This window comes from Type-F symbiont of Plautia stali (assembly GCF_059731105.1).
In genome coordinates this window covers 3927942-3985612 of the sequence record NZ_AP035909.1, presented here as the reverse complement: position 1 = coordinate 3985612, position 57671 = coordinate 3927942, and the positions used below count along the sequence as shown (strand labels likewise).

Below are 57671 nucleotides of genomic sequence, written 5' to 3'. Positions count from 1 at the left end.
TTCGCAGATAATCCGCAAAAGGCCTCTGAAGCCGGTAAAAAAGGCGGCCAGAGCAGCGGCGGCGGAAACTTTAAAAACGATCGTGAAAAAGCATCAGAAGCCGGTAAGAAAGGCGGCAAAAAGTAACAGCTGCAACGTTTCCTGAACAGACCTGAAACTCAGGGTCTGGCACTGATGTGTATGACACGCTGCCCCGTCCTTTTCAAAGGCCGGGGCTTGTTTTTATCGGTCGCCCCCGCCGTAAAGAACCTCTCTCCGTTGCGCCTCCTTAAGCATTGCCCGCCTCAGGGTGTTAGACTTCAGCCTTTCTTCCATCTGAATACGCCTCATCTGATGATGGGGTGCAGGGGATCCGGCATGCAACCCTCTTATGGCCGACTGGTAAAGCGTGCTGCGCTGGCCGCTACCCTTCTCGCGTCGGTGCTGTTGATCGTGAAAATCTTTGCCTGGTGGTACACCGGTTCGGTGAGTCTGCTCGCTTCGCTGGTGGACTCGCTGGTTGATATTGCCGCGTCGCTCACGAATCTGCTGGTGGTGCGTTATGCGCTGCAGCCCGCCGATGAAGACCATACGTTCGGGCACGGTAAAGCGGAATCGCTGGCGGCACTGGCTCAGAGCATGTTTATTTCGGGCTCGGCGCTGTTTCTGTTCCTGACCGGCCTGCAACATCTGGCGTCGCCGGATGTTCTGCGGGCTCCCGGTGTCGGGATTGTGGTGACGGTTGTCGCGCTGAGTTCAACCCTGTTACTGGTGGCCTTTCAGCGCTGGGTGGTGCGGAAAACCCGCAGTCAGGCCATTCGGGCTGACATGCTGCACTATCAGTCCGATGTCATTATGAATGGCGCGATTCTGATCGCGCTGATGCTGAGCAGCTATGGTTTTGCAAGAGCAGATGCCCTGTTCGCGCTGGGAATAGGCATTTTTATTCTCTACAGCGCGTTGCGTATGGGCTACGACGCAGTGCAGTCCCTGCTGGATCGCGCATTGCCGGAAGAGGAGCGTCAGCAGATTCTGACGCTGGCGACGAACTGGCCGCAGGTGCAGGGGGTGCACGATCTGCGTACCCGCCAGTCCGGCCCGACAAAATTTATTCAGCTGCATCTGGAGCTTGAAGACCAGCTGCCCCTGGTGCAGGCGCACCGTGTGGCCGATCAGGTTGAGAGGGCGTTACGCGACGCATTTCCCGGGTCAGACGTAATTATCCATCAGGACCCCTGTTCTGTGGTACCGTTCGAGAAGGAGGATTCTCCAGGTTTTTAACCTAAACGAATCAATTTGATACGTAAGGGACGACGTAACGCTAACATTGCTGCAAAAAATAGTGAAAAGTTGTCTGACCTGAATCAATTCAGCAGCAAGCCTTTGATATACTATCTGCCATCACATGTCGCGCTGGCCTTTAATGATGTTCAGCAGCGATCGACAGGCAGGATTAACCCTTCGTTTTAAAAATCCAGAGGTTGTCATGATCAAAAAAATTGGTGTATTAACCAGCGGCGGTGACGCCCCAGGCATGAACGCAGCTATTCGTGGAGTCGTGCGTTCCGCGCTGAGTGAAGGACTGGAAGTTTTTGGGATCTATGATGGCTATCTGGGATTGTACGAAGACCGCATGATCAATCTCGATCGCTACAGCGTCTCCGACATGATCAACCGCGGCGGCACCTTCCTGGGTTCTGCGCGTTTTCCTGAATTCCGTAATGAAGATATTCGCCAGGTGGCCATCGAGAACATGAAAAAGCGCGGCATTGACGCGCTGGTGGTGATCGGCGGCGATGGCTCCTACATGGGGGCGAAACGTCTTACCGAAATGGGCTTCCCCTGCATCGGCTTACCGGGCACCATCGACAACGACGTTGCCGGAACGGATTACACCATCGGTTACTTCACGGCGCTGGAAACCGTGGTGGAGGCCATTGACCGCCTGCGTGATACCTCTTCGTCGCATCAGCGTATCTCCATCGTTGAAGTGATGGGCCGCTACTGCGGCGATCTGACGCTGGCGGCGGCCATTGCGGGTGGCTGTGAGTTCATCGTGCTGCCGGAATTCCCTTATACCCGTGAAGAGCTGGTCGCGGAAATCAAAGCGGGCATCGCCAAAGGGAAAAAGCACGCTATCGTGGCGATTACCGAACATATCTGCGATATCGACGATCTGGCGCGCTTTATCGAAACAGAAACCAAACGCGAAACCCGTTCCACCGTGCTGGGCCATATTCAGCGTGGTGGCGCGCCCTGTGCCTATGACCGTATTCTGGCGTCACGCATGGGCGCTTACTCTATTGAGCTGCTGATGCAGGGCTACGGCGGTCGTTGTGTTGGTATTCAGAATGAGAAGATGGTGCATCACGACATCATCGACGCTATTGAAAACATGAAGCGTCCGTTTAAGCGCGACTGGCTCGACACCGCGAAAAAACTCTACTGATCCCTCTGCCGGGGTGTGCGTTACCGCACGCCCCGACATCGCCAGTCTATATTCCCCACAGTTATAACCACTTATTTTTAATTCTTTAAGCTCTGTATTGGTTTATGTCACGCTACGCCCATAACGACATTGGGAGAGTGCGTAATGAACAAGTGGAGTATCGGCGTTACCCTGTTGCTGGCCTCAACCAGCGTTCTGGCAAAAGACATTCAGCTGCTTAACGTGTCCTACGATCCAACGCGTGAGCTGTACGAACAGTACAACAAAGCGTTCAGTGCGCACTACAAACAGGAAACCGGCGACAACGTCGTGGTGCGTCAGTCCCATGGCGGCTCCGGCAAGCAGGCAACCTCCGTGATTAACGGCATCCGGGCGGATGTGGTGACGCTGGCGCTGCAATCCGATGTCGATGCCATTGCAGAACGCGGGCGTATTGATAAAAACTGGCTTCAGCGTCTGCCGGACAACTCCGCTCCTTACACCTCGACCATTGTCTTCCTGGTACGCAAAGGCAATCCCAAAGGCATTCATGACTGGAGCGACCTGATCAAACCAGGTGTCTCTGTCATCACCCCTAACCCGAAAACCTCCGGCGGGGCACGCTGGAACTATCTGGCGGCCTGGGGCTGGGCGCTGGATCACAACAATGGCGATCAGGCTAAAGCGCTGGCTTACGTCAGAGCGCTGTTTAAAAACGTTGAGGTGCAGGATTCCGGTGCGCGTGGCGCGACCAACACCTTCGTTGAGCGCGGCATTGGTGACGTCCTCATCGCCTGGGAAAACGAAGCCTATCTGGCGGTGAACAAGCTGGGCAAAGATAAGTTCGAGATTGTGACGCCGAGTGAATCCATTCTGGCTGAGCCGACCGTGTCGGTAGTCGATAAGGTGGTGGACGAAAAGGGTACGCGTAAGGTTGCGGACGCCTATCTGAAATACCTCTATTCGCCGGAAGGCCAGACGATTGCCGCGCAGAACTACTACCGTCCGCGTGATGCTGAGATTGCGAAGAAATTTTCCAGCACCTTTGCGCCTGTGAAACTGTTCACTATTCAGGACAAGTTTGGTGGCTGGACACAGGCTCAGAAAGCCCACTTCGCCGATGGCGGCAGCTATGACCAGGTCATGAAACCGTAAGGCATGGCGGTCAGCGCATCTCTGCGCTGACCGCTTAACGCGACACCTCTCTTCTCCACCCCTGCTGCGCTATCAGCCAGAATTCCCCGTGACATTCTTTTCCCGCCAGGCGAGGATGCAGGCTGCGAAGCCACTCAGGAAGCGTTGTTATGCCGATACACCGTCATGCAGCCCGCGGGATGGCGATCCTGCTGGTGCTGGTCATTGCGGGGATGCTGGCGGCCGCACTGCATTTTAAAAAGAACAGTGATGCGCTGTGGCAGATCGTCAGCGAGAAATGTGTGCCCCACCAGCAGAGTAGTGGCAACCCTGCGCCCTGTCAGCGTGTCGATCGGCCACATCGTTATGCCATGCTGAAAGATATCCATGGGCCACTGCAGTTTCTGCTGATTCCGCTCGACAGGATCACGGGCATAGAAAGCCCGCGCTTACTTCAGCCCGCCACACCCAACTATTTTGCCTTTGCCTGGCATGAACGCTATCTGTTAGCCCAGCGGCATGGCTCGCCGATTGACGACCGGGTTCTGTCGCTGGCTATTAATTCAGAGTATGGCCGCACCCAGAACCAGCTTCATATTCACCTCTCCTGCCTGCGCCCCGATGTGCGTCGGCAACTCGATACGCTGACGCCGCAGCTTAACGGCCAGTGGCAGCGCAGCACGCTGCGTCAGCATCACTACTGGCTGCGTGCCCTGACGCCAGCCGAACTGGCGCAGCAGAGTGCCTTTATCCGTCTGGCCAGTGAGCGGCCACAGGCGCGCACAGAGATGGGGAAATATGGACTGGCGCTGGCGCAGTTAAGCGACGGGCGACTGGTGCTGATGGCGATAGAGCGAAACTGGCTGCTGCTGAATAGCGGGTCGGCGGAGGAGGTGCAGGATCATACCTGCCAGCTGATTGCGCCCATAAAAAAGGCGGCTTAAGCCGCCTTTAATCTGTGTATCAACGCTTAGGCGCTTTTTGCCGCCGCCGCCGCTTTCACGATGACCGCAAACGCGTCAGCTTTCAGTGACGCACCGCCAACCAGCGCACCATCGATGTCAGGCTGGGTGAACAGCTCTGCCGCATTTTTGTCGTTAACGGAGCCGCCGTACTGAATGATGACCTGCTCCGCGACTGCCGCATCTTTCTTCGCGATATGGTCACGGATGAATTTATGCACGGCCTGAGCCTGCGCAGGGGTCGCCGATTTACCGGTACCGATAGCCCAGACGGGCTCATAGGCGATGACCGCACCGTTGAACGCTTCAGCGCCCTGGGTTTCCAGCACGGCATCCAGCTGACGAGCGCAGACTTCTTCGGTTTTACCCGCTTCGTTTTCTGCTTCGGTTTCACCGATGCAGAGCACGGGAACCAGACCCACTGACTTCAGCACCGCGAATTTCTTCGCGATGAACTCATCGCTCTCTTTGTGGTAAGTACGACGCTCTGAGTGGCCGATAATGATATATTTCGCGCCGATATCTTTCAGCATCTCTGCGGAAACTTCACCGGTGAAAGCACCAGACAGGTTAACGTCTGCGTTCTGTGCACCCAGTGCAATGTGACTACCGGAGAGGGCGTGTTTTGCCTGCTCGAGATAGAGTGCCGGCGGTGCAATGGCAACGCCACAACCGTCAACGCCAGACAGTTCCTTGCGCAGACCGGCGATCAGTTCAGCTGTGATCTGCTTGCTGCCATTCAACTTCCAGTTACCCATAACCAGTGGATGTCGCATTCTATCCTCCGCATAACGCGATACATGAAAAATCGCTGCCAGCCGGCAGCGTTGTCTGCCAGACAGTATAGAGATCAAATGTTGCGATGGCTTTGCTTTTCGTCATTTTCGGCCACATCATCAGGGGCTGGCGAGCGCCAGTTTGACCGGCTCAATCGCAAAGGTCAGCCCCTTGTCACCGCTGTCAGAGACGACAAATCGCAGCGCGCCGTCGACCTGCGCATAGTAGGGTGAATCCTTGCCGGCATTCAGCAACGCCTCCAGCTTTTTACGCCCCTCTTCGGCACTTAATCCCGGCACAAAGAAGCGCAGCAGGGCGGTCATGTAGGACAGCGCCTTTTGCTGCGAGGCGCTCTGATCCGGGCCAGGTAACGGCAGCCAGGTAATCTGCAACGTTTTGATTTTGCCGGTGCCGGGCTCCAGCGCCGTAGAGGCGTAGAGCGTCTCATTGATTTTGCTGGCAGCCCGCGTCAGGTTGCTTTTGTCACCGCGATTATCAATAGCGCGATACTCCGGCAGGATGAGCGCGGCATTGGCCAGATTATACTTTTCGCGAAACTGGCCGATAGTCATATCAAAGGTGGGCGCACCCGCCAGCAGATAGGGGGCGGGAGGCAGCGCATCGGTCCGCTCCTGCGGTGGCGGATCGGCGGCAAAGACCGGAACCGTCAGCGCAAACGATAACAGCAGTGCGCCAGGCAAATTCTTCATTTTGTCGATCCTGTCCCGTAAACTCAGGCGCAAATTAAAACGGTTTTTATCCGCGAGGTCAAAAGCGCGGCAGCTCTCTTTTCCGGATGATAAAGCATGACGTTACAACAATGGTGTTTTTCCTGGCGCGGCCGGCTGGGACGACGTGATTTCTGGATCTGGCAGGCGGTCTGGCTGCTGACAACGACACTGCTCTTCGTGCTGGCGGCTAACGACTGGCTCGATACCCAGATGGCGGCCTTTGGGGTGGTCTGCCTGCTGTGGCCTGCCAGCGCAGTGATCGTCAAACGGCTGCACGATCGCGATCGTCCCGGCTACTGGGGGTTGCTGGTGATCGTGGCCTGGCTGCTGGTGGTGGGGAACTGGAGCATGCTGGCGGGCATCCTGCCCTGGCTGCTGGGACGCGCCATTCCCTTTGTTTTAATGGCGGGCCTGCTGCTCGACCTCGGCGTTTTTCGCGGCTCCCCCGGTGCTAACCGGTTTGGCCCGGCGACCCAGCCGGTGCGATACCGCTCAACGGCTCACCAGTAATGTTCGCTGGTGATATGTCCCGGCTTACGCTTAAGGTGTTTGCGCATCTCACGTGTCTCTTTCAGGAGTTGCTGAGTATCACGCACCATCTGCGGGTTACCGCACAGCATCACATGGCTGCTCTCTGCATCCAGTGTCAGACCGGTGGCCCGCTCCAGCTCGCCATTCTCAATCAGCGCAGGCACCCGGCCAGTCAGCGAACCGGCAATCTCTTCGCGACTTACCACCGTCTGAATCTGTAGCTGACCCTGATAACGCTGCTGCAGCTGCTGCATCAGCGGTAAAAAACTCAGGTCGGCCGCATAACGCGCGGCATGCACCAGCACGATATTTTCAAAGCGTTCCAGTCCTTCGCCCTGCTGCAGCATCGACAGGTAAGGACCAATAGCGGTGCCGGTCGCCAGCATCCACAGCGTCCTGCACGGCGGAACCTCATCCAGCACAAAGAAGCCCGCGGCTTCTTTGGTGACCATCACCTGATCGCCTGGCTGAAGGGCCTGCAGATGCGGACTGAGCTTGCCCTCTGACACCGTAACCAGATAGAACTCCAGCAGATCGTCTTTCGGCGCGTTGACGTAGGAGTAAGCGCGCTGTACGCGTTCCCCCTCAATTTCCAGCGCCAGTTTGGCGAATTGCCCGGCGATAAAGGGATCGACCGGTGCCGTCACCCGCAGACTGAACAGCGCATCCGTCCAGTTTTTGACTTCCTTAACTTCAGCATTGACCCACTCAGCCATACTCACTCCCTGGTTGTTGATGATTCAGGCAGGTCACTATTTTCGCGGCTGCCCGGCGCGATTGCCAGCCTGCGCCCTCGCAAAGGCTCGAATCGACAAACCGTTGCATTCCCTTTACAGGCTGGTGCATAAACTTGACAGGCGCAAGCCAGGACCTTTTCGTCTGCCTCTCGCTTTGTCACCTAATCCTGATATTTTGCCCGCCATAATAAGACGTCCGGCGGGTGAACCGCTGTTTTAACCTCCTTTCACAGAAAGATATTTTGTATAACCATGATGACGAAACTGGAAAATCGCCCGCTGCTGGTGATGCTCATTGTGCTGGTGGCCGTGGGTCAGATGGCGCAGACCATTTATGTTCCGGCTATGGCGGTAATGGCCGATGCGCTGAACGTGCGGGATGGCGCGCTGCAACGCGTGATGGCGGCCTATCTGATGACCTATGGCGGATCGCAACTGATCTACGGCCCGCTGTCGGACAGCGTGGGGCGGCGCCCGGTGATCCTGGCAGGCATGCTGATCTTTATGATCGGGGCGGTGACCGCGCTGATGGCGACCTCGCTGGATATGCTGGTGCTTGGCAGCGCCGTGCAGGGGCTGGGAACCGGCGTGGCTGGCGTGATGGCCCGCACCATGCCGCGCGATCTCTATGAAGGTCACGCGCTGCGTCGTGCTAACAGCCTGCTGAATATGGGCATTCTGGTCAGCCCGCTGCTGGCACCGGTGATTGGCGCGCTGCTGACCCAGCTCTTTGGCTGGCATGCCTGCTTTGCCTTCCTGCTGCTGCTCTGCCTGACGGTCACCGGCGCGATGGCGCGCTGGCTGCCGGAGACCCGGCCGCAGAGTGCGGAAGTGACGCCCTTCTTTAAACGCTATGTCCGTCTGCTCAGCGACGCGAATTTCGTCCGCTACATCGTGCTGCTGATTGGTGCGCTCGCCGGAATTGCGGTATTTGAGTCGAGCTGCGGTGTATTACTGGGCGGCGTGCTGGGCCTGCACAGCCTGACTGTCAGTATCCTGTTTATTCTGCCGATTCCGGCGGCCTTCTTTGGCGCCTGGTTTGCCGGACGCGAGCAGGGCTCCTGGCATAGCCTGATGTGGTGGGGCGTGAACAGCTGCCTGCTGGCGGGCATTCTGATGTGGATCCCGGCGTGGTTCGGCGTGATGAATATCTGGACCCTGCTGGTGCCAGCCGCGCTCTTCTTTTTTGGTGCCGGTATGCTCTTTCCGCTGGCAACCTCTGGCGCTATGGAGCCTTATGCCTGGCTGGCGGGTAGCGCGGGCGCGCTGATTGGCGGGCTGATGAACCTGGGCTCGGGTCTGGTCGCATGGCTGTCAGCGATGATGCCGCAGCGCGACCAGTTCAGCCTGGGGATGCTGATGTTCTTCACGGCGCTGGTGATGCTGCTCTGCTGGTTGCCGCTCTCACGTCAGCCGGAGCGCGGCAACCAGGCGGTTACAGGATAAACGGATGAAGCGCCGGATCCTTGCGGTCAAGATAGTGAATCGACTGGATACGGCGGATGGTGCGTGATTTACCGCGAATCAGCAGGGTTTCGCTGGTGGCGATATTGCCCTGACGCGTAATGCCTTTCAGCAGCTCGCCACTGGTAATGCCGGTGGCGGCAAAGACCACGTTGTCGTTGCGCGCCATCTCACTCAGCGTCAGCTTTTTCCCCGCCTCAATCCCCATCTCTGCACAGCGCTGCAGCTCCTGCTCGCCGAGCAGACGGTTTTCCGCGCTGTCGCCCTTAACGTGATGACGCGCCAGCAGCCGGCCCTGCATATCGCCGTCCAGCGCCCGGATGACGGCCGCAGAAACTACGCCTTCCGGCGCACCGCCGATGCCATACATCACATCCACTTCGCTGTCCGGCATGCAGGTCAGAATGGAGGCGGCCACGTCGCCATCCGGGAAGGTGAAAACCCGCACACCCAGCTGCTGCAGCTGACCAATCACCGCGTCATGACGGGGTTTTGCCAGAATCGACACGGTTAACTGCGACAGCGGCTTGTTCATCGCGATAGCGATATTACGCAGGTTGGTTTCCAGCGGCAGGTCGAGATCGATTGCCCCGTGGGCGGCCGGTCCCACAATCAGCTTCTCCATGTACATATCGGGTGCGTGGAGAAAACTGCCCTTGTCGCCCACGGCCATGACGGCCAGCGCGTTAGCCTGACCCAGCGCCGTCATGCGGGTGCCTTCAATCGGATCGACCGCAATATCGACCGCGTCGCCGCGACCGGTGCCGACCTTTTCACCGATATAGAGCATCGGGGCTTCGTCGATTTCGCCTTCGCCGATCACAATCTGGCCGTCGATCTCAATGGAGTTGAGGACGTGACGCATGGCATGGACAGCCGCGCCATCGGCCGCATTTTTGTCGCCGCGCCCTAACCAGTGATAGCCCGCCAGAGCGGCAGCTTCGGTTACGCGGGAAAATTCAATGGCAAGTTCTCGTTTCATGGTCTCTGCCTGACAAAAAACAGACAGGCAGTGTAACACAGCGGGAGAGTGGGGCGGGGAAAAGGCCCGCGACGCAGACGGTCGCGGGCCCCGGTATTACTCTTCTTCTTCCCACGCCTGCGCACGGGCGACGGCTTTTTTCCAGCCGGCATAGCGGAAGTTACGTTCAGTGGTTTCCAGGCTTGGGCGGAACTCACGTTCAATCACCGATTTTGCACGGACTTCATCCAGATCCTGCCAGAAGCCGACGGCCAGACCCGCCAGATACGCTGAACCCAGCGCCGTGACTTCACGCACTTCCGGACGCTCAACACGGGTGCCGAGGATGTCAGACTGGAACTGCATCAGGAAGTTGTTGGCCACCGCGCCCCCATCCACACGCAGCGCCTGCAGACGGGTGTTCGCATCGTTCTGCATCGCTTCCAGAACGTCGCGGGTCTGATAAGCGATCGACTCCAGCGTGGCGCGGATGATGTGGTTAGCGTTCGCACCGCGCGTCAGACCAAAGATCGCGCCACGGGCATACGGGTCCCAGTAAGGTGCGCCCAGACCGGTGAATGCCGGCACCATGTAGACGCCGTTGGTATCTTTCACTTTCATCGCAAAGTATTCAGAGTCAGCGGCATCGCTGATCAGCTTCATCTCATCGCGTAGCCACTGAATCGAGGCACCCCCGATGAACACCGCCCCTTCCAGCGCATAGTTCACTTCACCACGCGGGCCACAGGCGATGGTGGTCAGCAGGCCATGCGTTGAGGTTACCGCTTCAGTACCGGTGTTCATCAGCATAAAGCAGCCGGTGCCGTAGGTATTTTTCGCCATGCCAGGCTGGACGCAGAGCTGGCCATAGAGCGCCGCCTGCTGGTCACCGGCAATACCGGCGATAGGAATACGCGTGCCGCCTTTACCGCCGATGTTGGTCTGACCATAGACTTCAGACGACGATTTCACTTCCGGCAGCATTTCACGCGGGATATCCAGGATATCCAGCAGGCGCTGATCCCACTCCAGCTTGTGAATGTTGAACATCATGGTACGGGAGGCGTTGGTGTAATCGGTGATATGTACGCGGCCCTGGGTCATTTTCCAGACCAGCCAGGTATCAACGGTGCCGAACAGCAGCTCGCCACGTTTCGCACGCTCACGCGCGCCTTCAACGTTATCGAGGATCCACTTCACTTTGGTGCCGGAGAAGTAGGGGTTAATCACCAGACCGGTGGTGTGCTGGATATACTCTTCCAGTCCCTCTTTCTTCAGTTTGTTACAGTAGTCTGCGGTGCGGGGATCCTGCCAGACGATGGCGTTATAGACCGGCTTACCGGTCTCTTTGTCCCAGACGATAGCGGTTTCACGCTGATTGGTGATACCGATAGCGGCAATTTCATCGGAGCGAATATCGGCGTGTGCCAGCACTTCAACCAGCGTGGAGCTTTGAGAGGCCCAGATATCCATCGGATCATGCTCAACCCAGCCCGCTTTTGGGTAGATCTGGGTAAATTCACGCTGCGAGACGGCGACGATGTTGGCGTCGTGATCGAGGATCACGGCGCGTGAACTGGTTGTGCCCTGATCGAGCGCGACAATGTATTTTTTATCTGTGGTAGTCATAAATTCAGTCCTGATGATAAAAGGTGAAACTTACGCTTTACGCTGCTGAGCGCGTGCAACCGGTTTGTCTGCAGGAACACTGGCAGGTTCCTTCGCGGTGCCTGGCAGATAGCGGCCAATCAGTGCGCGATAACCTACGGCACCCAGGCAGGCACCGACCAGCGGACCAAAAATCGGTACGAGGAAGTAAGGGATGTCACGACCGCCGGTGAAGGCAACGTTACCCCAGCCTGCCAGCCATGCGAAAATCTTCGGTCCGAAATCACGTGCCGGGTTCAGGGCAAAGCCGGTCAGCGGACCCATTGCGCCACCAATTACCGCGACCAGCAGGCCGATCAGCAGGGGTGCCAGTGGGCCGCGTGGGATGCCGTTACCGTCATCCGTCAGACCCATAATGACCGCCATCAGTACCGCCGTGATGACCATCTCAACCAGGAATGCCTGACCGACACCGATGTGCGGGTTAGGATAGGTTGAGAAGATGCCCGCCAGGTCGAGACTCTCAACCGTGCCGCGCACCATCTGATGGCTCTGCTCATAGTCAATAAAGAGGCTGTAGTAGAGGCCATAGACCAGCGCTGCGGCACAAAAGGCACCGGCAACCTGTGAGATGATGTAAGGCAGAACTTTACGTCCTTCAAAATTAGCAAACAGGCAGAGCGCCACGGTAATGGCCGGGTTCAGGTGCGCACCCGAAATGCCTGCGGTGAGGTAGGCGGCCATGGAAACGCCCAGCCCCCAGATGATGCAGATTTCCCACTGACCGAATGCGGCACCGGCGAGTTTCAGTGCGGCCACACAGCCCGCGCCGAAGAAAATAATCAAGCCTGTCCCCAGAAATTCGGCAATACACTGACCTTTGAGCGTGTTAGTTGTCTGACTCATAATAGTGGTTCCTGAAGCGAGGTTAAATTTTATCAGTTTTTGTTCTCATTCCATGAGTCGCCCAGCTTTATTGTAGGGTTGGTGTGAATTTATCGTTAACGAACATAAACGAGAAATAGCGAAATCATTTTTTGTGTACTGTGTCATAAAAATGCGCGTTTTCGCGTATTCCGGCTTTCTTTCGCCCTTAAATGCGCCGGATAGCGGGCGTGGCGGAGAGATCTCTGTGTGCCGTTGATCTGAGCACAGCATAAATTCAGGCATAGACTGAAAAGTGTTACAGACTACGCCCGACGCGCCCGCGTTGCTGGACTTGCGGGGTGAGGGTACATACAATCGGGACAACGTTGCTGGCTAGCGCTGGCATCATCAACGCCTTGCAGGAATTTAGGAGAGGTCAGAAAGATGTCATTTGAAGTGTTTGAGAAACTGGAAGCGAAAGTACAGCAGGCGATTGATACCATCACCCTGTTGCAGATGGAAATCGAAGAGCTGAAAGAGCAGAACAACTCACTGCGTAACGATGCGCAACAAGTCGCGGGCAACCACGATGCGCTGATGCGTGAAAATCAGCACCTGAAAGAAGAGCAGCACGTCTGGCAGGAACGTCTGCGCGCACTGCTGGGAAAAATGGAAGAGGTTTGAAGCCTCAGCTGATGTGAAAAACGGGTGCTCAGGCACCCGTTTTCATGTCTGCTCCCGGTTGCTGTCGGACCTTATTCGAGGTCCAGCGCATCCTCTGACAGAATGATACCGGTATTGTCGGCATAGAGATGGTCACCGGAAAAGAAGGTCACGCCGCCGAAATTGACGCGCACATCGCTTTCGCCAATCCCTTCACCCGCCGCGCCGGCCGGAATGGCGGCAATCGCCTGAATGCCAATTTCCAGCTCTTCCAGCTCGTCAACCTGACGTACTGACCCGTAGATGACCAGGCCTTCCCACTCGTTAGTGGCTGCCAGACGTGCCAGTTGCGCATCCACCAGCGCCCGACGCACGGAACCGCCGCCATCAATCACCAGCACCCGACCGCGGCCATTTTCTTCCAGCAGGTCGTAGAGTAAGCCGTTGTCTTCAAAGCATTTCACTGTGGTAATCTGACCACCGAATGAAGTGCGCCCACCAAAGTTTGAAAAAAGCGGTTCAACAACATTCACTTCTTCATGGTAGATATCGCAGAGTTCAGATGTATCGTATTTCATAAGGGTTTCGTCTGTTTGCCACAGGAATGCTAAGTATATCGCTATATGCAGATTGTTGGCAAAATCATCACCCTGAAAAAAGCATCGTTCGATCAAGAACATGCATAAAAAAGCCCAGCCGGTTCGGCTGGGCTTCTGAAAAGTGCGACATCCGTGAATCAGAGAATGAAGCGGCTCAGGTCTTCGTCAGCCACCAGTTCATCCAGATGTTTACCCACATAGTCAGCATCGATGGTGACCGATTCACCGTGACGATCGCTGGCGTCATAGGAGATATCCTCCATCAGACGTTCCAGTACGGTATGCAGACGACGCGCACCGATGTTTTCGGTGGTTTCGTTAACCTGCCATGCGGCCTCAGCGATCCGGCGGATACCATCCTCGGTGAACTCAATATTCACGCCTTCGGTATTCATCAGCGCTTTGTACTGCACGGTTACAGACGCGTTAGGCTCTGTCAGAATGCGCTCGAAATCATTCACGGTCAGCGCCTGCAGTTCAACGCGGATAGGCAGACGGCCCTGCAGTTCCGGGATTAAATCGGACGGGCTGGCAACCTGGAACGCCCCCGAAGCGATAAACAGAATGTGGTCCGTTTTCACCATACCGTGCTTGGTTGAGACCGTGCAGCCTTCCACCAGCGGCAGCAGGTCGCGCTGAACGCCTTCGCGTGACACATCCGGACCGCCAGCATTCTGGCCGCCGCGCTTACAGATTTTGTCGATCTCATCGATAAACACGATACCGTGCTGCTCGACGGCATCGATGGCGTCCTGTTTAAGCTCTTCCGGATTCACCAGTTTTGCCGCTTCTTCTTCGATCAGCAGCTTCATCGCTTCTTTGATCTTCAGCTTGCGAGGTTTCTGCTTCTGGCCGCCGAGGTTCTGGAACATCGACTGCAGCTGGCTGGTCATCTCTTCCATTCCCGGAGGCGCCATGATTTCGACGCCCGGGCCGCTTGCAGCCAGGTCGATCTCAATCTCTTTGTCATCCAGCTGGCCTTCGCGCAGTTTTTTACGGAACGACTGGCGCGCCGCAGAAGGTTCCGCGCTCTGCTCTGACTGGCCCCAGTTGTTTTTGGCTGGCGGAATCAGAACATCCAGGATGCGCTCTTCCGCCATCTCTTCTGCACGGTATTTGTTCTTTTCAATCGCCTGGCTGCGCACCATCTTAATGGCGGAGTCGGTCAGGTCGCGAATGATCGAATCGACTTCCTTACCGACATAACCCACTTCGGTAAATTTGGTCGCCTCGACCTTGATAAAGGGCGCATTCGCCAGTTTAGCCAGACGACGGGCGATCTCTGTTTTACCGACACCGGTCGGTCCGATCATCAGGATGTTTTTCGGAGTCACTTCATGGCGCAGCTCTTCATCCAGCTGCATGCGACGCCAGCGGTTGCGCAGTGCAATAGCCACGGCGCGCTTGGCGCTGTCCTGGCCGATAATAAAGCGGTTCAGTTCGCTGACGATTTCGCGTGGAGTCATCTCAGACATAGTTATACCTTTACGCCCTGGAGGTTAATTCTTCGAAATTAACGTTATGGTTAGTGTAGATGCAGATATCGCCTGCGATGTTCAGCGACTTCTCAACGATGTCGCGCGCGCCCATGTCGGTATTCTCCAGCAGCGCACGTGCCGCGGCCTGGGCGAAAGGTCCGCCGGAGCCGATGGCAATCAGATCGTTTTCAGGCTGAATTACATCACCATTACCGCTGATGATCAGTGAGGCGGACTCATCCGCGACCGCCAGCAGGGCTTCAAGCCGACGCAGCATACGGTCAGTACGCCAGTCTTTAGCCAGTTCCACCGCGGCTTTCACCAGGTGGCCCTGATGCATTTCCAGTTTACGTTCGAAAAGCTCAAACAGGGTGAAGGCGTCTGCGGTGCCGCCAGCAAATCCGGCAATCACCTTATCGTTGTATAAACGACGCACTTTTTTAACGTTGCCTTTCATCACGGTATTGCCGAGCGTAGCCTGGCCATCACCGCCAATCACTACCTGGCCGTTGCGTCGTACACTTACTATTGTTGTCACGGGCAGACCCCTTGTTGCAGTCGGAAAAGGACTCCGCGCACGGGGCGCGGAGTATCATGCAACAGATATGGGGCGGGTTTGACGGGTTTCAACCCCCGATTGAGAGGGGAATGCAGCCGGAGTGGCCGGAACTGCGCAGACGCTTCAGTGTGCTGTCCGCAGAGGCGCGATCTTTATACGGACCAATCACCACGCGATTCCAGCCGCCACCGGTCGTAATGCGGCTTTCAAATCCTTCAAAGGCTAAACCGGCACGCACTGACTCCGCCTGGTCGGTGCCTTTGAATGACCCGCACTGTACCATCCAGCGCTGCGAAGAGGCTTTCTCCGCCGGTTTCGCTTTCGCGGTCTCCTGCGGTTTTGACTGCACCTCGGGTTCCCGCGTAACTGGCGCAGGCTGCGTCTGGCGCTGAACATTTTGCTGCTGCTGCTGCTGCTGCTGCTGCTGACGTTGCTGCTGTAACTGCAGCTGCTGCTGACGCTGCTGTTGTTGCTGCAACTGCTGCTGGCGCTGTTGCTGCTGTTGAGCCTGCAACTGCTGACGTTGCTGCTGCAGCTGTTGTTGCTGAACCTGCTGCTGCTGACGTTGCTGCTGTTGCTGGAACTGCTGCTGCTGGCGTTGCAGCTGCTGTAACTGCTGCTGATGCTGCAGCGTCTGCTGACGTTGCGCCGGTGTCTGTTCGTTCCACGGCACTTCGTTCAGCTGCGTTGGCTGCTGGCGCATATCCGCCTGCATCTGCTCCAGCAGCTGGCGCTGCTCGTCAGTCAGCTGCGTCTGCGACTTCACCTCGCCACCCGAAGAGGGTTCGATAGGGGTCGGCACGGTAACCTGACGGTTCTCCAGCTCTTTAATATATTTCCAGCGCTCTTCGGGCTTCGGCGGTAAGCCATTGCCGTTGGCTTTATGATCCGTAATGACCGGCACGTCCTCTTTCTTGTGATGCGCCAGGAACCATAAACCACCGGCAAAGGTCACCAGCACGGCGACCGCCAGTACAATCATCAGTTTGGATGTTCCCGAACCGCCTTTGCTCTTCTTGCCGCGGCTGGGGCTTTTTTTGCGACGCGTCCCTGTTGAACGCCCGCGGCCTACGTAATCTTTTTGTGCCACTCTCGTTCTTATACCCTTCAAAAATAGTGCCAGATGGGCGAAATGATGATTTTTACGCGCCCGGCAAGGAGTCCGCCATGTTACTCAAGGGTCGGAACTTTGACCAGCAGTGTTCGCTTTAAGAATCTACTGAAAAAGCGCGGCGAATACGCTTATTTTTCACGCTTTTTTGCGCGCGCCGTGCTGCCCCGAATGGTCAGACCCGCGTCCAGTAGCCGCGAACCGCTGATGACCCGTTTGCCATTCAGCTCATCCAGCAGCAGCAGCATCGCTTCCCGGCCGATCTGATAGCGCGGCTGGGTAACAGTAGTCAGCGGCGGCTCGCAGTAGCGCGACAACTCGATGTCATCAAATCCCACCACAGAGAGATCGTCAGGTATCCGCAGCCCGCAGCGTCGGGCCTGATTCATTGCTCCGAGCGCCATAATGTCGCTGTGGCAGAACAGCGCGCGCGGTGGCTGCGGCAGGGTCATCAGCTGATTCATCGCGGCAACGCCCGCTTCAAAGGTGAAATCGCCGCGCACAATATAGGTGGGATCGACCGTCAGGCCACTGCGCCGCATCGCCTGGACATAGCCCTGTAACCGATACTGACAGAGCGGCATCTCTTCCGGCCCGGCGATGCAGGCAATCTGTGTGTGACCTAACTGCAGCAGATGATTAACCGCTTCAAACGCGGCGGTCAGGTTGTCGATGTGCACCGAGGGCAGTGACATTTCGGGCGCAAACTCATTCGCCATCACCATCGGCGGCAGGTTGCGCTGCTCATCAATGCCAGCATCGAAGGGCAACTGTGAGCCCAGCAGGACCATGCCATCTATCTGGCGTGTCACCATCAGGTTGAGAAAGGTTCGCTCCTGCTGATTCTGATGGGCGCAGTCGCCAATCAGCACCAGATAACCCTCTTCGGCTGCCGTGACTTCAATGCCGCGGATGATTTCACTGAAGAAGGGATCGCAGATATCAGGGACAATGACGAGGATGGTTCGGGTCTCATTGCGACGCGCGTTGCGTGTTGGACCATGTGCTGCATAGCCGACGGCGGCAACAGCCTGTTCGACTTTCTGTCGGGTGGCCGCAGAAACTTTCTCCGGATTCATCAGCGCACGCGATACGGTGGCGGTTGAGACACCCGCATGTTCCGCGACATCCTTCATCGTGGCGGCGGGCGGTTGTTGATTCTGCTCCAACACATGCTCCTGACGCATTATGGCGTGTTCGATTCTGTTTTTGCCTGCTCAGAGGCAAACCAGCCACATTGTTAACGATTGCGTGGCTGGTTGTTACTTAATTTGCATAAAAATTGTGACTTATGCGACATTTTTCGATCTGGCTCGCAACGTCAGCGGAGATCAGCTCTCGGTAGGGTCAATATCCAGCGTCCATTTCACTTTGCGCGCGGCGGGCAGGGTGGAAATCAGCGGTAGCGAACTGCTCAGCAACTGCTGCAGACGCTGCCGGGAAGGGTGCTGAACCAGCAGTTGCCAGCGCCAGCGGCCGCTGCGTTTTGGCTGCAGGGCCGGGACCGGCCCCATAAACCACATGGCCTGATCGTTGAGTGGACTGGCCTCCAGCAGGTTACGAAGCTGTTGCAGAAATTCAGCTGCCTGCTGATTATCCATATCTTCAGCGCGAAACAGCGCATGGCGGCTCCAGGGCGGCAGGTGAACCGCCTGGCGCTCCAGCAGTGCCTGCTGCGCAAACGCCGTATAGCCCTGGTGCAGCAGGGTCTGAAGCAGCGGATGTTCCGGATGGTGGGTCTGCAGCAGGACTTCGCCCTGCTTACCGGCACGCCCGGCACGGCCGGCGACCTGGGTGTAGAGCTGAGCAAAGCGCTCCGCCGCCCGGAAATCGGCGGAAAACAGCGCCCCATCGACATCCAGTAGCGACACCAGCGTCACGTCAGGGAAGTGGTGGCCCTTCGCCAGCATTTGAGTACCAACCAGAATGCGCGCGCCTCCGCGATGCACATCGGCCAGATGCTGCTCCAGCGCCCCTTTACGGCTGGTGGTATCACGATCGATTCGCGACACCGGCACGCCAGGGAACAGCGTGCCGAGCTGCTGTTCCAGCTGTTCCGTGCCGACACCGACCGGCAGCAGGTGAGTTGAGCCACATTGCGGGCACTGATGAGGAAGCGGACGCTGGCTGTCGCAGTGGTGGCAGCGCAGCTGGCGATGATGCTGATGCAGCGTGTAGTAGCGGTCACAGCGGTGACACTCGGCAATCCAGCCGCAGTCGTGACAGAGCAGGGCGGGCGAAAAGCCGCGGCGGTTAAGAAACAGCAGCACCTGATTATCCGCCTGCAGATGCTGACGCATTTTGCCAATCAGGCCCGGTGCCAGGCCGCCGATCAACTGCACACCTTTTAAGTCGATCAGCTGTTGCAGCGCCGGTCTGGCATTGCCTGCGCGTTTTGTCAGGTCGAGCTGGCGATACTTGCCGCTGCGCACATTGTGCAGCGTCTCCAGCGCGGGCGTCGCCGAACCCATTACAATCGGGATATTTTCTTCATGGGCGCGAAACACAGCCAGATCGCGCGCCTGATAGCGCCAGCCCTCCTGCTGCTTGTAAGAGCTGTCGTGCTCTTCATCAATGATGATGACCCCCGGTCGGGCCAGCGGGGTAAACAGCGCCGAGCGGGTGCCAATCACAATCGCCGTTTCCCCGCGCCGCGCACGTAACCAGACGGCCAGCCGCTCACTGTCGTTTAAGGCGGAGTGCAGCACGTCAATCGGCGCATCAAAACGCTCCCGGAAACGGGCAATGGTCTGCGGGGTCAGGCCGATCTCCGGGACCAGCACCAGCGCCTGTTTTCCCCGAGCCAGCACATTCTCCAGCACGCTGAGGTAGACCTCCGTTTTGCCGGAACCGGTGATGCCCGCCAGCAGCCAGGCGGCGTAATGTTCGTCATCTGCCCGAATTGCACCGACCGCCATCGCCTGATCGGTATTCAGACGCAGGCGTTCGCCTTTAACGGCGAAGGTGGTTCGCCAGTCGTGCCGCTGCGGCTGATGCTCATACAGCTCGCACAGCCCTTTGGCGCGCAGAGCCTGAAGCGTCGCCTCCGTCAGGTCGTGTTCGCTGACCTGATGGCGATAGAGCGGCTGCTGACGCAGGGCAGCCAGCGCCTGCTGCTGTTTGGGTGCGCGTTTTAAACTCTCCGGCGTGGTCGCCCGGCCCTGCTCGGTAATTTCCCAGCGCCATAATGGGTTATCCTGCGCGGGTTTGCCCTGACGCAGCAGCACCGGAATGGCATGGTTCAGCACTTCGCCCAGGGGAGAGTGATAGTAGCTGGCGGCCCAGTTAAGGATGCGCCACAGCGAAGAGGGATAGAGTGACTCGCTATCCAGCACCTCAATGACGCGCTTGAGCTGTCCTTCGGGCAGATCGCTGCTCTCACGCAGGGCGACCACAATGCCGATCATCCTGCGATTGCCAAAGGGCACACTTACGCGACCACCAATGATCGGCTGCGCGCCCTGTGGCGGCAGATAATCAAACAGGCGGGGCAAGGGGACGGGCAGGGCAACCTGGACAACGGGCATAACTCTCTCTTTCCGGCTCGGGCATCGGGAGGGCTAGTGTACACGCTGTACCCGGATGGCGGGTATCCCAGGATAAATTTGCAGCAATGATAACTTCTCTGTATAATATGCCGCCTTCGGTGAGAAAGACCTTGCCGGAGTACACCCTATAATGTTCAACCGCGTGTGGTGCTGTGCAGGTTTACGCCTGGCACGGAGAGCGACACGGCCTTCTATGAGGTTTCCCATGAAACAAGGTATTCACCCGAAATACGAAGCAGTTACTATTAAATGTACCTGCGGCAACGAGATCCACACCCGTTCAACACTGACTCACGAACTGAACCTGGACGTCTGTGGTAAATGCCACCCGTTCTATACCGGTAAGCAGCGTGAAGTGGCAACTGGTGGCCGTGTTGACCGCTTTAACAAGCGTTTCAGCGTGCCAGGCGCTAAAAAATAAGATTAAAAGGCACCTGAACCTGCGGGTTCGGCGGCAACAAAAAACCCAGCCTCGGCTGGGTTTTTTTATGGCCCGGTTACAGGCTGGAGTCTGTTTCAGGCTTGTTCAGCTCCAGAAGCTGCGTGGTGTAATCACCATCTAAATCAGCAATGGTAGTGATCTTAGGGGCTGAAATCGAAATTTTATCCGCTTTCATGGTGCCCTGCCTGCACAATAACCACAGCCGGCAGGATGTGTTACTGATTTTCCCATCCGTTGTCAGCGCCAGGGTTGCCGCCTTCAGGGTACCCTTATTAGAAATTCCACTTTTACCGGTCACGCTTAACCGCTCAGTCGCCTGCATCACACCCTGATTGCTGAAGTCGTCAGAAACGAGAGAGGCATTCTGCGCTGTGAGGGTTCCGGCGTTAGAGACAGTTACGGCAGAAACAGAGGCTGTGCTCTGTGCGGTAACATCGCCTGACCGGAGGCTGACCTCTTTAACGGCGTATAAGCCAATAGTGTCCGCCTGAATCGAGCCGGAGTTAATCAGGCTGGTGTTGGCGACAGGCGTGATAACGCCATTCACCGTGCTGTAGCCGGTCTGCATTGTCAGGGCTCCAGCCGTGCTGATGGTGCCTTTATTTTCGATATCTCCCGCCAGCGAAAAAATGCTGACGGTGCCATCGCCACTGATCTGCCCTTTTTCGTTGTTAGTCACTTTTCCATAACTCACGATGCTGGCGTAATTGGTGGCTTTAACAGTGCCTTCATTCGTGAATGTATTTGTTGTCTGCAGAGCAGCCTGGCTGGCAGAAAGCGTCCCTTTGTTCGTCATGCTGCCGCTGGCTGCGATGCTCATCACGCCAGCGTCAAGCGTTCCGTTGTTGGTTAACGTGCCATTGGTTGAGATATACAGGCTGTTGGCATTCAGGACGCCATTGTTGTTGACGCCCGCACCGGCTTCCGTGGTTTGCAGCTGGATCAGGCCTGCTGTTGCTCCGCCCAGCGCGCTGACATCGATGCTGTTGCCGCCAGTCCGGCCTGTCGTGCTGGCTGTGGCCTGACCCGAGGCCCTGTTATAGGTGTATTTACCGGCAATCGCTTTCAGCTGGGTTGTCTCAACTTTGCCATTGAGCGTAATTTTCTGCGCCAGCAGGTCCGTATAATCGGCGCCTGTCAGCCCTTTGCCTTTAACCGTAAGGGTGCCTTTCGTCACATTAAAGCCCGTCAGTGCACCATCGGTTAAAACTGGCGTGCCGGTGGTCAGGGTGGCGCGTCCGGTATTGATAAAATTACAGCCGGAACAGGTGATCCCGTTTGGGTTGGCGATAATGACATCGGCCTTCTGACCTGCGACTTCAATAAAGCCGTTCAGTGAAGAAGCTTTATTTGAGATGACCTCGTTCAGAATCAGACTGGCTGAGCTATTCAGATTGCTGTTCCGGGCAATATTACCACTGTCGCGAACCATATCTGTGGTGCTGTTATTCAGTACCAACCCCTTTTCGGAGACGTTGAAGCTCTGATACATATTATGTGACAGACCATTCGCATCCGGCTGATTAATATCCACCACGGTCGAACCATTTGCATGCTGATAACTGTTCAGTGCAGAAAGCGCAGGCTGACTACACAGGGTGGCGAGCGTCGCCAGGAATAGCAGATTAAACTTATGCGTATTCATTTTTTTCCTCTGGATGTGTGTGTTTATTTTCAAACTCTTTTTATTTAACGCTTTACTTCTTACTAATATTTCCACTGCAGTGAAAAACCGAGCGTAACGGGATCGGTGTGGAAAGCCTGGGGTTTTTTAACCGGGGTGCCGGCAAAAAGATCAAAACGTGTTTTCAGGAATGTTCCCCGCAGGCCAGCCACGCTGCCTGTAACAGTTTTTCCGGCATATTCCTGCTGGCTGCTATTACCGTAGACCTGGCCTGCGTCAATACCGATATAAGGCTGAACCGGTTTGTCAGGGAAAATCCAGCTGATATCGTTGCGCCAGAACCAGCCTTTATTATCCTGAAGCGCGTATTCGCCATCGAAGCCACGAACCGTCCAGCGGTTTGCCAGCGAAAAGCGATTCAGCGAAGAGAGGGTGTCGGGTGAATATTGCACACTGACATGGGGTGAGTAGTTCAGCCAGTTATCTCCTAACTGGAAATTAACCGAACCTTTCAGATCCAGCGTCATAATCCGGCCCTGCGTATCAATGAGCCGATACGTCTGTTCAACGGTATGGCTGCTGTTAAACCAGGGCATCTTCCGTTGATAGCTCAGGGTCGTCGTCAGCGCCGCGTTATCGTCATGCATCTCATGCTGCAGCAACGCTTTCCAGCCCGCACTTTTTTTATGCATGCTGATGAGGTCCCGGTCATTAAGTGAATAACGCGATGACGTGTTGAAGATTTGCAGGCCAGCTGTGGTGGTCTGAAAGAGGGTTCGCGAAAGCAGTCGGTTGAGCTGCGCACTGTAGTAGCTGTTCTCATTATCCAGTGCCCATTCTGACCAGTTTCCGGTCAGGCGTTGCTGATAATGACTCTGGCTGGCATAGAGATCGAGCCACCAGAAACCCCATGGCACCGAATAACCCATCGATTTATTATCATTGCCTTTGCGGGTCTGTTTCGGCGCAATATCGTGGCCGTAAGATACGTAAAATATGTCACTTAATGACGCAATGTTGTTTAAATAGAGTGCGGTTCCCCCCTGATAACGCCCCGTCGCCGCCGAGCCGGCATCATTCAGCCAGGCGCTCATCTGCCAGTATTTATCCTGTTCGCGCTGGATAACGATATCGCTTTCACCTTTGCTGCTGCCTGGCAATAACTGAACGTTAACCCGCGATCCCGGGACGCGCTGAAGATTAAGGCTGCCCTGTTCCAGATCGCTGAGTTCGAGCAGATCACCCGCGCTGAACGGCAGGGTACTGGTCAGATTAATGTCGTCGCCACTCGCCTTATTTAGCACGATTTTTCCGACGTGACCGGCATGAATATCAAACGTTAACGTACGGCCCGACAGATTCTGTTCGGGAAAATTAACACGCGTTGTAATATAACCCATCCGGATAATTTCATTCTGCAGCGTTTTAGCGAGAAGTTTTATTCCGTTAATGCCCAGGCACTTCCCTTCTGCCTGTGCGGTAAAATAGCGTAATTTTCTGAGGTGCAGTTTTTTACTGTCCTGATTCAGCGAAATATTATCGATCGGATAGCAATTTTCCTCATGCGGAAACGGAATCGCTTCCGGTCTGAAGTCCTCTTTTTCAGACATGCCAGGCGGCAGGTCAGGCGTTAATTGCGCTTTGCGCTCCCGATCCTGTTGCCGGGCATTAATATTCTCATTTTGCACCGTTATAGCCGGTGCCACGCTGGATGCAGAAGTGAAATAACTGGTTGTGCCGGTGATGAAAAGAATAAAAAAAGTGGGTGCGAAGGATTTTATTTTATATTTGATGCTCATTGGCTTTCCGTGAAATTGTCGCTCTGACAAAATCTTACGGATGCGCATAATAGTGAACAATAGTAATAATTCTATTGTCCGGATAAAACAATATTCTTATTGCAATGGAAATAACGCAATAATAAGGAAAAGAGGGTAGATCTTTCTGATACGTCTGGCAGGCAATATGCAGGCGATGGCGTCAGGCCGGAAGAGATGAGCGTCACAGGGGGCAGAACGGATCAGAAAAGCGGCTCCCTGAGCGGAGCCTGCTTCTCTGCAGCGAGGTCAGGCGACAACGGCGCCGGGGATCAATATTCCCATGTATCCGGATCAACACCCATCTGGCGCATAATTGCTTTCGCTTCTTCCGGGATCTCATCGCTGCGCTCTTTGCGCAGGTCGACGTCATCCGGCAGCGGTTGACCCGTAAAGGCATGTAAAAAGGCTTCGCAAAGCAGCTCGCTGTTGGTGGCGTGACGCAGGTTGTTCACCTGACGACGGGTACGCTCATCCGTTAAAATCTTCAGCACGCTCAAGGGGATAGACACTGTAATCTTCTTGACCTGCTCGCTCTTCTTACCGTGCTCAGCGTACGGGCTGATATATTCGCCGTTCCATTCAGCCATGGGTTACCTTAATTAATAAACGTTAAATGTGAGGAAATCAGCGGATTATGCCTGATTTTTTCCTGCCTGACCCCTGATATGGCGGGTTTTCTTCGTTCACTGCCTCTGTATTTCAGAGAGGAACGCCAGGCGATGACGCATAATTTTAGCGGGTATTGCGTTTCTGCTCAATCTATACGCAAAGACATTTAGATGTCCAGATGTATTGACGTCTAATTAGAGGGTGATATTCTGTGAGCCACATTTTATTCACTTTTCAGGAACAATTCGCTCATGACGCGTAAACCGGCAACCATCGCAGTGCGTAGCGGTTTGAATGATGACGAACAGTATGGCTGCGTTGTCCCGCCTATCCATCTTTCCACAACCTATAACTTCCTGGATTTTAATGAGCCGCGTGCGCATGACTATTCCCGTCGGGGTAACCCCACGCGTGATGTCGTGCAGCGTACGCTGGCGGAACTGGAAGGCGGTGCGGGCGCGGTATTAACCAATACCGGGATGTCGGCGATTCATCTGGTGACGACGGTGTTCCTGAAGCCTGGCGATCTGCTGGTTGCGCCACATGACTGCTATGGCGGCAGCTATCGGCTGTTTGACAGCATGAATAAGCGCGGCGCATATCGGGTGAAATTTGTTGATCAGGGTGATCCGGTGGCACTGCAGGCGGCACTGGATGAGAAACCTAAACTGGTGCTGATCGAAAGCCCCAGCAATCCGCTGCTGCGCGTAGTGGATATCAGCGCGATTTGCACCGCTGCCCGGGCGGCGGGTGCCATCAGCGTGGTGGATAACACCTTTATGAGTCCGGCCCTGCAGAATCCGCTGGCGCTGGGGGCAGACCTGGTGATCCACTCCTGTACAAAATATCTCAACGGTCATTCCGACGTGGTGGCAGGCGCGGTGATTGCTAAAGATCCGCAGCTGGCGACGGACCTGGCCTGGTGGGCAAACAATATTGGCGTCACGGGCGCGGCCTTTGACAGCTACCTGCTGCTGCGCGGGATTCGCACACTTTCACCACGCATCGCAGCGGCGCAGCGCAATGCGCTGGCGATTGTGGAGTATCTGAAGCAGCAGAAACGGGTGAAAAAGTTGTATCATCCTTCGCTGCCGGAGAACGCCGGACACGAACATGCCGTTCGTCAGCAGCGCGGCTTTGGCGCCATGCTGAGTTTCGAGGTTGACGGTGACGAGGCGCTGCTGCGCCGCTTCCTGAAAGCGCTGCGGCTGTTTACGCTGGCGGAATCGCTGGGTGGCGTTGAGAGTCTGATCTCCCACACCGCCACCATGACGCACGCGGGGATGTCGGCAGAGGCACGCGCTGCAGCGGGCATTTCCGATACGCTACTGCGGGTTTCTGTTGGTATTGAAGATCACGAAGATTTAATTGCCGATCTGGATAATGCATTCCGGGTCGCAGCCGAGGGTTAAGCATGACGATTTCAGCAGGCACGGGAACGCCGACTATCAGGCAGTTGCATAAATTTGGCGGCAGTAGCCTGGCCGACGCACGCTGCTATCAGCGTGTGGCCAGCATCATGGCGGATTACAGTCAGCCGGGCGACATGATGGTGGTCTCTGCGGCTGGCTCGACCACCAACCAGCTGATTAGCTGGCTGAAGCTGAGCCAGAGCGACCGGCTCTCCGCGCACCAGGTGCAACAGGCTTTACGGCGTTACCAGAGCGAACTGATCGGTGCGCTGCTGCCTGCTGAGATGGCGGAACCCTTAACCGCGGCATTTATTCGCGACCTGGAAAAGCTGGCCGCGCTGCTGGATGGACCGATAACCGATGCGGTCTACGCCGAAGTGGTCGGCCACGGTGAACTCTGGTCGGCGCGCCTGATGGCAGCGGTGCTGAGTCAGCGCGACATGCAGGCCTGCTGGCTGGATGCGCGTGAGTTTCTGCGTGCTGAACGTGCGGCCCAGCCGCAGGTCGATGAAGGCAAATCCTGGCCGCTGCTGCAGACCCTGCTGGCACAGCATCCGCATCAGCGCATCGTGGTGACCGGCTTTATCAGCCGCAATGATGCGGGTGAAACCGTCCTGCTTGGCCGCAACGGTTCCGACTACTCCGCCACGCAGATTGGTGCGCTGGCAGGTGTGGGACGGGTCACGATCTGGAGCGATGTGGCGGGCGTCTACAGCGCCGATCCACGCAAAGTTTCTGATGCCTGTCTGCTGCCGCTGTTAAGGCTGGACGAAGCCAGTGAGCTGGCGCGTCTGGCGGCCCCGGTGCTGCATACCCGCACCCTGCAGCCGGTTTCCGGCAGCGATATCGACCTGCAACTGCGCTGCAGTTATCAGCCGGAGCAGGGTTCCACCCGCATCGAGCGGGTGCTGGCCTCCGGAACCGGCGCACGCATCGTGACCAGTCATGATGATGTCTGTCTGATTGAAATCCAGCTGCCGGAGCAGCATGACTTCGCCCTCCTGCACAAAGAGATCGACCTGCTGCTGAAGCGGGCGCAGCTGCGTCCGCTGGCGTTTGGCGTCCATCCTGACCGCCAGCTGCTGCAGCTCTGTTACACCTCTGAAGTGGTCAACAGCGCCTTTACGCTGCTGCAGGATGCCGGACTGCCGGGCCATCTGCAGCTGCGTGACGGCCTGGCGCTGGTGGCGCTGGTGGGCGCAGGCGTGACCCGCAATCCGCTGCATACCCATCGCTTCTGGCAGCAGTTAAAAGATCAACCCGTTGAATTTATCTGGCAGTCTGAAGAGCACATCAGCGTGGTCGCGGTGCTGCGTGTCGGTCCCACTCAGCATCTGATTCAGGGATTACATCAGTCACTGTTCCGTGCAGAAAAGCGTATCGGCCTGATGCTGTTTGGCAAAGGCAATATCGGCTCACGCTGGCTGGAGCTGTTTGCCCGCGATCAGGAAACGCTCTCAGCGCGCACCGGCTTTGAATTTGTGCTGGCGGGTGTGGTGGACAGCCGTCGCAGCCTGCTGAGTTATGACGGACTGGATGCCAGCCGTGCGCTGGCCTTCTTTGACGACGAAGCGGTGGAGCGTGACGAAGAGTCGCTGTTCCTGTGGATGCGCGCCCATCCCTTTGATGATTTAGTGGTGCTGGATGTCACCGCCAGTACGCCGCTGGCGCAGCAGTATCTCGACTTTGCCAGCCACGGTTTCCATGTCATCAGCGCCAATAAAGTGGCCGGTGCATCCGACAGCCAGACCTGGCGGCAAATCCGTGATGCTTTTACCAAAACCGGGCGTCACTGGCTCTATAACGCCACTGTCGGTGCAGGTCTGCCGATCAACTATACGGTGCGCGATCTGCGTGACAGCGGTGATACCATCCTGGCGATCAGCGGGATCTTCTCCGGCACGCTGTCATGGCTGTTCCTGCAGTTTGACGGCACGGTGCCCTTCACCGAGCTGGTGGATCAGGCGTGGCAGCAGGGCCTGACCGAACCCGATCCGCGGGCCGATCTCTCAGGGCAGGATGTGATGCGCAAACTGGTGATCCTGGCGCGTGAGGCGGGCTATAACATCGAGCCGGATCAGGTGCGGGTCGAATCGCTGGTGCCAGACAACTGCCAGCAGGGCTCGGTTGACCATTTCTTCGAAAATGGCGATGAGCTGAATGAGCAGATGCTGCAGCGACTGGAAGCGGCGCGGGAGATGGATCTCGTGCTGCGTTATGTTGCCCGTTTTGATGCCAACGGCAAGGCGCGCGTCGGGGTTGAAGCGGTTCGTCCGGAACATCCGCTGGCCTCGCTGCTGCCCTGCGACAATGTCTTCGCCATTGAGAGCCGCTGGTATCGCGACAACCCGCTGGTAATTCGCGGGCCGGGTGCAGGCCGGGATGTCACCGCCGGTGCTATCCAGTCAGATATCAATCGCCTCGCACAACTGCTCTAGTCCTCCCCTCAGGCGCTTCGGCGCCTGTTTTCAATGCGTTACCGCTGCCTGTTGAATCTCTTTCATGCTGGTTGAAAATTGATCATCGCTGTTCACGATTTATTCGTTGACGGCACGATCGGATTGGGTCATTTTGAACATCTGGACGTCTAAACGTTCAGATGTTCGCGGTCCAGTTTTTAACCGATGAGGATGCAGGATGAGTTTCTTTCATGCCAATCAGCGCGAAGCGCTAAACCAGAGCCTGGCTGAGCTGAACGGGCGCATTAACGTCTCATTTGAGTTCTTCCCACCGCGGTCTGGTGAAATGGAAGAGACCCTGTGGCGTTCCATCGACCGTCTGAGCAGCCTGAAACCGAAATTTGTTTCTGTCACCTACGGTGCCAACTCAGGCGAGCGCGATCGCACGCATAGCATTATCAAAGGCATTAAAGATCGCACCGGTCTGGAGGCGGCCCCTCATCTCACCTGTGTTGATGCCACCCGCGATGAACTGCGCGCTATCGCCCAGGATTACTGGCATAACGGCATCCGTCACATTGTGGCGCTACGGGGCGATCTGCCAGAGGGAGGCGGCAGGCCGGAGATGTACGGCAGCGATCTGGTGGCGCTGCTGAAAGAGGTCGGCGATTTTGATATCTCCGTCGCGGCCTATCCGGAAGTCCATCCCGAAGCGAAAAGCGCCCAGGCCGATCTGATTAACCTGAAGCGAAAAATCGATGCAGGCGCAAGCCGCGCCATTACCCAGTTTTTCTTCGACGTGGAAAGCTATTTACGTTTCCGCGATCGCTGTGTCGCGACCGGCATCGACGTTGAAATTGTGCCAGGCATTCTGCCGGTTTCTAACTTCAAACAGCTGCAACGCTTTGCCACGCTGACCAATGTGCGCGTGCCGGGCTGGATGAACGCGATGTTTGCCGGACTGGATGAGGACCCGGAAACACGGAAAATGGTCGGGGCAAACATCGCGATGGACATGGTGAAAATCCTGTCACGCGAAGGGGTGAAAGATTTTCATTTCTACACGCTGAACCGCGCTGAAATGAGTTACGCCATCTGCCACACGCTGGGCGTGCGTCCGGTTGCGGTGGCGGCTTAACCGCTCTCCTTCAGGCAATAAAAAAGTCGGGACAGTCCCGACTTTTTTTATGGCGACGTTCAGAGGGCGCGGACGCTACGCCGCGCCTGCGCGCTAACCGGTGTTACGCATGCCTGCTGCCACGCCCGCAATGGTCACCATCAGGGCCTGTTCAACGCGCGGATCCGGCTCATCGCCGCGTGCTTCCTGAGCGCGTGAACGATGCAGCAGCTCCGCCTGGAGGACGTTAAGCGGGTCGGTGTAGACGTTACGCAACGCAATTGACTCGGCAATCCACGGCTGGTCGGCCATCAGGTGCGAGTCGTTGGCGATGGTCAGCACCGCTTTGATATCGGCATCAAGCTGATCGCGCAACTGCTTGCCCAGCGGCCAGAGGGATTTGTCGACCAGACGCTGATCGTAATACTCTGCCAGCCACAGGTCCGCTTTTGCGAACACCATCTCCAGCATCCCCAGGCGGGTAGAGAAGAAAGGCCAGTCACGGCACATTGCTTCCAGCTGATCCTGATGACCTGCCGCCATCGCCTGCTGCAGGGCCGCACCGGCACCCAGCCAGGCAGGCAGCATCAGGCGGTTCTGCGTCCAGGCGAAAATCCATGGGATGGCACGCAGCGACTCCACGCCGCCGGTCGGGCGACGTTTAGCCGGGCGTGAGCCGAGCGGTAATTTACCCAGCTCCTGCTCCGGCGTGGCTGAACGGAAGTAGGGAACGAAGTCGGCATTTTCACGCACATAACCCCGATACATCGCACAGGAGTCAGCGGAGAGCTGATTCATGATGTCACGCCATTCGCGTTTTGGCTCCGGCGGTGGCATCAGGTTCGCTTCCAGAATTGCGCCGGTATAGAGCGACAGACTGGCGATGGTGACGGCCGGCAAACCATATTTGAAGCGAATCATCTCGCCCTGTTCGGTGACGCGCAGACCGCCGCGCAGACTTCCTGGCGGCTGCGACAGCAGCGCGGCATGAGCCGGTGCGCCGCCACGGCCAATGCTGCCGCCGCGTCCGTGGAACAGGGTCAGTGAGATGCCCGCTTTCTCGCAGGTTTTGATCAGTGCATCCTGCGCCTGATATTGCGCCCAGCTGGCGGCCATCACACCGGCATCTTTCGCCGAGTCAGAGTAGCCAATCATGACCATCTGTTTGCCCTGAATAAAGCCGCGATACCAGTCGATGCTCAGCAGCTGGCTCATCACATCATTGGCGTTGTTCAGGTCATCCAGAGTTTCAAACAGCGGTGCAACCGGCATCGCATAGCTGATGCCCGCTTCTTTCAGCAGCAGATGCACGGCCAGCACGTCAGACGGGGTTTTCGCCATGGAGATCACGTAGGCGGCGATGGAGCCCTGTGGCGCTTCAGCCGCGACGCGGCAGGTTTCCAGCACTTCACGCGTCTCGTCGCTGGGTTCCCAGCTGCGCGGCAGCAGAGGACGCTTAGAGTTCAGCTCACGGATCAGGAAGGCCTGCTTGTCCGCTTCAGACCAGCTTTCATAGTCGCCCAGTCCCAGATAGCGGGTGACTTCGGCAATCGCTTCGGTGTGACGGGTGCTCTCCTGGCGCAGATCGATACGCACCAGCGGCACGCCAAAACATTTCACGCGGCGCAGCGTATCAAGCAGCTGACCGTTGGCGATAATGCCCATGCCGCACTGCTGCAGCGACTGGTAGATGGCAAATAGCGGGTCCCACAGCTGATCGTTGGAGACCAGCAGGTCGGCCGGACGCGGCAGACGCTCGCCTTTCAGGCGATGTTCCAGGAATGACTGCGTGCTCATGAGCTGGCTGCGCAGACGCTTCAGGATCACACGATAAGGTTCGATCGCTTCCGGATCGCCGCTGAGTTCACGGATCTCATCGCTGCACTCCGACATCGACAGCTCGGAGATCAACACGCCGATATCGCGCAGGAACAGGTCAGTGGCTTTCCAGCGGCTCAGCTGCATCGCATGACGGGTGATTGACGCCGTCACATTCGGGTTGCCGTCGCGGTCGCCGCCCATCCAGGAGGTGAACCGGACCGGGACGAAATCCACCGGCAGCTTAATGCCAAACGCCTCTTCTACCTGTTCGTTCAGCTCACGCAGAAAGGCAGGAACGCCTTCCCACAGGCTGTTTTCCACTACGGCAAAGCCCCATTTGGCTTCATCGATAGGGGTGGGACGGTATTTGCGGATTTCATCGGTGTGCCATGCCTGCGCGACCAGCTGGCGCAGGCGGCGCATAATCTGGTTACGTTCGTAGTCAGAGACATCGCTGTGGTCGAGCTGTTTCAGGCAGCTGTTAACTTCGACCAGCTTGTGAATCAGGGTACGGCGGGTGATTTCGGTCGGATGCGCGGTCAGCACCAGCTCCAGCGACAGCGACTCAATGGCCGCCAGAATGTCGCTTTCACGGATATCTTTCTGCTGTTTCAGGGTCTCAAAGGTTTTTTTCAGCAGTTCCGGGTGATTCGCCCCTTCGCCACTCTGGGAAATGGTCTGATACTGCTCGGCCACGTTGGTAAGGTTAAGAAACTGGCTGAAGGCGCGTGCAACCGGCAGAAGCTCTTCGTTGGAGAGATTCTGCAGCGTATTGAGCAGTTCTTTACGATGTGTGTCATTGCCTGCACGGGATGACTTGGAGAGCTTACGGATGGCTTCAACCTGGTCGAGGATGTTCTCGCCCAGAGCTTCCTTAATCGTATCCCCGAGCAGTTTGCCGAGCATACTGACATTACTTCGCATTGCGGAATATTGTTCGTTCATTGGACCCTGACACCCTTATCGTCTTGAAAAACTTCTACACCCGACCTTTCAGGCAGCAGAAAAATCGGCAACGTTCTGCTCCCGCTAATCTACAGGGAACCGGCTCCGTTGCCGCCTGTCAGCATTCTGAAACGTTCTGGATAGTCACCCGGTGGGCATAACAACGTCTTTTATCTAGCCACGTAATGTTGCGTTCGTCAAATGCGTTAAAGTGGGCTGAACAGGTTGCTAAATAACGGAAATTCGAAGAATTTATCGGGAACAAAGCGGGATAAGTTATTCTTATTGGTAAATCCCGCAGAATGAGGGGGCATTTTACTGTTAATACAGTGAAATGCCCCATTTACTGTCAATCAGTGACAGAAATGCTGCACAACCTGACTGATAAGCGCCCGTGTCGGCTTGATAAATGCAGTATCAATAAATTCATCTGGCTGATGGGCCTGATTAATGGACCCTGGCCCCAGCACCAGCGTCGGACAGAGCTGCTGAATAAAAGGGGCTTCGGTGCAGTAGTTGACGATTTCGGTCGGCGTGCCCAGCAGTTTTTCCACCACACTCACCAGCTCATGATTCGCCGGACACTCATAGCCGGGAATCGGCGGATGCAGTTCGGCCACCGTGACACGGCCTGGCCAGCGTGCGCTGATCGGAGCCAGCGCCTCGTTAAGCAGCCCATCCAGATCGCTGAGCGACAGGCCCGGCAGCGGACGGATATCCATATGCAGTTCACAGCAGGCGCAGATACGGTTAGCGGCATCACCGCCATGAATATGGCCGAAGTTCATGGTGGGATAAGGGATGGCAAAGCCATCATGGTGATAACGCTCCTGCAGGGTCGTGCGCAGTTGCATCAGATGGGTAATCGACTCATGCATCAGTTCAATGGCGTTCACGCCGCGTGCCGGATCGCTGGAATGGCCCGATTTCCCTTCAATACGGATCACATTCGACAGGTGTCCTTTATGTGCCCGCACCGGCTTGAGTGAGGTGGGTTCACCGATAATGGCGCAGTCGGGGCGCAGTTGCGTCGATTCAGAGAAATATTTCGCGCCGGCCATCGTGGTCTCTTCATCGGCCGTGGCAAGAATATAGAGCGGCTTGCTGAGGGTGCTGACATCCACATCCCGCAGCGTATCGAGAATAAAGGCGAAGAAACCTTTCATGTCTGCCGTACCCAGGCCATAGAGCTTGTTGTCGTGCTCAGTCAGGGTAAAGGGATCGCGTGTCCAGCGGCCATCATCAAAGGGAACGGTATCGGTATGCCCGGCTAACAGCAGGCCGCCCGCGCCGGTGCCGGTCCGCGCCAGCATATTAAATTTATTGCGGGTGCCGGGTACAGGCTGCACTTCCACGCTGAAGCCGAGGTCACGAAACCAGCCTGCCAGCAAATTGATTAAAGTTTCATTACTCTGATCCAGAGCCGCATCGGTTGCGCTGATCGACGGTGTGGCGATTAACTGGCGGTAGAGTTCAATAAAAGGCGGTAATTTTGTCTTCACTGTTGACGGTCCTTGGGTTAGGATGTATCCATATTCATGCATTAATAGTGAATAAAAATACATTAACGTCCTCTGCAAGGGAACCTTAAATCACTGCAGAAGACCGAGTGGGTTACGGGGCAAGGCCGCGGCCCGGGACGTGCGACTGTAAAAGGGGTTACAGCCTGATGTTGAATACGCTGATCGTTGGTGCCAGTGGTTATGCTGGAGTAGAGCTTGCCACCTTCCTGAATCGTCATCCACATATCAACATAACCGCTTTAGCGGTTTCGGCGCAAAGCCCTGATGCATGTAAGCGCTTGTCCGATCTTCATCCGCAGCTGAAAGGCGTGGTGGATCTTCCGCTGCAGCCACTGAGCAGCGCGGCGGAGTGGGCAGACAAAGTGGATGTGGTCTTTCTGGCGACGGCGCATGAAGTCAGCCACGATCTGGCTCCGGAATTTCTTAAGGCGGGTTGTGTGGTGTTCGACCTGTCGGGCGCTTTCCGGGTCAATGACGCTGAGTTCTACACCCACTTCTATGGCTTCACCCATCAGCATGGCGACTGGCTGGACAAAGCCGTTTACGGCCTGGCGGAATATCAGCATGAAAACATCCAGCAGGCGCAGCTGGTGGCCGTGCCGGGTTGCTATCCGACTGCCGCGCAGCTGGCGCTGAAACCGCTGGTGGATGCCGGACTGCTAAACGACGCGCAGTGGCCGGTCATCAATGCCACCAGTGGCGTGAGCGGTGCCGGCCGTAAAGCCAATGTCGGCACCAGCTTCTGCGAAGTGAGCCTGCAGCCTTACGGCCTGTTCAATCATCGTCATCATCCGGAGATTGTGGCCCACCTTGGCACCCCGGTGATCTTCACCCCACATCTGGGCAGCTTCCCGCGCGGTATCCTGGCGACCATTACCTGCCGTCTGAAAGCGGGTGTCAGCCGCGAAGATATTGCCGCCGTTTTCCATCGCGCCTATGACAATAAGCCGCTGGTGCGTTTCTATGACCAGGGTGTGCCGGCGCTGAAAGCCGTCGTGGGCCTGCCTTACTGCGACATCGGATTTGAGATGCAGGGCGAGCATCTGATTGTCGTGGCAGCCGAAGACAATCTGCTGAAGGGTGCGGCATCGCAGGCGGTGCAGTGCCTGAACATCCGGTTCGGCTTCCCAGAAACGCAGTCACTGATTTAACGGACAAATAAACCATGACCAATCCATTGATTATCAAACTGGGCGGTGTGCTGCTGGACAGCGAAGAAGCGCTGGCCCGCTTGTTTGAAGCGCTGCTGAAATATCGCAGCACCCATCAGCGTCCACTGATCATTGTCCACGGCGGCGGTTGCCTGGTGGACGAGCTGATGAAAAAGCTGTCGCTGCCGGTGATGAAGAAAAATGGCCTGCGCGTCACCCCAGCCGATCAGATTGACATCATTACCGGTGCGCTGGCGGGAACCGCCAATAAAACGCTGCTGGCCTGGGCGAAAAAATCGGGCATCAACGCGGTTGGCCTCTGCCTGGGTGATGCGGGCATCGTGAATGTCACCGCCTTTGATCCGGAACTTGGCCATGTGGGCCACGCCATGCCAGGCGATCCGGCACTGCTGAATACGCTGCTGGCGGCGGGTTACATGCCGGTGGTGAGCTCTATTGGCATCACTGAGGGCGGCGAACTGATGAACGTCAACGCCGATCAGGCGGCGACGGCACTGGCTTCAACGCTGGGCGCGGATTTAGTTCTGCTCTCCGACGTGAGTGGTATTCTCGACGGTAAAGGTCAGCGCATCGAAGAGATGACCGCTGACAAAGCGGAGCAGCTGATCACCCAGGGCATTATTACTGATGGCATGATTGTGAAAGTGCACGCGGCGCTGGATGCCGCGCGTACGCTGGGCCGCCCGGTCGATATCGCCAGCTGGCGTCACGCTGAGCGGCTGCCTGACCTGTTTAACGGCGTGTCGATTGGCACCCGGATTCTCGCTTAACGACTCTGATTCAAGGATTACGAAATGCAAACGCAAAACATCAAAAAAATCGTTCTGGCTTACTCCGGTGGTCTTGATACCTCGGCAATCATTCCATGGCTGAAAGAGAACTACGGTGGCTGTGAAGTGGTCGCTTTTGTGGCGGATATCGGTCAGGAGCGTGGCGATCTGGAAGGTGTTGAGAAGAAAGCGCTGCAGTCTGGCGCCTCGGAATGCCACGTTGTCGACCTGCGTGAAGAGTTTATCAGCGATTACGTTTACCCGGTGCTGCAGACCGGTGCGCTCTATGAAGGCACCTATCTGCTCGGCACCTCAATGGCCCGTCCTATCATCGCGAAAGCGCAGGTTGAGCTGGCACTGAAAGTAGGCGCGGATGCGCTGTGCCACGGTGCAACCGGTAAAGGGAATGACCAGGTGCGTTTCGAAACCACCTATACCGCCCTGGCACCGCAGCTGAAAGTGGTTGCCCCATGGCGTGAATGGAACCTGCGTTCGCGTGAAGCGCTGCTGGACTACCTGAAAGAGCGCAATATCCCGACCACCGCCTCACTGGAAAAGATCTACAGCCGTGATGAAAACGCCTGGCATATCTCTACCGAAGGCGGCGTGCTGGAGAGCCCGGCCAATGCGCCGAATAAAGATTGCTGGGTCTGGACCGTCGATCCGCTGGAGGCGCCCGATCAGCCTGAAGAGGTGACCGTGACCGTCGAGAAGGGTCGTGTTGTGGCCGTTAACGGCGAAAAACTGAGCCCGTTCCAGTGTCTGGAAAAACTCAACGTGCTGGGCGCAAAACATGGTGTCGGCCGTATCGACATCGTGGAAAACCGTCTGGTCGGGATTAAGTCCCGTGGCTGCTACGAAACCCCGGGCGGCACCATCATGGTCAGCGCGCTGCGTGCCGTTGAACAGCTGGTACTGGATCGCGACAGCTTCAAATGGCGCGAGCAGCTCGGCCACGAGATGTCCTATGTGGTCTATGACGGTCGCTGGTTTGCCCCGCTGCGTAAGTCGATTCAGGCTGCTGCCGAATCGCTGGCGGAAGAGGTAAATGGTGAAGTTGTGGTGCAGCTCTACAAAGGCCACGCGACAGCCACCCAGAAACGCTCGGCTAACAGCCTCTACTCGGAAGAGTTCGCCACCTTTGGCGAAGATGAGGTTTACGACCACCGTCATGCAGGCGGCTTCATCCGTCTGTTCTCGCTCTCTTCACGTATCCGTGCGCTGAACGAGCAGAAGAAGAAGTAATATTTCAGGCGAGGTGCGCCTCGCCTCACAGATTCAATCCAGGGGCGGCATTTATGCCGCCCCTTGTTTAACGATTCAGAGGAGTTTTCACATGGCACTTTGGGGTGGACGGTTTACTCAGGCAGCGGATCAACGTTTTAAACAGTTCAACGACTCGCTGCGCTTCGATTACCGCCTGGCAGAGCAGGACATTATTGGCTCTGTTGCCTGGTCCAAAGCGCTGGTGACGGTAAACGTGCTGACTCAGGATGAGCAGCAGCAGCTGGAAGCGGCCCTGAATACGTTGCTGGGTGAAGTGCGTGAGAATCCTGAGCAGATTCTGCAGAGCGACGCCGAAGATATTCACAGCTGGGTTGAAGGACAGCTGATCGACAAAGTGGGCGCGCTGGGTAAAAAACTGCATACCGGCCGCAGCCGTAACGACCAGGTCGCGACCGATCTGAAACTCTGGTGCAAGATGCAGGTTGAGGCATTGCTGGGCGCGACACGCGATCTGCAGCAGGCGCTGGTTGTCACTGCGGAAGCGAATCAGGATGCAGTGATGCCGGGCTACACCCATCTGCAGCGTGCGCAGCCGGTGACCTTCGCGCACTGGTGTCTGGCCTATGTGGAAATGCTGGCGCGTGATGAGAGCCGTCTGCAGGATACCCTGAAGCGTCTTGATGTCAGCCCGCTGGGCTGCGGCGCACTGGCCGGAACGGCCTACGAAATCGATCGTCAGCAGCTGGCAGGCTGGCTGGGTTTTGCCTCCGCCACGCGCAACAGTCTCGACACCGTCTCCGATCGCGATCATGTGCTGGAGCTGCTCTCTGATGCGGCGATCGGCATGGTTCATCTGTCGCGCTTCGCCGAAGATATGATCTTCTTCAACACCGGTGAAGCGGGCTTTATCGAGCTGTCAGACAAAGTCACTTCCGGCTCATCGCTGATGCCGCAGAAGAAAAACCCGGATGCGCTGGAGCTGATTCGTGGCAAATGCGGTCGGGTGCAGGGCGCACTGACCGGCATGATGATGACGCTGAAAGGTCTGCCGCTGGCGTACAACAAAGATATGCAGGAAGACAAAGAGGGGCTGTTTGACGCGCTGGACACCTGGCTCGACTGTCTGCACATGTCCGTGCTGGTGCTGGATGGCCTGCAGGTGAAACGTCCGCGCTGCCAGGAAGCCGCAGAGCAGGGCTACGCAAACTCCACTGAACTGGCCGACTATCTGGTCGCCAAAGGTGTGCCGTTCCGTGAAGCTCATCATATCGTCGGCGAGGTCGTGGTAGCGGCCATCGGGCAGGGTGTGGCGCTGGAAGCCCTGTCGCTGGCACAGTTACAGCAGTTCAGTGCGGTGATTGACGATGATGTCTATCCGATTCTGGCACTGCAATCCTGTCTGGATAAACGTAATGCGCAGGGGGGCGTCTCGCCACAGCAGGTTGCCCGCGCCATCGGTGACGCGAAGCAGCGGCTTGCCTGACAGAAAAGTGGGCTGCGCTAACGCATAGTCCGTTTTTCTCAATCGAAACCACGCCCTCCGGGCGTGGTCATCGACGATAAACCCGGCTCTGATTAATTTTTTGCGGGTAAAGCTACAGGCGTTTCGATTCGTCATCGGGCATATTGCAGGCCGAATCATATTTAACGTGATGGATGCGCCGGGTCGTATCCCTGTTCCCGTAGCAGTTGTGAACCGCGGATAAATTATTGCTGGCTGACTGCACACCAATAAAAAAGGGCGCAGGCGTGCTGTTTCAGACGCGATACGCCCTGTCACTCATGTCTGCCGGAATTAACCGATAGTATCGCCGTGATTAACGTCACCCGGACCGAAAGCGTTCCGGTATTCTGCAAGCAGATTCTGAATTGTCTCAGTGTCCGTTATCGCGCCCACGACAAAGCCTGCTAATCCGCCCATGATGGTGGGAATAATCAGGCCAAAAAGTTGTGAGATGCCGCCGACGATGAAACCGCCCGCGCCACCCCATTTTCCACCAATCGCCATGCCTGTTGCTGCACCATCAAACAGACCGATGATTGCCCCTTCCATGTCAGCACCACTGACGGCATTCATTTCTTCGCATGACAGCGTACGCATAATTATTTCCCTTTAAAGTATGGTTAATTTTCGATGAAATTAAATCGCCTCTGAATGCATATGATTCAGATGGCAAGCGCTCACCTTATCCGATTGGCTTTCTATGGAAAATAGAACAACTTCTATTTTAAATTGCTGGCTGAGTTATATTTCTGTGCTGGTGTTTTATATTCAAAAAATGAAATATGAAAGGGGTTTTTAATTGGGGGCGATTTATTTGAGGGTGTATCAGTTTTACGTGGACAGGATAATTTTATTCCCGGCATCTTTTTCTTGCGGCATTGTTCCCCGGCAAAGCAGGCAAAAAAAAGGCGGGCACAACAGATGCCCGCTAACCTCTAGCTTCAGAATTACTACTTTATTATAGGCACATCATCAAAGCGCCCGCTCTCCCGGCCGACGCTAAGATTCTCTTACGCTGACAGCAGGAACTGCTGCAGATCCTCACTGCCGCCAATATGACGACCGCCCATGAAAATCTGCGGCACCGTCGCCCGGCCTGATACGGCTCGCAGACTTACGGTTGTGGCATCCTGACCCAGCACAATTTCTTCATACTGGATGCCATGATCCAGCAGCATTTGTTTTGCCTGGGCGCAGAAGATGCAGCCAGGTTTCGTAAAGATGGAGACCGACTCCTGTGCTTTGCACTCCGGGGCCAGATAGCGCAGCATGGTGTCGGCATCGGAGACCTCAAAGGGGTCGCCAGGCTTGTTCGGCTCAACAAACATTTTCTCCACCACGCCGTTACGTACCAGCATGGAGTAGCGCCATGAGCGCGGGCCAAAACCGAGATCGGCTTTCTCAACCAGCATCTCCATACCTCGGGTGAACTCGCCGTTGCCATCAGGAATGAAGGTAATATTGTCTGCCCGCTGTTCTGCTTTCCAGGCGTTCATCACGAAGGTGTCATTGACCGAGACGCAGAGAATCGTGTCCACGCCATGTTGGGCAAACAGGCCCGCTAGTTCGTTGTAACGCGGCAGATGACTGGATGAGCAGGTAGGGGTAAAGGCACCCGGCAGGGAAAAAACAATCACCGTTTTGTCTTTGAACAGTGATTCTGTGGTGACATCGACCCAGCTATCGTCCTGGCGCGTATGAAACGTGACGGACGGAATGGCTTTACCTTCCTGACTTGCAAACATTTTTTCTCCTGATAACCCCTTTCCATTTGATGCGCGCATTATTCCGAACCGCCCTTGATAGGGCCAATCGTTCATTGCTATTCTATCTATCGCCACGGGCTATCGTGGTTTGGAGGGTAATAATGAATATTCGTGATCTTGAATATCTGGTCTCACTTGCTGAATATCGCCATTTCCGCCGTGCGGCAGATGCGTGTCATGTCAGTCAGCCAACGTTAAGCGGGCAGATCCGCAAGCTGGAAGATGAGCTGGGTGTGATGCTGCTGGAGCGCACCAGCCGTAAAGTGCTCTTCACCCAGGCCGGCTTGCTGCTGGTGGATCAGGCGCGCACGGTTTTGCGTGAAGTAAAAGTGCTGAAAGAGATGGCCAGTCAGCAAGGGGAAGCGATGTCAGGTCCGCTGCATATCGGCCTTATCCCGACCACCGGCCCCTACCTGCTGCCACAGATTATCCCGATGCTGCACCAGACGTTCCCGAAACTGGAAATGTATCTGCATGAAGCGCAGACGCAGCAGCTGCTGGCACAGCTCGACAGCGGCAAACTGGACTGCGCGATTGTGGCGCTGGTCAAAGAGAGCCAGGCCTTTATTGAGGTTCCGCTGTTTGATGAACCGATGAAGCTGGCGATCTACGAAGATCATCCGTGGCGCGACCGCGATCGGGTACCGATGTCCGATCTGGCGGGCGAGAAATTACTGATGCTGGAAGATGGGCACTGTCTGCGTGACCAGGCGATGGGATTCTGTTTTGAGGCGGGTGCCGACGAAGATACCCATTTCAGGGCAACCAGTCTGGAAACGCTGCGCAATATGGTGGCAGCAGGCAGCGGCATTACACTGTTACCGGCGCTGGCGGTTCCGCCGGAACGTATCCGCGATGGGGTCTGCTATCTTCCGTGCTACAAGCCGGTACCACAACGCACGATTGCGCTGGTCTATCGGCCGGGTTCGCCTCTGCGCAGCCGTTATGAACAGCTGGCAGAAGCAATCAAAACCCACATGCAGCACTATCTCGACACGACGTTAAAACAGGCGGTTTAAGCCGTTTAACGCCGCCACGCGATAGGCTTCCGCCATCGTCGGATAGTTAAAGGTGGTATTCACGAAGTACTCAATCGTGTTGCCACCATTTTTCTGCTCCATGATCGCCTGACCGATGTGAATAATCTCGGCGGCACGCTCACCAAAGCAGTGGATCCCCAGAATCTCTTTGGTTTCCCGGTGGAACAGGATCTTCAGGCTGCCGACGTTCATCCCCACAATCTGCGCCCGCGCCAGATGTTTGAACTGCGCGCGTCCCACTTCATAGGGCACTTTCATGGCGGTCAGCTGCTGCTCGGTTTTGCCCACGGAGCTGATTTCCGGAATGGTATAGATACCGGTCGGAATATCTTCAATCAGATGCGCTGACGCTTCTCCTTTAATAATCGCCTGCGCGGCAATGCGGCCCTGATCGTAGGCGGCAGAGGCCAGACTCGGATAGCCAATCACGTCACCGACCGCATAGATGTGCGGCTGCGCGGTCTGATACATGCTGTTGACTTTCAGCAGGCCACGGCCATCCGCTTCCAGACCGACATTTTCCAGCGACAGGGAATCGGTGTTGCCGGTTCGGCCGTTGGCGTAAAGCAGGCAGTCCGCTTTCACTTTCTTGCCGGATTTCAGATGGATGATGACACCATCTTCCACGCCCTCAATCTTCTCAAACTCTTCGTTGTGACGAATCACCACGCCGCTGTTCCAGAAGTGGTAGGAGAGCGAATCAGACATCTCCTGATCGAGGAACGCCAGCAGACGATCGCGGGTATTGATCAGGTCAACCTTGACGTTCAGACCGCGAAAAATCGAGGCGTATTCACAGCCAATCACGCCTGCGCCATAAATGATGACGTGGCCCGGTTCGTGATGCAGGTTGAGAATGGAGTCTGAGTCATAGACGCGGGGATGGGTAAAGTCGACATCGTCAGGATGGTAAGGACGTGAACCACAGGCGATGACAAATTTCTCTGCCGTCAGCCGCTCACGCGTCCCATCAGGTTGTTCAATCTCAATGGTGTTGGCATCAACAAAATGCGCATCGCCCTGGTACAGTTCGCAGCGGTTACGCTCGTAGAAGCCCTGACGCATGGCCGTCTGCTGGCTGATCACGTTTTCCGTGTGATTGAGAATGTCGGCAAAAGAGGAGCGAAGGAGTCGGGTGTGATCGCTGTAAAGCGGGTTCTGATTAAATTCGATAATGCGACTGACGGCGTGACGGAGAGCTTTAGAGGGGATGGTGCCCCAGTGGGTACAGCCGCCGCCGATGTTATGGTAGCGTTCGATCACGGCGATGCGCGCTCCCTGTTTTACCAGCCCCATCGCCGCCCCTTCACCGCCGGGCCCTGAGCCAATCACAATGGCATCGTAATCGTAAGACTTTTGCATACCGATACGTCCTATTATTTATACATTTTTACAACGAGATTCTAACATCTCGTCGCGCACTTCTGAATTCTATCAGCGATTTTCATCACAGTTTGACAAAGAGTGAGGTTCACAGGCGGTGACAAAGATTGCCAATCTGTACGCTGAAATTTTTGATATAGTGCCTGCCTAACACCGCTAAAGGCAGAGAGAATGGGCGTCAGAGCGCAACAAAAAGAACGTACACGACGTACACTGATTGAAGCAGCGTTCAGTCAGCTCAGCGCCGAACGCAGTTTTGCCAGCCTGAGTCTGCGGGAAGTTGCCCGCGAGGCAGGTATCGCACCCACCTCCTTTTATCGTCATTTCAAGGATGTCGATGAGCTGGGCCTGACGATGGTGGATGAAAGCGGGCTCATGCTGCGACAGCTGATGCGCCAGGCGCGCCAGCGTATCGCCAAAGGCGGCAGCATCATTAAAACGTCGGTGTCGACCTTTATGGAGTTCATCGGCAACAACCCCAACGCTTTCCGCCTGTTACTGCGTGAACGTTCCGGCACCTCCGCCGCTTTCCGTGCCGCCGTGGCGCGTGAAATTCAGCACTTTATCGCTGAACTGGCTGACTATCTTGAGGTCGAAAATCGCATGCCGCGCAGTTTTACCGAAGCGCAGGCTGAGGCGATGGTGACCATTGTCTTCAGCGCCGGTGCAGAAGCACTGGATGTTGATGCTGAGCAGCGTCGTAAGCTTGAGGATCGGCTGGTGTTACAGCTGCGTATGATCGCCAAAGGCGCCTATTACTGGTACCGCCGGGAGCAGGAGCGTCTCGCGGTTACCCTGGAAAAACCCGAAGAGTAATGAGTAAGGATCCGTCCATGACCCACCCAGCTTCCCGCGATAAAGGCACACTGGCCCTGGCTTTTATTACCGGCTTAGCGATTAACGGCTCATTTTCTGTGCTGTTCAGCGCCTTTGTTCCCTTTTCCATTTTTCCGCTGATTGCACTGGGCCTGGCGGCCTGGTGTCTGCATCAGCGTTACCTCAACACCAACATGCCGGAGGGGATGCCGGGCCTGGCAGCCGCCTTTTTCCTGCTGGGAATTCTGGTTTACAGCGCGCTGGTGCGGGCAGAATACCCGGACATGGGCTCCAACTTCATTCCCACCGTTCTGATGGTGGCGCTGGTGTTCTGGATTGCAACGCGATTTAAGCGCAAGCGTAATCAGTAAAAAAAACGGGAACCGCAGGGTTCCCGTTTTTGTTTATGCTTCAGGCTTTACGCGTCAGCAGAACACCGCATTCCATATGATGGGTGTAGGGGAACTGGTCAAACAGCGCCAGGCGCGTAACGTCGTGCGTTTGCGCCAGCGTCTGCAGGTTGTCGCTCAGGGTCTGAGGATTGCAGGAGATATAGAGGATGCGCGGATAAGCCTGCACCATCTTCACCGTCTCGTCATCCAGTCCGCTGCGCGGCGGATCGACAAAAATCGTCTCGCAGTCGTAGCTGGTCAGATCAATGCCTTCCAGACGATTAAAGCTGCGGACACCGTTCATCGCCTGGGTAAACTCTTCCGCCGCCATGCGAATGATCTGCACATTATCGATCTGGTTAGCGGCGATATTATATTGCGCCGATGCCACGGAAGGTTTGGCGATTTCCGTTGCCAGTACACGGCGGAAATTGCGTGCCAGCGCCAGCGAGAAGTTGCCGTTGCCGCAGTAGAGTTCCAGCAAATCCCCCTGTGAATCCCGGGTGACATCCAGCGCCCACTCCAGCATCTGAATATTCATTGCCGCGTTAGGCTGGGTAAAACTGTTTTCAACCTGGCGATAGATAAGCTCGCGGCCCGCCACCGGCAGACGTTCGTCAACGTAGTCGCGATCGAGACAGATTTTCGTTTTGGTTGCGCGGCCAATCAGCTGCACATCCAGCCCTTCGGCACGCAGCCGATCGCGCAGCGCAGCGGCGGCCTGCTGCCACTCGTCGTCCAGCTTGCGGTGGTAGAGCAGCGAAATCACAATCTGATTGCTCAGGGTCGAGAGATAGTCGATCTGGAACAGCTTGTGGCGCAGAGTACGGTTATCGCGGATCGCGGCGATCATCTTTGGCATCAGCTGGTTGATCAGCTGGCTGGCCGCAGGGAACTGATCGACACGGATCCGTTCGCGCGTCTGCTGATCGAAGATGATGTGATAGATATCATCACCGTCGTGCCACAGCCGGAACTCTGCGCGCATCCGATAGTGGCTGACCGGTGAACGGAACACCTCCACGTCGGGCGCAGCAAACGGCGTCATCATCGTCTCTAAACGACTGACTTTTTCCGCCAGCTGTGCGTCATACTCTTCAATGGGGAGATGTTCGGGTGTCATGAGCAATCCTGATTAATAGCTTACCAGCGGGCGATTGTAGGCATTCACTTGCTGATGTCCAGTCCCGCAGAGCGATGATTTCCGGCTATCTGGACTTCCGAATCGCCACTCCGTAGACTGCAGACGCCGGCCTCAGCCTGAGTTAATAGGGAATCCAGTGTAAATCTGGAGCTGACGCGCAGCGGTAAGGAATGTCGTGATGAGTGCAATAGCAGACACTGTCCTGCGGGATGGGAAGTCATCATCATTTATGGTTCCCAGCCCGAAGACCTGCCGGTGTAACGTCGCTACTCGTACAATCATCGCGTGCTATCGATTGTCGGCCTGCGGCATCCTGCTTAGTCTTATGGATGCGATTTAAAAATGATAAAAAAAAGTGTATCGCTGTTCGCTCTGAGCGCAACGGCGGCTTCTCTCTGGGCGCAAAACGGGTTTGCTCAGGCAAATGATGAGACGCAAATCGTGACCGCTAACCGTTTTGCCGAACCTGTCTCCGGCGTGCTGGCACCCACCACCGTCGTGACGCGCGATGAGATTGAGCGCTGGCAGGCTAAAAGCCTGGCGGATGTGATGCGCCGCCTGCCGGGTGTTGATGTGGCGCAAAACGGCGGGTTAGGTCAGCAGAGCTCCCTGTTTATTCGCGGCACCGAGTCCCGCCATGTCCTGATCCTGATTGATGGCATCCGGCTGAATCAGGCCGGAATCAGTGGTTCGTCCGATCTCAGCCAGATTCCGCTGACCCTGGTGCAGCGTATCGAATATATCCGCGGGGCACGTTCTGCCGTCTACGGTTCTGATGCCATTGGCGGCGTAATTAATATCATCACCGGCCGGTCGCAGCCGGGAACCACGCTGACGGGGGGCATGGGCTCCAATGGCTATCAATCTTATGATGGCTCTACCCAGCAGAGGCTGAGCGACGCCACCACGCTGACCCTGGCAGGCAACTATACCTACACCAGAGGATATGATGTGGTGGCGGGTTATCCCAGTAACTATGGCCCGGCACAGCACGATCGCGACGGATTCATGAGCAAAACCCTTTATGGCAATCTTGAGCATCAGTTCAGCGATGAGCTGAGTGGGTTTGTGCGCGGCTACGGATTTGATAACCGCACCGCCTATGACGGGTCATACAGCTACGATGAGAATTATACCAACATCATCGGTCTGCCGGACACCCGTCAGCTCTATAGTCAGACCTGGGACACCGGTTTACGCTTTAACCGTGATTTCTACTCGACTCAGCTCATCGCCAGCTATGGCCATACCAAAGATATCAACTACGACCCGCGCAATGGCCGCTACGGCGCGGCTTCCACGTTTGATGATGTCACGCAGTACAATCTGCAGTGGGGCAACACGGTGCAGATGGGGCAGGGCGCGGTGAGTGGGGGTGTCGACTGGCAGAAAGAGACCACTGAGCCAGGCACCAATTTTCTGTCAGAGGGGTATGAGCAGCGTAACACCGGCCTCTACCTGACCGGCCAGCAGCAGTTCGGCACGGTTAGCCTGGAAGGGGCGGTACGCGGTGACGATAACAATCAGTTCGGCTGGCATAACACCTGGCAGACGGCAGCTTCCTGGGAGTTTATCTCGGGCTACCGTGCATTCGCCTCTTATGGCACCGCCTTTAAAGCGCCGAATCTGTCACAGGTTTACAGCCCGGCTTATGGTAATCGGGACCTCGAACCGGAAAAAAGTAAACAGTGGGAAGGCGGCTTTGAAGGGCTGAGCGGGCCGGTCAGCTGGCGCGTGTCGGGCTACCGCAATGACATCGATAACCTGATTGATGGCGATCCGGCGACCTTCCGGTACTACAACATTAAGCAGGCGCGTATTAAAGGCGTGGAAGCGACGGCAGGCTTTGATACCGGGCCACTGACGCATCAGCTCTCTTATGATTATGTCGATGCGCGGGATGGCAGCACCAACCAGCCGCTGGTTCGCCGGGCAAAACAGCAGGTGAAGTATCAACTCGACTGGACGCTGTATGACGCGGACTGGTCCGTGACCTATCACTATCTGGGCGACCGCTACGATACGGATTTCAACAGCACGCCCAGCCGCCGCGTCAGGGAAGGTGGCGTCAGTCTGTGGGATCTCGCCGTCTCATATCCTGTCACTTCACAACTCACAGTTCGTGGTAGAATTGCCAACCTGTTCGATAAAGATTACGAGACAGCGTATGGCTATCAGACTCCAGGACGAGAGTATTACCTCAGCGGCAGCTACAGCTTCTGATTTGCGACCCACCGTGCTGGTATTTGACTCCGGCGTCGGTGGGCTTTCTGTCTACGATGAGGTCCGTCAGCTACTGCCGGATCTTCATTATCTCTACGCCTTCGATAACGCCGGCTTCCCTTATGGTGAGAAAAGCGAATCCTTTATCGTGGAGCGGGTGGTCGCCATCGTTGAGGCCATTACCCGCCGCACGCCTCTCTCATTAGTCATCATCGCCTGCAATACCGCCAGCACGGTTTCGCTGCCTGCATTGCGTGAACACTTTTCGTTTCCTGTTGTAGGCGTTGTTCCGGCGATTAAACCGGCTGCGCGTCTGACGCGTAATGGTGTCGTGGGCTTGCTGGCGACAAGAGCAACCGTTCGCCGTCCTTATACCCATGAGCTGGTGGCACAGTTTGCTGGCTCCTGCAAAATTGAGATGCTGGGATCGGCGGAGCTGGTGGAGCTGGCGGAAGCCAAGCTGCATGGCGGGGAAGTGGCACTGGATGAGGTAAGGCGTATTGTTCAGCCATGGCTGCGGATGGCGGAACCGCCTGACACGGTGGTTTTAGGCTGCACTCACTTTCCTTTACTGCGCGAAGAGCTGCAACAGGTCCTGCCGGAAGGAACGCGCCTGATTGATTCCGGTGCGGCAATCGCCCGACGTACGGTCTGGCTGCTGGAGCATGAAGCACCTGAGGTGCGTTCCTCACAGCAGAACGTCGCGTTCTGTACGGAGCTGGATGGCGAAGCGGTACAATTATCACCCGTTTTACACCGTTATGGCTTCCCATTGCTGGAAAAACTGGCGCTTTAGGGACTTTTAGCTGAAAAAAACAGCACTCGGAATTTTATTTGAAATTAGCACTTGTCAGCCTCCGAGAACTCCCTATAATGCGCCTCCACTGACACGGCACAACGGCTTACGAAGCGTCGCGTTAAGTGGTTCGAAATCATACGAACCAGTGAGTTAAGCGAAAATAAATGCTTGACTGACAATGCGGAAAGCGTAATATACGCAGCCCGCGCCGCAGGAAAACGCGGCACTGCTCTTTAACAATTTATCAGACAATCTGTGTGGGCACTCGCAGGATTGATATCAGCGTCTTTGGACGCACAAAAATATCAAAGCCTCACGAGTGAACACATAATGAAATTCATTATGACGTTTTACAGATGAGCACCGCTGAACTTGTTTCAGCAAATCAAACTTTAAATTGAAGAGTTTGATCATGGCTCAGATTGAACGCTGGCGGCAGGCCTAACACATGCAAGTCGGACGGTAGCACAGAGGAGCTTGCTCCTCGGGTGACGAGTGGCGGACGGGTGAGTAATGTCTGGGGATCTGCCCGATAGAGGGGGATAACCACTGGAAACGGTGGCTAATACCGCATAACGTCGCAAGACCAAAGAGGGGGACCTTCGGGCCTCTCACTATCGGATGAACCCAGATGGGATTAGCTAGTAGGCGGGGTAATGGCCCACCTAGGCGACGATCCCTAGCTGGTCTGAGAGGATGACCAGCCACACTGGAACTGAGACACGGTCCAGACTCCTACGGGAGGCAGCAGTGGGGAATATTGCACAATGGGCGCAAGCCTGATGCAGCCATGCCGCGTGTATGAAGAAGGCCTTCGGGTTGTAAAGTACTTTCAGCGGGGAGGAAGGCGGTGAGGTTAATAACCTCGCCGATTGACGTTACCCGCAGAAGAAGCACCGGCTAACTCCGTGCCAGCAGCCGCGGTAATACGGAGGGTGCAAGCGTTAATCGGAATTACTGGGCGTAAAGCGCACGCAGGCGGTCTGTTAAGTCAGATGTGAAATCCCCGGGCTTAACCTGGGAACTGCATTTGAAACTGGCAGGCTTGAGTCTCGTAGAGGGGGGTAGAATTCCAGGTGTAGCGGTGAAATGCGTAGAGATCTGGAGGAATACCGGTGGCGAAGGCGGCCCCCTGGACGAAGACTGACGCTCAGGTGCGAAAGCGTGGGGAGCAAACAGGATTAGATACCCTGGTAGTCCACGCCGTAAACGATGTCGACTTGGAGGTTGTTCCCTTGAGGAGTGGCTTCCGGAGCTAACGCGTTAAGTCGACCGCCTGGGGAGTACGGCCGCAAGGTTAAAACTCAAATGAATTGACGGGGGCCCGCACAAGCGGTGGAGCATGTGGTTTAATTCGATGCAACGCGAAGAACCTTACCTACTCTTGACATCCAGAGAACTTAGCAGAGATGCTTTGGTGCCTTCGGGAACTCTGAGACAGGTGCTGCATGGCTGTCGTCAGCTCGTGTTGTGAAATGTTGGGTTAAGTCCCGCAACGAGCGCAACCCTTATCCTTTGTTGCCAGCGATTCGGTCGGGAACTCAAAGGAGACTGCCGGTGATAAACCGGAGGAAGGTGGGGATGACGTCAAGTCATCATGGCCCTTACGAGTAGGGCTACACACGTGCTACAATGGCGCATACAAAGAGAAGCGACCTCGCGAGAGCAAGCGGACCTCACAAAGTGCGTCGTAGTCCGGATCGGAGTCTGCAACTCGACTCCGTGAAGTCGGAATCGCTAGTAATCGTGGATCAGAATGCCACGGTGAATACGTTCCCGGGCCTTGTACACACCGCCCGTCACACCATGGGAGTGGGTTGCAAAAGAAGTAGGTAGCTTAACCTTCGGGAGGGCGCTTACCACTTTGTGATTCATGACTGGGGTGAAGTCGTAACAAGGTAACCGTAGGGGAACCTGCGGTTGGATCACCTCCTTACCTGAAGATACCTTCCCGCGCAGTGCTCACACAGATTGTCTGATAAAAAGTCACGAGCAGAAAAAACCTCTACAGGCTTGTAGCTCAGGTGGTTAGAGCGCACCCCTGATAAGGGTGAGGTCGGTGGTTCAAGTCCACTCAGGCCTACCAGATTTCTTCTCATGCTGCGTTATGCGCGCGGTCGTTTACCTGAGTAAACGTCCCTTCCGCATGCCTTGCCTGAAAAGAAATTGCATCCTTCTCATGAAGAATGTAACTCGGTTGAGTGGTAGTAGTGGTCTCTGCAGTAACTGTATGGGGCTATAGCTCAGCTGGGAGAGCGCCTGCCTTGCACGCAGGAGGTCAGCGGTTCGATCCCGCTTAGCTCCACCATACCTGCTGTTTTTTCTGAAATACCTCAGAGCGTACCGGCGACGGTGTGCTGTGACGTATTATGCTCTTTAACAATCCGGAACAAGCTGAAAATTGAAACGACATGGCGCGTTCATTCTCCGTAATAAGAATGAAATGGCGACATGTTCGAGTCTCTCAAATGCTTACAGCACGCAGCGTTGAAAAACGCCTGTGGGTTGTGAGGTTAAGCGACTAAGCGTACACGGTGGATGCCCTGGCAGTCAGAGGCGATGAAGGACGTGCTAATCTGCGTAAAGCGACGGTAAGGTGATATGAACCGCTACAGCCGTCGATGTCCGAATGGGGAAACCCGGTGCACTCAGTGCATCATTGCAGCATGAATACATAGTGCTGCAAGGCGAACCGGGGGAACTGAAACATCTAAGTACCCCGAGGAAAAGAAATCAACCGAGATTCCCCCAGTAGCGGCGAGCGAACGGGGAGCAGCCCAGAGCCTGAATCAGCATGTGTGTTAGTGGAAGCGTCTGGAAAGTCGCAGGGTACAGGGTGATACTCCCGTACACAAAAGCACATATGCTGTGAGCTCGATGAGTAAGGCGGGACACGTGGTATCCTGTCTGAATATGGGGGGACCATCCTCCAAGGCTAAATACTCCTGACTGACCGATAGTGAACCAGTACCGTGAGGGAAAGGCGAAAAGAACCCCGGCGAGGGGAGTGAAACAGAACCTGAAACCGTGTACGTACAAGCAGTGGGAGCACCTTCGTGGTGTGACTGCGTACCTTTTGTATAATGGGTCAGCGACTTATATTCTGTAGCAAGGTTAACCGTATAGGGGAGCCGCAGGGAAACCGAGTCTTAACTGGGCGTTAAGTTGCAGGGTATAGACCCGAAACCCGGTGATCTAGCCATGGGCAGGTTGAAGGTTGGGTAACACTAACTGGAGGACCGAACCGACTAATGTTGAAAAATTAGCGGATGACCTGTGGCTGGGGGTGAAAGGCCAATCAAACCGGGAGATAGCTGGTTCTCCCCGAAAGCTATTTAGGTAGCGCCTCGTGAACTCATCTCCGGGGGTAGAGCACTGTTTCGGCTAGGGGGCCATCCCGGCTTACCAACCCGATGCAAACTGCGAATACCGGAGAATGTTATCACGGGAGACACACGGCGGGTGCTAACGTCCGTCGTGAAGAGGGAAACAACCCAGACCGCCAGCTAAGGTCCCAAAGTCATGGTTAAGTGGGAAACGATGTGGGAAGGCACAGACAGCCAGGATGTTGGCTTAGAAGCAGCCATCATTTAAAGAAAGCGTAATAGCTCACTGGTCGAGTCGGCCTGCGCGGAAGATGTAACGGGGCTAAACCATGCACCGAAGCTGCGGCAGCGACACTATGTGTTGTTGGGTAGGGGAGCGTTCTGTAAGCCGTCGAAGGTGTGTCGTGAGGCATGCTGGAGGTATCAGAAGTGCGAATGCTGACATAAGTAACGATAAAGCGGGTGAAAAGCCCGCTCGCCGGAAGACCAAGGGTTCCTGTTCAACGTTAATCGGAGCAGGGTGAGTCGACCCCTAAGGCGAGGCCGAAAGGCGTAGTCGATGGGAAACAGGTTAATATTCCTGTACTCGGTGTTACTGCGAAGGGGGGACGGAGAAGGCTATATCAGCCGGGCGACGGTTGTCCCGGTTTAAGCGTGTAGGCGGAGGGTCCAGGTAAATCCGGACTCTTTTAACGCTGAGGCGTGATGACGAGGCACTACGGTGCTGAAGTGATAAATGCCCTGCTTCCAGGAAAAGCCTCTAAGCATCAGGTAACACAGAATCGTACCCCAAACCGACACAGGTGGTCAGGTAGAGAATACCAAGGCGCTTGAGAGAACTCGGGTGAAGGAACTAGGCAAAATGGTGCCGTAACTTCGGGAGAAGGCACGCTGGCGCGTAGGTGAAGGGACTTGCTCCCGGAGCTGAAGCCAGTCGAAGATACCAGCTGGCTGCAACTGTTTATTAAAAACACAGCACTGTGCAAACACGAAAGTGGACGTATACGGTGTGACGCCTGCCCGGTGCCGGAAGGTTAATTGATGGGGTTATCCGTAAGGAGAAGCTCTTGATCGAAGCCCCGGTAAACGGCGGCCGTAACTATAACGGTCCTAAGGTAGCGAAATTCCTTGTCGGGTAAGTTCCGACCTGCACGAATGGCGTAATGATGGCCAGGCTGTCTCCACCCGAGACTCAGTGAAATTGAACTCGCTGTGAAGATGCAGTGTACCCGCGGCAAGACGGAAAGACCCCGTGAACCTTTACTACAGCTTGACACTGAACATTGAGCCTTGATGTGTAGGATAGGTGGGAGGCTTTGAAGCGCGGACGCCAGTCTGCGTGGAGCCATCCTTGAAATACCACCCTTTAATGTTTGATGTTCTAACGTGGCCCCGTGATCCGGGGTGCGGACAGTGTCTGGTGGGTAGTTTGACTGGGGCGGTCTCCTCCCAAAGAGTAACGGAGGAGCACGAAGGTCAGCTAATCACGGTCGGACATCGTGAGGTTAGTGCAATGGCATAAGCTGGCTTGACTGCGAGAGTGACGGCTCGAGCAGGTGCGAAAGCAGGTCATAGTGATCCGGTGGTTCTGAATGGAAGGGCCATCGCTCAACGGATAAAAGGTACTCCGGGGATAACAGGCTGATACCGCCCAAGAGTTCATATCGACGGCGGTGTTTGGCACCTCGATGTCGGCTCATCACATCCTGGGGCTGAAGTAGGTCCCAAGGGTACGGCTGTTCGCCGTTTAAAGTGGTACGCGAGCTGGGTTTAGAACGTCGTGAGACAGTTCGGTCCCTATCTGCCGTGGGCGCTGGAGAATTGAGGGGGGTTGCTCCTAGTACGAGAGGACCGGAGTGAACGCACCACTGGTGTTCGGGTTGTCATGCCAATGGCACTGCCCGGTAGCTAAGTGCGGAAAAGATAAGTGCTGAAAGCATCTAAGCACGAAACTTGCCCCGAGATGAGTTCTCCCTGACCCCTTGAGGGTCCTGAAGGGACGTTGAAGACGACGACGTTGATAGGCCGGGTGTGTAAGCGCAGCGATGCGTTGAGCTAACCGGTACTAATGACCCGTGAGGCTTAACCTTACAACGCCAGAGGCGTTTTTGAGAGACACGATTTTCAGCTTTGTGACGGATAAAGAATTAGCAGAAGCGAAGATTTTTTCGTTTCGTGCACCAAGATTTGCCTGGCGGCTTTAGCGCGGTGGTCCCACCTGACCCCATGCCGAACTCAGAAGTGAAACGCCGTAGCGCCGATGGTAGTGTGGGGCCTCCCCATGCGAGAGTAGGGAACTGCCAGGCATCAAATTAAGACCAGTACGCTGGTCGTGACCACTCCGGTGACGCGGAGCGGGCGAAATACCTGAAGTCAGCGCAAGCGGACCTCAGTACAGAATCGGTGGAGCGGTAGTTCAGTTGGTTAGAATACCTGCCTGTCACGCAGGGGGTCGCGGGTTCGAGCCCCGTCCGTTCCGCCACCCTATTTAGGGGCGTAGTTCAATTGGTAGAGCACCGGTCTCCAAAACCGGGTGTTGGGGGTTCGAGTCCCTCCGCCCCTGCCAGAAAACGATCCTTTGCTTCGGCAAAGGATTTTTTTTGCTTATAAAAAAGCAAAAAAGAAAAACCAGCTAAATCTAACTGGTCTCTGATCTCTTCTTTCTGCATGCCTGCCTGCTAATTCAGCTGTTTTGCCTGACCAGAATCGGGTATTTAAGCAGCTGACGGATATGCGCCTGCTGATCGCTGTTCTGCAACCAGACCGCATAAAGCGGACGAACGGCGACCGGTGCGTCCGGCATCACCATCAGTTCACTGTATACGCTTTGCCAGAAGTCTGGCAGAAACGCGCATGCACCCGTCGTGTAGAGCAGTTCACGGGTGACATGTGCCGATGTCGTGGTCAGCACCGGCACATCATCAGCGCCAGAGAGGTAGCTCTGATGCTGATGGAAATCGGCTCCCCACTCCAGCTTGATGTAGTCATACTTTTCGCGCTTTTCGCTCTGGCGGGCACAGAACAGTGCCAGCGAAATATGGCCAATCTGCTGGCTGGTTAATTCATCCATCTTAGGCGCTTCAGTGGTAATCAACAGATCCAGCTGACGCTCATGAAGCTGCTTAACCAGCAAATGCCGCTGCGCCACGCGTGCTTCTAAATGCAGGCTCTCACGATTCTCATACAGCGTCTGAAGCCAGGGCGTCAGATAGGCCTCCCAGAGCGATGCGCTGGCACCTATCGAGAGCTCATGGTGCTGCTCAGTATGAGAAACCTCTTTCTTCGCCATTATCCAGGTGCTCATCAGGCTTTCCGCATAAGGAAGCAGTCGCTCCCCGGCGGCAGTCAGACGTATGTTGTTGCGATGCCGGGTAAAAAGGTTAACGCCGAGCTGATTCTCCAGCTGACGGATGCGAAAACTGACAGCAGATTGCGTAAGGTAAAGGGCTTCAGCAGCACGCCCGAAATGACGTGTTCTGCTCACTTCAAGGAAAGTTTTCAGTAATTCCGTATCCACAACGCGCTCCCAAAAATTGTTTGTCGTATAGATTTAAATGTTTTGTTTTACACTCTGTCAAGCCTATCTAATACTCCGCGCCATTAACAGCACGGCATTAGAGAATCAGGAGCGTGTAACATGGCGGAAAGCTTCTTAACAGAGAATCGTTTCTTTGATAACAAACATTACCCGCGTGGTTTCTCACGCCACGGTGACTTTACTATTAAAGAAGCCCAGCTTCTGGAACGCCACGGTTTCGCCTTTAATGAGCTGGATTTATCGAAGCGTGAGCCTGCAACAGAAGAAGAACGTTTGTTTATCGAAGTGTGTCGTGGCGTGCGTGAGCCGCAGACGGAAGCTGAGCGTGTATGGTCAAAGTATATGACCCGCATCAAGCGTCCTAAGCGTTTTCACACGCTGTCTGGCGGTAAGCCGCAGATGGACACCGTTGAAGACTACAGCGACAGCGACGATTAACAGAAAGGGGCGAGAGCCCCTTTTTTATTGCAGGCTGTTATGCAAATGGATCATTAATCGATCAATCGCGCGATAGCTGACCGCCTCCTGCAGATGGAGGCGGGTAATCTCTTTCTCTCCGGCCAGATCGGCCACGGTGCGCGCCACCTTTAAAATTCGCTGCCAGGCTCGCACAGATAACCCTAGTTTCTCCAGCACAGACTCCAGCCATTCGGCATCCTCTTTTTCAGGCTGGCACCAGCGCAGGATTTCCGCATTATTCAGATGCGCGTTAATTTTACCTGCGCGGGCGAGCTGGATCGCTCGCGCCGCAACGACCCGCTGACGAACCTGCTCAGAGCTTTCTGCGGCCGGTCGCTGGCCACTGAGCATGCCACCGGGCAACAGCGGCACCTCCAGTGAAAGATCAAAGCGATCCAGAAACGGCCCTGATAACTTACTGAGATAACGCAGGATCTGCTGAGGCGAGCAGCGATTATGCTGTCCCTGATAATGCCCGGTTGGCCCGGGATTCATGGCAGCAATCAGCTGAAACCGTGCCGGGAACGTGACCTTTGCCCGGGCTCGCGAAATGGCGATGACGCCTGACTCCAGTGGCTCACGCAGTGAATCCAGCACCCTGCGGTCAAATTCCGGTAATTCATCCAGAAACAGCACGCCATTATGCGCCAGGGAGATCTCTCCGGGCCGCGGCAATGACCCTCCGCCAACCAGAGCATAGAGAGACGCGCTGTGATGAGGCGACCTGAAAGGCCGGCTGCGCCACTGTCGGTGCAGGGCAGTGCTGTTTATCAGGCTGGCTATCGCCGCACACTCCAGCGCTTCCTGGTCGCTTAAGGCGGGCATGATGCCAGGCAGACGGGTTGCGAGCATCGTTTTACCGGTGCCAGGCGGCCCAATCAGCAACAGGTTATGCCCGCCCGCCGCGGTGATCTCCAGTGCTCTGCGCCCCTGCTGCTGACCGATGATATCCGCGAGATCGTCACCAGGCGTGGCATGCTGATGCTCAGGGTAGGGAGCCGGTGATAATGTCAGCGCATCACGGAGAAAAGCGCAGACCTCACTGAGGTGAGCGGCGACCAGTGACGCTCCCTCACGAATCAGCCCGGCGTCACGCTGATTTTCCGCAGAGAGAACCAGCTGTCGTCCAGCCTGAAGGGCCATCATGGCCGCAGGAATTGCCCCCTGAACGGCACATAGCGCGCCATCCAGCGCCAGTTCACCCAGAAACTCAAAGTGCATCAGCTTATCCGCAGGAAGCTGCTCTGAGGCGACCAGAATGGCAATTGCCATGGGCAGGTCATAGCGCCCGCCCTCTTTGGGTAAATCCGCTGGTGCCAGATTGATGGTGACCCGTCTGGCCGGGAAGGTAAAACCGCTGTTGATAATGGCGCTGCGAACCCGCTCACGCGCCTCTTTGACCGTGGTTTCAGGCAGACCCACCAGCGTCAGTGCAGGCAGGCCATTACTGATGTGAGCCTCAATGGTCACCAGCGGCGCTTCCACGCCTAATGCTGCGCGGGTCAGAACTTTAGACAATGACATACTCACTCCTTGTTGCCATCAGTCTGATCAGCACCCAAAAGGAAAGCGAGTACGCCTTCTGACGATTCCGACGCACTGCACAAGAAATTGAGGTCACTTTCACTGGCTCTCATCGTGCTGCGAAACTGCACGTAAATTCAGCAGAACATCATTACGTCAGTAAAGTGATGAATATTTATCATCTTGTAATTATTACTTGTATTACAAACCGATAGGACGGGATTTAATCTCTCGCGCTAAAAAAAACCTGCAAAAAAAGTTGTGTTATGGCCCCTGACTATGATAACTCTGTAGGCATTACTTCGAACACGTAAAAGAATTGAACAACACATGAAAGCCCTTCTACAAGTGATTAGCCTGGTCGTGATTAGCGTGGTGGTGGTTATTAACCTACCGTGCGGGGCAACGCTTGGAGAAAGAAAGGCTTAAAAATCAAGCCTCGAATCCGAAAAAACCCCCGCACCGAAAGGTCCGGGGGTTTTTTTTCGACCCGGGGAAATATCAGTAAATCTGCAAGGAACAAACAATGAACAGTAGCATAAAATTCTGTTGTTCCCGTCAGGACACAGGAGAATAGCGATGACAGGTGCTCAGTGGGTAGTTCAGGCTTTACGCGCGCAGGGTGTTGATACCGTATTCGGTTACCCGGGCGGCGCCATCATGCCGGTTTACGACGCGCTATACGATGGCGGCGTGGAACACCTACTGTGCCGTCATGAGCAGGGGGCGGTTATGGCCG

General features: G+C 55.8%; 47 protein-coding genes, 4 tRNA genes, 3 rRNA genes and 1 riboswitch (2 of these 55 cut by a window edge). Of the genes, 31 read left to right on the top strand and 23 right to left on the bottom strand.

The window, feature by feature from the left end; all coding sequences use genetic code 11:
• From AC6I7A_RS18995 to AC6I7A_RS18975, 5 genes are all read left to right on the top strand, one after another.
• A protein-coding gene (locus tag AC6I7A_RS18995) for a con-10 family general stress protein (protein ID WP_010258211.1) crosses the window boundary here: on the top strand, window positions 1-126 show its 3' portion. 30 nt of this gene lie to the left of the window's left edge; the window shows 126 of its 156 coding nt (coding positions 31-156); the start codon falls outside the window, past its left edge; the stop codon is at window positions 124-126.
• A 231-nt stretch (window positions 127-357) separates the two neighbouring features.
• Window positions 358-1260: a CDF family cation-efflux transporter FieF gene (gene fieF, locus AC6I7A_RS18990; protein ID WP_058957362.1), complete on the top strand. Its 903-nt coding sequence runs from the start codon at window positions 358-360 to the stop codon at window positions 1258-1260.
• A gap of 205 nt (window positions 1261-1465) precedes the next feature.
• On the top strand, window positions 1466-2428 hold the full coding sequence (gene pfkA, locus AC6I7A_RS18985; RefSeq protein ID WP_009088057.1) for a 6-phosphofructokinase: 963 nt from the start codon (window positions 1466-1468) through the stop codon (window positions 2426-2428).
• Window positions 2429-2572: 144 nt separating this feature from the next.
• On the top strand, window positions 2573-3562 hold the full coding sequence (locus AC6I7A_RS18980) for a sulfate ABC transporter substrate-binding protein (protein ID WP_009088055.1): 990 nt from the start codon (window positions 2573-2575) through the stop codon (window positions 3560-3562).
• 149 nt (window positions 3563-3711) lie between these two features.
• Window positions 3712-4485, top strand: coding sequence for a CDP-diacylglycerol diphosphatase (locus AC6I7A_RS18975; protein WP_058957361.1), 774 nt, complete (start codon window positions 3712-3714; stop codon window positions 4483-4485).
• 26 nt (window positions 4486-4511) lie between these two features.
• Here the strand turns inward: AC6I7A_RS18975 and tpiA are convergent, their stop codons facing one another.
• Window positions 4512-5279, bottom strand: a complete 768-nt coding sequence (tpiA, locus tag AC6I7A_RS18970) for a triose-phosphate isomerase (protein ID WP_009088051.1) — start codon at window positions 5277-5279, stop codon at window positions 4512-4514.
• Between the two features lie 120 nt (window positions 5280-5399).
• Window positions 5400-5990 carry a DUF1454 family protein gene (locus AC6I7A_RS18965; protein ID WP_058957360.1) on the bottom strand — a complete coding sequence of 197 codons (591 nt, stop codon included), beginning with the start codon at window positions 5988-5990 and terminating at the stop codon, window positions 5400-5402.
• Window positions 5991-6086: 96 nt separating this feature from the next.
• Here AC6I7A_RS18965 and AC6I7A_RS18960 point away from each other — a divergent pair, with 96 nt between their 5' ends.
• Window positions 6087-6521, top strand: a complete 435-nt coding sequence (locus AC6I7A_RS18960; RefSeq protein WP_058957359.1) for a DUF805 domain-containing protein — start codon at window positions 6087-6089, stop codon at window positions 6519-6521.
• On the opposite strand, the gene fpr is transcribed toward AC6I7A_RS18960, so the two are convergent.
• Window positions 6512-7258 (bottom strand): ferredoxin--NADP(+) reductase, encoded by a 747-nt coding sequence (fpr, locus tag AC6I7A_RS18955; RefSeq protein ID WP_058957358.1) that lies wholly within the window; start codon window positions 7256-7258, stop codon window positions 6512-6514. The two genes, AC6I7A_RS18960 and fpr, sit on opposite strands and share 10 nt — an antisense overlap.
• 273 nt (window positions 7259-7531) lie before the next feature.
• Here fpr and emrD point away from each other — a divergent pair, with 273 nt between their 5' ends.
• The gene (emrD, locus tag AC6I7A_RS18950) at window positions 7532-8725 is read left to right on the top strand and encodes a multidrug efflux MFS transporter EmrD (protein WP_082668189.1); all 1194 of its coding nucleotides are present in this window, start codon (window positions 7532-7534) and stop codon (window positions 8723-8725) included.
• Here the strand turns inward: emrD and glpX are convergent.
• The 3 genes from glpX to AC6I7A_RS18935 form a co-directional block, all read right to left on the bottom strand.
• On the bottom strand, window positions 8715-9725 hold the full coding sequence (gene glpX, locus AC6I7A_RS18945; protein WP_058957357.1) for a class II fructose-bisphosphatase: 1011 nt from the start codon (window positions 9723-9725) through the stop codon (window positions 8715-8717). The two genes, emrD and glpX, sit on opposite strands and share 11 nt — an antisense overlap.
• 96 nt (window positions 9726-9821) lie before the next feature.
• A complete protein-coding gene (gene glpK, locus AC6I7A_RS18940) occupies window positions 9822-11333 on the bottom strand; it encodes a glycerol kinase GlpK (RefSeq protein WP_009088036.1) in 1512 nt (503 codons plus the stop codon).
• Between the two features lie 30 nt (window positions 11334-11363).
• Window positions 11364-12218: an MIP/aquaporin family protein gene (locus AC6I7A_RS18935; RefSeq protein ID WP_009088034.1), complete on the bottom strand. Its 855-nt coding sequence runs from the start codon at window positions 12216-12218 to the stop codon at window positions 11364-11366.
• A gap of 405 nt (window positions 12219-12623) precedes the next feature.
• Between AC6I7A_RS18935 and zapB the strand changes: the two genes are divergently transcribed.
• On the top strand, window positions 12624-12863 hold the full coding sequence (gene zapB, locus AC6I7A_RS18930) for a cell division protein ZapB (RefSeq protein ID WP_003851242.1): 240 nt from the start codon (window positions 12624-12626) through the stop codon (window positions 12861-12863).
• A gap of 71 nt (window positions 12864-12934) precedes the next feature.
• Here zapB and rraA read toward each other — a convergent pair whose 3' ends face one another.
• From rraA to priA, 6 genes are all read right to left on the bottom strand, one after another.
• Complete coding sequence (rraA, locus tag AC6I7A_RS18925; RefSeq protein WP_009088032.1) at window positions 12935-13420, bottom strand: ribonuclease E activity regulator RraA; 486 nt, start codon at window positions 13418-13420, stop codon at window positions 12935-12937.
• Window positions 13421-13578: 158 nt separating this feature from the next.
• On the bottom strand, window positions 13579-14916 hold the full coding sequence (gene hslU / locus AC6I7A_RS18920; RefSeq protein WP_009088030.1) for an ATP-dependent protease ATPase subunit HslU: 1338 nt from the start codon (window positions 14914-14916) through the stop codon (window positions 13579-13581).
• 10 nt (window positions 14917-14926) lie between these two features.
• A complete protein-coding gene (gene hslV, locus AC6I7A_RS18915; RefSeq protein ID WP_009088029.1) occupies window positions 14927-15457 on the bottom strand; it encodes an ATP-dependent protease subunit HslV in 531 nt (176 codons plus the stop codon).
• 88 nt (window positions 15458-15545) lie between these two features.
• Window positions 15546-16568 carry a cell division protein FtsN gene (gene ftsN, locus AC6I7A_RS18910; RefSeq protein WP_058957356.1) on the bottom strand — a complete coding sequence of 341 codons (1023 nt, stop codon included), beginning with the start codon at window positions 16566-16568 and terminating at the stop codon, window positions 15546-15548.
• A gap of 152 nt (window positions 16569-16720) precedes the next feature.
• Complete coding sequence (cytR, locus tag AC6I7A_RS18905) at window positions 16721-17758, bottom strand: DNA-binding transcriptional regulator CytR (protein ID WP_009088024.1); 1038 nt, start codon at window positions 17756-17758, stop codon at window positions 16721-16723.
• A gap of 162 nt (window positions 17759-17920) precedes the next feature.
• The gene (gene priA / locus AC6I7A_RS18900; protein ID WP_058957355.1) at window positions 17921-20116 is read right to left on the bottom strand and encodes a primosomal protein N'; all 2196 of its coding nucleotides are present in this window, start codon (window positions 20114-20116) and stop codon (window positions 17921-17923) included.
• A 226-nt stretch (window positions 20117-20342) separates the two neighbouring features.
• On the opposite strand from priA, the gene rpmE reads away from it, so the two are divergent.
• Window positions 20343-20558: a 50S ribosomal protein L31 gene (rpmE, locus tag AC6I7A_RS18895; protein ID WP_003851227.1), complete on the top strand. Its 216-nt coding sequence runs from the start codon at window positions 20343-20345 to the stop codon at window positions 20556-20558.
• A 76-nt stretch (window positions 20559-20634) separates the two neighbouring features.
• Here rpmE and AC6I7A_RS18890 read toward each other — a convergent pair whose 3' ends face one another.
• The 3 genes from AC6I7A_RS18890 to metJ form a co-directional block, all read right to left on the bottom strand.
• Window positions 20635-22224 (bottom strand): filamentous hemagglutinin N-terminal domain-containing protein, encoded by a 1590-nt coding sequence (locus AC6I7A_RS18890; protein WP_058957354.1) that lies wholly within the window; start codon window positions 22222-22224, stop codon window positions 20635-20637.
• A 62-nt stretch (window positions 22225-22286) separates the two neighbouring features.
• Window positions 22287-23891, bottom strand: a complete 1605-nt coding sequence (locus AC6I7A_RS18885) for a ShlB/FhaC/HecB family hemolysin secretion/activation protein (protein WP_230200852.1) — start codon at window positions 23889-23891, stop codon at window positions 22287-22289.
• Between the two features lie 401 nt (window positions 23892-24292).
• On the bottom strand, window positions 24293-24610 hold the full coding sequence (metJ, locus tag AC6I7A_RS18880; RefSeq protein WP_009088019.1) for a met regulon transcriptional regulator MetJ: 318 nt from the start codon (window positions 24608-24610) through the stop codon (window positions 24293-24295).
• Window positions 24611-24883: 273 nt separating this feature from the next.
• Between metJ and metB the strand changes: the two genes are divergently transcribed.
• From metB to metF, 3 genes are all read left to right on the top strand, one after another.
• Window positions 24884-26044 (top strand): cystathionine gamma-synthase, encoded by a 1161-nt coding sequence (gene metB, locus AC6I7A_RS18875; RefSeq protein ID WP_009088017.1) that lies wholly within the window; start codon window positions 24884-24886, stop codon window positions 26042-26044.
• A gap of 2 nt (window positions 26045-26046) precedes the next feature.
• Window positions 26047-28482, top strand: a complete 2436-nt coding sequence (locus AC6I7A_RS18870; RefSeq protein ID WP_058957352.1) for a bifunctional aspartate kinase/homoserine dehydrogenase II — start codon at window positions 26047-26049, stop codon at window positions 28480-28482.
• Window positions 28483-28681: 199 nt separating this feature from the next.
• Window positions 28682-29581, top strand: a complete 900-nt coding sequence (gene metF / locus AC6I7A_RS18865) for a methylenetetrahydrofolate reductase (RefSeq protein ID WP_009088014.1) — start codon at window positions 28682-28684, stop codon at window positions 29579-29581.
• Window positions 29582-29674: 93 nt separating this feature from the next.
• Here metF and ppc read toward each other — a convergent pair whose 3' ends face one another.
• Entirely contained in the window at window positions 29675-32326 is a 2652-nt protein-coding gene (gene ppc, locus AC6I7A_RS18860) for a phosphoenolpyruvate carboxylase (protein ID WP_046100828.1), read from the bottom strand.
• A gap of 353 nt (window positions 32327-32679) precedes the next feature.
• Window positions 32680-33828, bottom strand: coding sequence for an acetylornithine deacetylase (argE, locus tag AC6I7A_RS18855; RefSeq protein WP_058957351.1), 1149 nt, complete (start codon window positions 33826-33828; stop codon window positions 32680-32682).
• Between the two features lie 167 nt (window positions 33829-33995).
• Between argE and argC the strand changes: the two genes are divergently transcribed.
• From argC to argH, 4 genes are all read left to right on the top strand, one after another.
• Window positions 33996-35000, top strand: a complete 1005-nt coding sequence (argC, locus tag AC6I7A_RS18850) for an N-acetyl-gamma-glutamyl-phosphate reductase (protein WP_058957350.1) — start codon at window positions 33996-33998, stop codon at window positions 34998-35000.
• A 14-nt stretch (window positions 35001-35014) separates the two neighbouring features.
• A complete protein-coding gene (gene argB / locus AC6I7A_RS18845; RefSeq protein ID WP_058957349.1) occupies window positions 35015-35791 on the top strand; it encodes an acetylglutamate kinase in 777 nt (258 codons plus the stop codon).
• Window positions 35792-35815: 24 nt separating this feature from the next.
• Window positions 35816-37036: an argininosuccinate synthase gene (locus tag AC6I7A_RS18840; protein ID WP_058957348.1), complete on the top strand. Its 1221-nt coding sequence runs from the start codon at window positions 35816-35818 to the stop codon at window positions 37034-37036.
• Between the two features lie 91 nt (window positions 37037-37127).
• The gene (argH, locus tag AC6I7A_RS18835) at window positions 37128-38501 is read left to right on the top strand and encodes an argininosuccinate lyase (RefSeq protein ID WP_009088004.1); all 1374 of its coding nucleotides are present in this window, start codon (window positions 37128-37130) and stop codon (window positions 38499-38501) included.
• A 312-nt stretch (window positions 38502-38813) separates the two neighbouring features.
• Here argH and AC6I7A_RS18830 read toward each other — a convergent pair whose 3' ends face one another.
• A complete protein-coding gene (locus AC6I7A_RS18830) occupies window positions 38814-39119 on the bottom strand; it encodes a DUF5862 family protein (protein WP_058957347.1) in 306 nt (101 codons plus the stop codon).
• Window positions 39120-39532: 413 nt separating this feature from the next.
• Window positions 39533-40267, bottom strand: coding sequence for a glutathione peroxidase (locus AC6I7A_RS18825; protein WP_058957346.1), 735 nt, complete (start codon window positions 40265-40267; stop codon window positions 39533-39535).
• Between the two features lie 122 nt (window positions 40268-40389).
• Between AC6I7A_RS18825 and oxyR the strand changes: the two genes are divergently transcribed.
• A complete protein-coding gene (gene oxyR, locus AC6I7A_RS18820; RefSeq protein ID WP_009088000.1) occupies window positions 40390-41307 on the top strand; it encodes a DNA-binding transcriptional regulator OxyR in 918 nt (305 codons plus the stop codon).
• Here oxyR and sthA read toward each other — a convergent pair.
• A complete protein-coding gene (gene sthA / locus AC6I7A_RS18815) occupies window positions 41290-42690 on the bottom strand; it encodes a Si-specific NAD(P)(+) transhydrogenase (RefSeq protein ID WP_009087998.1) in 1401 nt (466 codons plus the stop codon). The two genes, oxyR and sthA, sit on opposite strands and share 18 nt — an antisense overlap.
• A 192-nt stretch (window positions 42691-42882) precedes the next feature.
• Between sthA and fabR the strand changes: the two genes are divergently transcribed.
• Window positions 42883-43527 (top strand): HTH-type transcriptional repressor FabR, encoded by a 645-nt coding sequence (gene fabR / locus AC6I7A_RS18810; RefSeq protein WP_009087996.1) that lies wholly within the window; start codon window positions 42883-42885, stop codon window positions 43525-43527.
• A gap of 17 nt (window positions 43528-43544) precedes the next feature.
• Window positions 43545-43898 (top strand): YijD family membrane protein, encoded by a 354-nt coding sequence (locus AC6I7A_RS18805; RefSeq protein ID WP_009087994.1) that lies wholly within the window; start codon window positions 43545-43547, stop codon window positions 43896-43898.
• A 40-nt stretch (window positions 43899-43938) separates the two neighbouring features.
• Here AC6I7A_RS18805 and trmA read toward each other — a convergent pair whose 3' ends face one another.
• Complete coding sequence (gene trmA, locus AC6I7A_RS18800; RefSeq protein ID WP_058957345.1) at window positions 43939-45042, bottom strand: tRNA (uridine(54)-C5)-methyltransferase TrmA; 1104 nt, start codon at window positions 45040-45042, stop codon at window positions 43939-43941.
• 110 nt (window positions 45043-45152) lie between these two features.
• Window positions 45153-45334, top strand: a riboswitch (cobalamin riboswitch).
• Window positions 45335-45405: 71 nt separating this feature from the next.
• Here trmA and btuB point away from each other — a divergent pair.
• From btuB to AC6I7A_RS18755, 9 genes are all read left to right on the top strand, one after another.
• Window positions 45406-47286 carry a TonB-dependent vitamin B12 receptor BtuB gene (gene btuB, locus AC6I7A_RS18795; protein ID WP_058957344.1) on the top strand — a complete coding sequence of 627 codons (1881 nt, stop codon included), beginning with the start codon at window positions 45406-45408 and terminating at the stop codon, window positions 47284-47286.
• Window positions 47231-48082: a glutamate racemase gene (gene murI / locus AC6I7A_RS18790; RefSeq protein WP_009087991.1), complete on the top strand. Its 852-nt coding sequence runs from the start codon at window positions 47231-47233 to the stop codon at window positions 48080-48082. The genes btuB and murI overlap by 56 nt, the downstream gene beginning before the upstream one ends.
• A 397-nt stretch (window positions 48083-48479) precedes the next feature.
• Window positions 48480-50021 (top strand): 16S ribosomal RNA (locus tag AC6I7A_RS18785).
• 73 nt (window positions 50022-50094) lie between these two features.
• Window positions 50095-50171, top strand: a tRNA-Ile gene (locus tag AC6I7A_RS18780).
• A gap of 146 nt (window positions 50172-50317) precedes the next feature.
• Window positions 50318-50393, top strand: a tRNA-Ala gene (locus AC6I7A_RS18775).
• A gap of 203 nt (window positions 50394-50596) precedes the next feature.
• A 23S ribosomal RNA gene (locus tag AC6I7A_RS18770) occupies window positions 50597-53501 on the top strand.
• Window positions 53502-53601: 100 nt separating this feature from the next.
• A 5S ribosomal RNA gene (gene rrf, locus AC6I7A_RS18765) occupies window positions 53602-53717 on the top strand.
• The 16S, 23S and 5S rRNA genes sit together here with 4 tRNA genes alongside, the layout of an rRNA operon.
• 99 nt (window positions 53718-53816) lie before the next feature.
• Window positions 53817-53893: transfer RNA gene (locus tag AC6I7A_RS18760), tRNA-Asp, on the top strand.
• A gap of 8 nt (window positions 53894-53901) precedes the next feature.
• Window positions 53902-53977, top strand: a tRNA-Trp gene (locus AC6I7A_RS18755).
• A 117-nt stretch (window positions 53978-54094) separates the two neighbouring features.
• Here AC6I7A_RS18755 and hdfR read toward each other — a convergent pair.
• On the bottom strand, window positions 54095-54928 hold the full coding sequence (gene hdfR / locus AC6I7A_RS18750) for an HTH-type transcriptional regulator HdfR (protein WP_058956894.1): 834 nt from the start codon (window positions 54926-54928) through the stop codon (window positions 54095-54097).
• 120 nt (window positions 54929-55048) lie between these two features.
• Between hdfR and AC6I7A_RS18745 the strand changes: the two genes are divergently transcribed.
• Window positions 55049-55387 (top strand): MaoP family protein, encoded by a 339-nt coding sequence (locus AC6I7A_RS18745; RefSeq protein ID WP_009087989.1) that lies wholly within the window; start codon window positions 55049-55051, stop codon window positions 55385-55387.
• A gap of 24 nt (window positions 55388-55411) precedes the next feature.
• Here the strand turns inward: AC6I7A_RS18745 and AC6I7A_RS18740 are convergent, their stop codons facing one another.
• Complete coding sequence (locus AC6I7A_RS18740; protein WP_058956895.1) at window positions 55412-56932, bottom strand: YifB family Mg chelatase-like AAA ATPase; 1521 nt, start codon at window positions 56930-56932, stop codon at window positions 55412-55414.
• A gap of 330 nt (window positions 56933-57262) precedes the next feature.
• Between AC6I7A_RS18740 and ilvL the strand changes: the two genes are divergently transcribed.
• A complete protein-coding gene (gene ilvL, locus AC6I7A_RS18735; protein WP_072101316.1) occupies window positions 57263-57361 on the top strand; it encodes an ilv operon leader peptide in 99 nt (32 codons plus the stop codon).
• Window positions 57362-57511: 150 nt separating this feature from the next.
• On the top strand, window positions 57512-57671 hold the 5' portion of the coding sequence (ilvG, locus tag AC6I7A_RS18730) for an acetolactate synthase 2 catalytic subunit (protein ID WP_058956896.1). The gene runs 1487 nt beyond the window's last position; 160 of the gene's 1647 nt are visible here — the first part of the coding sequence; its start codon is at window positions 57512-57514; its stop codon lies off the right edge, out of view.

Coding starts and splice junctions, on each gene's coding strand:
- fieF (WP_058957362.1), top strand. CDS start 358: ATGCAACCCTCTTATGGCCGACTGGTAAAGCGTGCTGCGCTGGCCGCT.
- pfkA (WP_009088057.1), top strand. CDS start 1,466: ATGATCAAAAAAATTGGTGTATTAACCAGCGGCGGTGACGCCCCAGGC.
- AC6I7A_RS18980 (WP_009088055.1), top strand. CDS start 2,573: ATGAACAAGTGGAGTATCGGCGTTACCCTGTTGCTGGCCTCAACCAGC.
- AC6I7A_RS18975 (WP_058957361.1), top strand. CDS start 3,712: ATGCCGATACACCGTCATGCAGCCCGCGGGATGGCGATCCTGCTGGTG.
- tpiA (WP_009088051.1), bottom strand. CDS start 5,279: ATGCGACATCCACTGGTTATGGGTAACTGGAAGTTGAATGGCAGCAAG.
- AC6I7A_RS18965 (WP_058957360.1), bottom strand. CDS start 5,990: ATGAAGAATTTGCCTGGCGCACTGCTGTTATCGTTTGCGCTGACGGTT.
- AC6I7A_RS18960 (WP_058957359.1), top strand. CDS start 6,087: ATGACGTTACAACAATGGTGTTTTTCCTGGCGCGGCCGGCTGGGACGA.
- fpr (WP_058957358.1), bottom strand. CDS start 7,258: ATGGCTGAGTGGGTCAATGCTGAAGTTAAGGAAGTCAAAAACTGGACG.
- emrD (WP_082668189.1), top strand. CDS start 7,532: ATGATGACGAAACTGGAAAATCGCCCGCTGCTGGTGATGCTCATTGTG.
- glpX (WP_058957357.1), bottom strand. CDS start 9,725: ATGAAACGAGAACTTGCCATTGAATTTTCCCGCGTAACCGAAGCTGCC.
- glpK (WP_009088036.1), bottom strand. CDS start 11,333: ATGACTACCACAGATAAAAAATACATTGTCGCGCTCGATCAGGGCACA.
- AC6I7A_RS18935 (WP_009088034.1), bottom strand. CDS start 12,218: ATGAGTCAGACAACTAACACGCTCAAAGGTCAGTGTATTGCCGAATTT.
- zapB (WP_003851242.1), top strand. CDS start 12,624: ATGTCATTTGAAGTGTTTGAGAAACTGGAAGCGAAAGTACAGCAGGCG.
- rraA (WP_009088032.1), bottom strand. CDS start 13,420: ATGAAATACGATACATCTGAACTCTGCGATATCTACCATGAAGAAGTG.
- hslU (WP_009088030.1), bottom strand. CDS start 14,916: ATGTCTGAGATGACTCCACGCGAAATCGTCAGCGAACTGAACCGCTTT.
- priA (WP_058957355.1), bottom strand. CDS start 20,116: ATGCCCGTTGTCCAGGTTGCCCTGCCCGTCCCCTTGCCCCGCCTGTTT.
- rpmE (WP_003851227.1), top strand. CDS start 20,343: ATGAAACAAGGTATTCACCCGAAATACGAAGCAGTTACTATTAAATGT.
- AC6I7A_RS18890 (WP_058957354.1), bottom strand. CDS start 22,224: ATGAATACGCATAAGTTTAATCTGCTATTCCTGGCGACGCTCGCCACC.
- metJ (WP_009088019.1), bottom strand. CDS start 24,610: ATGGCTGAATGGAACGGCGAATATATCAGCCCGTACGCTGAGCACGGT.
- metB (WP_009088017.1), top strand. CDS start 24,884: ATGACGCGTAAACCGGCAACCATCGCAGTGCGTAGCGGTTTGAATGAT.
- AC6I7A_RS18870 (WP_058957352.1), top strand. CDS start 26,047: ATGACGATTTCAGCAGGCACGGGAACGCCGACTATCAGGCAGTTGCAT.
- metF (WP_009088014.1), top strand. CDS start 28,682: ATGAGTTTCTTTCATGCCAATCAGCGCGAAGCGCTAAACCAGAGCCTG.
- ppc (WP_046100828.1), bottom strand. CDS start 32,326: ATGAACGAACAATATTCCGCAATGCGAAGTAATGTCAGTATGCTCGGC.
- argC (WP_058957350.1), top strand. CDS start 33,996: ATGTTGAATACGCTGATCGTTGGTGCCAGTGGTTATGCTGGAGTAGAG.
- argB (WP_058957349.1), top strand. CDS start 35,015: ATGACCAATCCATTGATTATCAAACTGGGCGGTGTGCTGCTGGACAGC.
- AC6I7A_RS18840 (WP_058957348.1), top strand. CDS start 35,816: ATGCAAACGCAAAACATCAAAAAAATCGTTCTGGCTTACTCCGGTGGT.
- argH (WP_009088004.1), top strand. CDS start 37,128: ATGGCACTTTGGGGTGGACGGTTTACTCAGGCAGCGGATCAACGTTTT.
- AC6I7A_RS18830 (WP_058957347.1), bottom strand. CDS start 39,119: ATGCGTACGCTGTCATGCGAAGAAATGAATGCCGTCAGTGGTGCTGAC.
- AC6I7A_RS18825 (WP_058957346.1), bottom strand. CDS start 40,267: ATGTTTGCAAGTCAGGAAGGTAAAGCCATTCCGTCCGTCACGTTTCAT.
- oxyR (WP_009088000.1), top strand. CDS start 40,390: ATGAATATTCGTGATCTTGAATATCTGGTCTCACTTGCTGAATATCGC.
- sthA (WP_009087998.1), bottom strand. CDS start 42,690: ATGCAAAAGTCTTACGATTACGATGCCATTGTGATTGGCTCAGGGCCC.
- fabR (WP_009087996.1), top strand. CDS start 42,883: ATGGGCGTCAGAGCGCAACAAAAAGAACGTACACGACGTACACTGATT.
- AC6I7A_RS18805 (WP_009087994.1), top strand. CDS start 43,545: ATGACCCACCCAGCTTCCCGCGATAAAGGCACACTGGCCCTGGCTTTT.
- trmA (WP_058957345.1), bottom strand. CDS start 45,042: ATGACACCCGAACATCTCCCCATTGAAGAGTATGACGCACAGCTGGCG.
- btuB (WP_058957344.1), top strand. CDS start 45,406: ATGATAAAAAAAAGTGTATCGCTGTTCGCTCTGAGCGCAACGGCGGCT.
- murI (WP_009087991.1), top strand. CDS start 47,231: ATGGCTATCAGACTCCAGGACGAGAGTATTACCTCAGCGGCAGCTACA.
- AC6I7A_RS18745 (WP_009087989.1), top strand. CDS start 55,049: ATGGCGGAAAGCTTCTTAACAGAGAATCGTTTCTTTGATAACAAACAT.
- AC6I7A_RS18740 (WP_058956895.1), bottom strand. CDS start 56,932: ATGTCATTGTCTAAAGTTCTGACCCGCGCAGCATTAGGCGTGGAAGCG.
- ilvL (WP_072101316.1), top strand. CDS start 57,263: ATGAAAGCCCTTCTACAAGTGATTAGCCTGGTCGTGATTAGCGTGGTG.